The sequence below is a fragment of the Candidatus Saccharimonadales bacterium genome (assembly GCA_035697325.1).
Lineage (GTDB): Bacteria > Patescibacteriota > Saccharimonadia > Saccharimonadales > Saccharimonadaceae > JALRBM01.
On record DASSDB010000002.1, the window covers coordinates 167971 to 225032 of the forward strand.

The 57062-nt window shown below is 45.3% G+C and carries 59 protein-coding genes and 1 tRNA gene (2 of these 60 only partly in view); 37 read left to right on the forward strand and 23 right to left on the reverse strand.

From position 1 onward, the window contains the following. The 5 genes in view from VFH06_01290 to VFH06_01310 are tightly spaced (at most 33 nt apart) and all read left to right on the forward strand, a layout consistent with a single transcriptional unit that may run on beyond the window. On the forward strand, positions 1–374 hold the end of the coding sequence (locus VFH06_01290; protein HET6746721.1) for a glycosyltransferase. 826 nt of this gene lie to the left of the window's left edge; the window shows 374 of its 1200 coding nt (coding positions 827–1200); its start codon lies beyond the left edge, outside the window; the stop codon is at positions 372–374. After that, positions 371–1084: a WbqC family protein gene (locus tag VFH06_01295; GenBank protein ID HET6746722.1), complete on the forward strand. Its 714-nt coding sequence runs from the start codon at positions 371–373 to the stop codon at positions 1082–1084. Before VFH06_01290 ends, VFH06_01295 begins: the two co-directional genes overlap by 4 nt. Continuing rightward, complete coding sequence (locus VFH06_01300) at positions 1071–2030, forward strand: hypothetical protein (GenBank protein ID HET6746723.1); 960 nt, start codon at positions 1071–1073, stop codon at positions 2028–2030. The genes VFH06_01295 and VFH06_01300 overlap by 14 nt, the downstream gene beginning before the upstream one ends. Continuing rightward, positions 2027–2494, forward strand: coding sequence for a GNAT family N-acetyltransferase (locus tag VFH06_01305; protein HET6746724.1), 468 nt, complete (start codon positions 2027–2029; stop codon positions 2492–2494). Before VFH06_01300 ends, VFH06_01305 begins: the two co-directional genes overlap by 4 nt. Before the next feature lie 33 nt (positions 2495–2527). Next, positions 2528–3589 carry a glycosyltransferase gene (locus VFH06_01310; protein HET6746725.1) on the forward strand — a complete coding sequence of 354 codons (1062 nt, stop codon included), beginning with the start codon at positions 2528–2530 and terminating at the stop codon, positions 3587–3589. Position 3590: 1 nt separating this feature from the next. On the opposite strand, the gene VFH06_01315 is transcribed toward VFH06_01310, so the two are convergent. The 9 genes from VFH06_01315 to VFH06_01355 form a co-directional block, all read right to left on the reverse strand. Then, positions 3591–6143 (reverse strand): glycosyltransferase family 2 protein, encoded by a 2553-nt coding sequence (locus tag VFH06_01315; GenBank protein ID HET6746726.1) that lies wholly within the window; start codon positions 6141–6143, stop codon positions 3591–3593. A gap of 13 nt (positions 6144–6156) precedes the next feature. Beyond that, entirely contained in the window at positions 6157–7500 is a 1344-nt protein-coding gene (locus VFH06_01320) for a glycosyltransferase family 4 protein (protein HET6746727.1), read from the reverse strand. A 32-nt stretch (positions 7501–7532) separates the two neighbouring features. Further along, positions 7533–9128: a hypothetical protein gene (locus VFH06_01325; protein HET6746728.1), complete on the reverse strand. Its 1596-nt coding sequence runs from the start codon at positions 9126–9128 to the stop codon at positions 7533–7535. After that, a complete protein-coding gene (locus VFH06_01330) occupies positions 9128–9712 on the reverse strand; it encodes a hypothetical protein (protein ID HET6746729.1) in 585 nt (194 codons plus the stop codon). The genes VFH06_01325 and VFH06_01330 overlap by 1 nt, the downstream gene beginning before the upstream one ends. Positions 9713–9781: 69 nt before the next feature. Beyond that, positions 9782–11650 (reverse strand): hypothetical protein, encoded by a 1869-nt coding sequence (locus tag VFH06_01335; protein ID HET6746730.1) that lies wholly within the window; start codon positions 11648–11650, stop codon positions 9782–9784. 1 nt (position 11651) lies between these two features. Continuing rightward, the gene (locus VFH06_01340; GenBank protein HET6746731.1) at positions 11652–12377 is read right to left on the reverse strand and encodes a glycosyltransferase family 2 protein; all 726 of its coding nucleotides are present in this window, start codon (positions 12375–12377) and stop codon (positions 11652–11654) included. After that, complete coding sequence (locus VFH06_01345) at positions 12355–12831, reverse strand: GtrA family protein (GenBank protein ID HET6746732.1); 477 nt, start codon at positions 12829–12831, stop codon at positions 12355–12357. The genes VFH06_01340 and VFH06_01345 overlap by 23 nt, the downstream gene beginning before the upstream one ends. Before the next feature lie 20 nt (positions 12832–12851). After that, positions 12852–13721 carry a glucose-1-phosphate thymidylyltransferase RfbA gene (gene rfbA, locus VFH06_01350; GenBank protein ID HET6746733.1) on the reverse strand — a complete coding sequence of 290 codons (870 nt, stop codon included), beginning with the start codon at positions 13719–13721 and terminating at the stop codon, positions 12852–12854. Between the two features lie 20 nt (positions 13722–13741). Further along, positions 13742–15157, reverse strand: coding sequence for a bifunctional dTDP-4-dehydrorhamnose 3,5-epimerase family protein/NAD(P)-dependent oxidoreductase (locus tag VFH06_01355; protein HET6746734.1), 1416 nt, complete (start codon positions 15155–15157; stop codon positions 13742–13744). 78 nt (positions 15158–15235) lie between these two features. Here VFH06_01355 and VFH06_01360 point away from each other — a divergent pair, with 78 nt between their 5' ends. Further along, positions 15236–15937, forward strand: coding sequence for a hypothetical protein (locus VFH06_01360; protein ID HET6746735.1), 702 nt, complete (start codon positions 15236–15238; stop codon positions 15935–15937). On the opposite strand, the gene VFH06_01365 is transcribed toward VFH06_01360, so the two are convergent. Then, the gene (locus VFH06_01365) at positions 15934–16425 is read right to left on the reverse strand and encodes an NUDIX hydrolase (protein HET6746736.1); all 492 of its coding nucleotides are present in this window, start codon (positions 16423–16425) and stop codon (positions 15934–15936) included. The two genes, VFH06_01360 and VFH06_01365, sit on opposite strands and share 4 nt — an antisense overlap. Before the next feature lie 52 nt (positions 16426–16477). Beyond that, positions 16478–17482 carry a dTDP-glucose 4,6-dehydratase gene (gene rfbB, locus VFH06_01370; protein HET6746737.1) on the reverse strand — a complete coding sequence of 335 codons (1005 nt, stop codon included), beginning with the start codon at positions 17480–17482 and terminating at the stop codon, positions 16478–16480. A gap of 147 nt (positions 17483–17629) precedes the next feature. Here rfbB and VFH06_01375 point away from each other — a divergent pair, with 147 nt between their 5' ends. From VFH06_01375 to glmS, 3 genes are all read left to right on the forward strand, one after another. Next, positions 17630–18073: an adenylyltransferase/cytidyltransferase family protein gene (locus VFH06_01375; protein ID HET6746738.1), complete on the forward strand. Its 444-nt coding sequence runs from the start codon at positions 17630–17632 to the stop codon at positions 18071–18073. 67 nt (positions 18074–18140) lie between these two features. Beyond that, on the forward strand, positions 18141–19997 hold the full coding sequence (locus tag VFH06_01380; GenBank protein HET6746739.1) for a carboxypeptidase-like regulatory domain-containing protein: 1857 nt from the start codon (positions 18141–18143) through the stop codon (positions 19995–19997). A 3-nt stretch (positions 19998–20000) separates the two neighbouring features. Then, a complete protein-coding gene (glmS, locus tag VFH06_01385; protein HET6746740.1) occupies positions 20001–21821 on the forward strand; it encodes a glutamine--fructose-6-phosphate transaminase (isomerizing) in 1821 nt (606 codons plus the stop codon). On the opposite strand, the gene galE is transcribed toward glmS, so the two are convergent. The 3 genes from galE to VFH06_01400 are packed head-to-tail and all read right to left on the reverse strand — an operon-like array spanning position 21808 to position 25405. Further along, positions 21808–22830, reverse strand: a complete 1023-nt coding sequence (gene galE, locus VFH06_01390) for a UDP-glucose 4-epimerase GalE (protein ID HET6746741.1) — start codon at positions 22828–22830, stop codon at positions 21808–21810. The genes glmS and galE overlap by 14 nt on opposite strands. 13 nt (positions 22831–22843) lie before the next feature. Beyond that, positions 22844–23965 carry a glycosyltransferase gene (locus VFH06_01395; GenBank protein ID HET6746742.1) on the reverse strand — a complete coding sequence of 374 codons (1122 nt, stop codon included), beginning with the start codon at positions 23963–23965 and terminating at the stop codon, positions 22844–22846. 3 nt (positions 23966–23968) lie between these two features. Further along, positions 23969–25405: a sugar transferase gene (locus tag VFH06_01400; GenBank protein HET6746743.1), complete on the reverse strand. Its 1437-nt coding sequence runs from the start codon at positions 25403–25405 to the stop codon at positions 23969–23971. Positions 25406–25448: 43 nt separating this feature from the next. Between VFH06_01400 and VFH06_01405 the strand changes: the two genes are divergently transcribed. The 16 genes from VFH06_01405 (at position 25449) to VFH06_01480 (ending at position 39580) form a co-directional block, all read left to right on the forward strand. Further along, the gene (locus VFH06_01405; GenBank protein HET6746744.1) at positions 25449–26753 is read left to right on the forward strand and encodes a hypothetical protein; all 1305 of its coding nucleotides are present in this window, start codon (positions 25449–25451) and stop codon (positions 26751–26753) included. Then, positions 26731–27096, forward strand: coding sequence for a hypothetical protein (locus VFH06_01410; protein HET6746745.1), 366 nt, complete (start codon positions 26731–26733; stop codon positions 27094–27096). The genes VFH06_01405 and VFH06_01410 overlap by 23 nt, the downstream gene beginning before the upstream one ends. A 34-nt stretch (positions 27097–27130) precedes the next feature. Continuing rightward, positions 27131–28315, forward strand: a complete 1185-nt coding sequence (locus VFH06_01415) for an ATP citrate lyase citrate-binding domain-containing protein (protein HET6746746.1) — start codon at positions 27131–27133, stop codon at positions 28313–28315. Further along, positions 28312–30084 carry a citrate/2-methylcitrate synthase gene (locus VFH06_01420; GenBank protein HET6746747.1) on the forward strand — a complete coding sequence of 591 codons (1773 nt, stop codon included), beginning with the start codon at positions 28312–28314 and terminating at the stop codon, positions 30082–30084. Before VFH06_01415 ends, VFH06_01420 begins: the two co-directional genes overlap by 4 nt. Positions 30085–30132: 48 nt before the next feature. Next, positions 30133–30207, forward strand: a tRNA-Asn gene (locus VFH06_01425). A 279-nt stretch (positions 30208–30486) separates the two neighbouring features. Then, complete coding sequence (locus VFH06_01430) at positions 30487–32082, forward strand: site-specific DNA-methyltransferase (GenBank protein ID HET6746748.1); 1596 nt, start codon at positions 30487–30489, stop codon at positions 32080–32082. After that, on the forward strand, positions 32082–34382 hold the full coding sequence (locus tag VFH06_01435; GenBank protein ID HET6746749.1) for a DEAD/DEAH box helicase family protein: 2301 nt from the start codon (positions 32082–32084) through the stop codon (positions 34380–34382). The genes VFH06_01430 and VFH06_01435 overlap by 1 nt, the downstream gene beginning before the upstream one ends. 57 nt (positions 34383–34439) lie before the next feature. Further along, positions 34440–34649 (forward strand): hypothetical protein, encoded by a 210-nt coding sequence (locus VFH06_01440; GenBank protein ID HET6746750.1) that lies wholly within the window; start codon positions 34440–34442, stop codon positions 34647–34649. A 34-nt stretch (positions 34650–34683) separates the two neighbouring features. Next, the gene (locus VFH06_01445) at positions 34684–35241 is read left to right on the forward strand and encodes a YdeI/OmpD-associated family protein (GenBank protein ID HET6746751.1); all 558 of its coding nucleotides are present in this window, start codon (positions 34684–34686) and stop codon (positions 35239–35241) included. A gap of 46 nt (positions 35242–35287) precedes the next feature. Continuing rightward, a complete protein-coding gene (locus VFH06_01450) occupies positions 35288–35692 on the forward strand; it encodes an NUDIX hydrolase (GenBank protein HET6746752.1) in 405 nt (134 codons plus the stop codon). A 19-nt stretch (positions 35693–35711) separates the two neighbouring features. Further along, complete coding sequence (locus VFH06_01455) at positions 35712–36236, forward strand: AAA family ATPase (GenBank protein HET6746753.1); 525 nt, start codon at positions 35712–35714, stop codon at positions 36234–36236. A gap of 57 nt (positions 36237–36293) precedes the next feature. Beyond that, positions 36294–36755, forward strand: coding sequence for a VOC family protein (locus VFH06_01460; GenBank protein HET6746754.1), 462 nt, complete (start codon positions 36294–36296; stop codon positions 36753–36755). Position 36756: 1 nt separating this feature from the next. Further along, the gene (locus VFH06_01465; protein ID HET6746755.1) at positions 36757–37440 is read left to right on the forward strand and encodes an FAD-dependent oxidoreductase; all 684 of its coding nucleotides are present in this window, start codon (positions 36757–36759) and stop codon (positions 37438–37440) included. An 88-nt stretch (positions 37441–37528) separates the two neighbouring features. Further along, positions 37529–38443: a magnesium transporter CorA family protein gene (locus VFH06_01470; protein ID HET6746756.1), complete on the forward strand. Its 915-nt coding sequence runs from the start codon at positions 37529–37531 to the stop codon at positions 38441–38443. 56 nt (positions 38444–38499) lie between these two features. After that, positions 38500–38703: a hypothetical protein gene (locus tag VFH06_01475; protein HET6746757.1), complete on the forward strand. Its 204-nt coding sequence runs from the start codon at positions 38500–38502 to the stop codon at positions 38701–38703. A 64-nt stretch (positions 38704–38767) separates the two neighbouring features. After that, positions 38768–39580, forward strand: a complete 813-nt coding sequence (locus tag VFH06_01480; GenBank protein HET6746758.1) for a polysaccharide deacetylase family protein — start codon at positions 38768–38770, stop codon at positions 39578–39580. Here VFH06_01480 and VFH06_01485 read toward each other — a convergent pair. Further along, complete coding sequence (locus tag VFH06_01485) at positions 39573–40508, reverse strand: arginine deiminase-related protein (protein ID HET6746759.1); 936 nt, start codon at positions 40506–40508, stop codon at positions 39573–39575. The two genes, VFH06_01480 and VFH06_01485, sit on opposite strands and share 8 nt — an antisense overlap. Positions 40509–40628: 120 nt before the next feature. Between VFH06_01485 and VFH06_01490 the strand changes: the two genes are divergently transcribed. From VFH06_01490 to VFH06_01500, 3 genes are all read left to right on the forward strand, one after another. After that, positions 40629–40880: an AbrB/MazE/SpoVT family DNA-binding domain-containing protein gene (locus tag VFH06_01490; GenBank protein HET6746760.1), complete on the forward strand. Its 252-nt coding sequence runs from the start codon at positions 40629–40631 to the stop codon at positions 40878–40880. 8 nt (positions 40881–40888) lie between these two features. After that, positions 40889–42583 carry an MDR family MFS transporter gene (locus VFH06_01495; protein ID HET6746761.1) on the forward strand — a complete coding sequence of 565 codons (1695 nt, stop codon included), beginning with the start codon at positions 40889–40891 and terminating at the stop codon, positions 42581–42583. A gap of 154 nt (positions 42584–42737) precedes the next feature. Further along, the gene (locus VFH06_01500) at positions 42738–43091 is read left to right on the forward strand and encodes a hypothetical protein (GenBank protein ID HET6746762.1); all 354 of its coding nucleotides are present in this window, start codon (positions 42738–42740) and stop codon (positions 43089–43091) included. 57 nt (positions 43092–43148) lie between these two features. Here the strand turns inward: VFH06_01500 and VFH06_01505 are convergent, their stop codons facing one another. From VFH06_01505 to VFH06_01515, 3 genes are all read right to left on the reverse strand, one after another. After that, positions 43149–44129: a CorA family divalent cation transporter gene (locus VFH06_01505; GenBank protein HET6746763.1), complete on the reverse strand. Its 981-nt coding sequence runs from the start codon at positions 44127–44129 to the stop codon at positions 43149–43151. A 19-nt stretch (positions 44130–44148) separates the two neighbouring features. Then, positions 44149–45423, reverse strand: coding sequence for a magnesium transporter (locus tag VFH06_01510; GenBank protein ID HET6746764.1), 1275 nt, complete (start codon positions 45421–45423; stop codon positions 44149–44151). A 521-nt stretch (positions 45424–45944) separates the two neighbouring features. After that, the gene (locus tag VFH06_01515) at positions 45945–46694 is read right to left on the reverse strand and encodes a thioredoxin domain-containing protein (protein HET6746765.1); all 750 of its coding nucleotides are present in this window, start codon (positions 46692–46694) and stop codon (positions 45945–45947) included. Between the two features lie 78 nt (positions 46695–46772). Here VFH06_01515 and VFH06_01520 point away from each other — a divergent pair, with 78 nt between their 5' ends. The 5 genes from VFH06_01520 (at position 46773) to VFH06_01540 (ending at position 51013) form a co-directional block, all read left to right on the forward strand. Continuing rightward, positions 46773–47789: a CBS domain-containing protein gene (locus VFH06_01520; GenBank protein ID HET6746766.1), complete on the forward strand. Its 1017-nt coding sequence runs from the start codon at positions 46773–46775 to the stop codon at positions 47787–47789. A gap of 159 nt (positions 47790–47948) precedes the next feature. Further along, the gene (gene aspS, locus VFH06_01525) at positions 47949–49712 is read left to right on the forward strand and encodes an aspartate--tRNA ligase (protein HET6746767.1); all 1764 of its coding nucleotides are present in this window, start codon (positions 47949–47951) and stop codon (positions 49710–49712) included. 7 nt (positions 49713–49719) lie between these two features. Next, positions 49720–50304: a hypothetical protein gene (locus VFH06_01530; GenBank protein ID HET6746768.1), complete on the forward strand. Its 585-nt coding sequence runs from the start codon at positions 49720–49722 to the stop codon at positions 50302–50304. A gap of 88 nt (positions 50305–50392) precedes the next feature. Continuing rightward, positions 50393–50608, forward strand: a complete 216-nt coding sequence (locus VFH06_01535) for a hypothetical protein (protein ID HET6746769.1) — start codon at positions 50393–50395, stop codon at positions 50606–50608. A 27-nt stretch (positions 50609–50635) separates the two neighbouring features. Continuing rightward, the gene (locus tag VFH06_01540; protein ID HET6746770.1) at positions 50636–51013 is read left to right on the forward strand and encodes a YtxH domain-containing protein; all 378 of its coding nucleotides are present in this window, start codon (positions 50636–50638) and stop codon (positions 51011–51013) included. Positions 51014–51066: 53 nt separating this feature from the next. Here VFH06_01540 and VFH06_01545 read toward each other — a convergent pair whose 3' ends face one another. Genes VFH06_01545 through msrA form a run of 3 tightly spaced genes read right to left on the reverse strand, consistent with a single transcriptional unit; the run spans position 51067 to position 52843 of the window. Continuing rightward, positions 51067–51690: a DNA-3-methyladenine glycosylase gene (locus VFH06_01545; GenBank protein ID HET6746771.1), complete on the reverse strand. Its 624-nt coding sequence runs from the start codon at positions 51688–51690 to the stop codon at positions 51067–51069. Then, on the reverse strand, positions 51690–52316 hold the full coding sequence (locus VFH06_01550; protein HET6746772.1) for an MBL fold metallo-hydrolase: 627 nt from the start codon (positions 52314–52316) through the stop codon (positions 51690–51692). Before VFH06_01550 ends, VFH06_01545 begins: the two co-directional genes overlap by 1 nt. Continuing rightward, on the reverse strand, positions 52313–52843 hold the full coding sequence (msrA, locus tag VFH06_01555) for a peptide-methionine (S)-S-oxide reductase MsrA (GenBank protein ID HET6746773.1): 531 nt from the start codon (positions 52841–52843) through the stop codon (positions 52313–52315). Before msrA ends, VFH06_01550 begins: the two co-directional genes overlap by 4 nt. A 31-nt stretch (positions 52844–52874) precedes the next feature. Here msrA and VFH06_01560 point away from each other — a divergent pair, with 31 nt between their 5' ends. Genes VFH06_01560 through VFH06_01570 form a run of 3 tightly spaced genes read left to right on the forward strand, consistent with a single transcriptional unit; the run spans position 52875 to position 54600 of the window. Next, on the forward strand, positions 52875–53675 hold the full coding sequence (locus VFH06_01560; GenBank protein HET6746774.1) for a hypothetical protein: 801 nt from the start codon (positions 52875–52877) through the stop codon (positions 53673–53675). 26 nt (positions 53676–53701) lie between these two features. Then, the gene (locus VFH06_01565) at positions 53702–54235 is read left to right on the forward strand and encodes a hypothetical protein (GenBank protein ID HET6746775.1); all 534 of its coding nucleotides are present in this window, start codon (positions 53702–53704) and stop codon (positions 54233–54235) included. Beyond that, positions 54232–54600, forward strand: coding sequence for a hypothetical protein (locus VFH06_01570; protein HET6746776.1), 369 nt, complete (start codon positions 54232–54234; stop codon positions 54598–54600). Before VFH06_01565 ends, VFH06_01570 begins: the two co-directional genes overlap by 4 nt. Positions 54601–54616: 16 nt before the next feature. On the opposite strand, the gene VFH06_01575 is transcribed toward VFH06_01570, so the two are convergent. Beyond that, positions 54617–55468: a mechanosensitive ion channel family protein gene (locus tag VFH06_01575; GenBank protein ID HET6746777.1), complete on the reverse strand. Its 852-nt coding sequence runs from the start codon at positions 55466–55468 to the stop codon at positions 54617–54619. A 45-nt stretch (positions 55469–55513) separates the two neighbouring features. On the opposite strand from VFH06_01575, the gene trmB reads away from it, so the two are divergent. Further along, positions 55514–56161, forward strand: a complete 648-nt coding sequence (gene trmB, locus VFH06_01580) for a tRNA (guanosine(46)-N7)-methyltransferase TrmB (protein HET6746778.1) — start codon at positions 55514–55516, stop codon at positions 56159–56161. Here trmB and VFH06_01585 read toward each other — a convergent pair. Beyond that, positions 56151–57062: the 3' portion of a Mur ligase domain-containing protein gene (locus VFH06_01585; GenBank protein HET6746779.1), read on the reverse strand. Its footprint extends 339 nt past the window's final position; the window shows 912 of its 1251 coding nt (coding positions 340–1251); its start codon lies off the right edge, out of view; its stop codon occupies positions 56151–56153. The genes trmB and VFH06_01585 overlap by 11 nt on opposite strands.

Here is a 57062-nt window from a genome sequence, read left to right on the forward strand (position 1 = left end):
TTCCTGAGTTTTATGCCTCAATGGATGTAATGGTGTCGCCCAATAGGCCATTTAAGCTATACGAAGGAAACTTTGACGGTTTTCCGCTTGGCGTTGATGCCGGATACTGCGGTACAGCTATGTTTGTTTCCGACGAGCTTGGCATGAATAAGCATTTTACGGACGGAAAAGACATAGTCATCATAAAGGTAAGTCCAAAACGCATAGCTAATAAGATAATGAAATACTATAATGATACTGATACGCTTTATGAACTTTCCAAAAGAGGGCAGGCGGCTTCACACAAGTTCTTTTCTATTGAGAAACAGATCAGTGGAAGGCTCAAGTTTTTTAAAGCCGTGTACAAGCGTGAATATGCGAGGGAGTTGGAATGAAAAAAATAGCTATAATGCAGCCATACTTTTTCCCCTACCTGGGATATATAAGTCTGCTGAAACACACTGATGAGTTCATTCTTTTTGATACGGTGCAATTCATTCGTCATGGATGGATCGAACGGAACCGTATCTTGAAACAGGGAGAGGGGTGGCTTTATATCAAGGCACCTATTGTAAAAGAAGCGCGCGACACACTGATCAAAGATGTGCTCATAAATAATAAAGAAGATTGGAAAGCGAAAATACGTGCTCAGTTGCAGCCCTATAAAAAAATAGCACCCTACTATAGAGATGTAATCAGTATGATTGAGGAGCTATTTGAGAATGATTACGATACGATTGTGGAACTAAACAAAGCCTCCCTTGAAGCCATTTGTGATTATTTAGGAATCAATCACGATATAAAAGTATTTTCAAAAATGGATTTGTCCATTGAGCCTGCCAACGCTCCTGACGAATGGGCTCTAAATATTTGCAAGGCGCTTGGCGATATTGATGAATATTGGAATCCGCCTGGTGGACAGGAATTTTTTGATCGCAAAAAATACGATGATGCGGGTATTAAGCTTGTATTCCATAAGTCTCTGCTTAGTGCATACGATCAAAAGCGTGAACCATTTGAGCCTGGACTCTCGATTTTGGACGTTTTGATGTTCAATTCCCCCGAAAAAGTAAATAAAATGCTTGATGTATATGAACTCCTCTAGGGCCATCGGTGGGTACTTTGATCTCGAGACGCGAATGGGTGGTAGCACATATCACGATGGTTTAATCGAGTTAAACAGTGCTAGAAATGCTTTTGAATACATTCTCCGCGTGAAAAAACCACGACGTGTATACATGCCAAAGTTTACTTGTGATGTCATGCTTGAACCTTTTCAAAAAACGAATACAGAGTATGTACACTACGCACTTAATGATCAGCTCGAGATAGCTGACACAATAAAACCTATGGTCGATGAGTTAGTCCTTTATACAAATTATTTTGGTATAAAAGATACGTATACTCAGAAACTAAGTAAGCAGTTCGGTGAACAGTTGATAGTAGATTGTAGCCAAGCATTTTATTATGTGTCCGCTGGTAAAGAAGATGTTTTTTATAGTCCACGAAAGTTCGTTGGAGTGGCCGATGGCGCATATTTAAAGACTGAAGAGATTCTAAATAAAAAGTTAGAATTTGATACATCATACCAACGAATGGAGCATCTTCTGAAGCGTGTAGATATGGGTGCCGAAGCCGGTTACGAAAGCTTTAAAAAGAACGATGAAAGCCTAGTTGGAGAACCTATAAAGCACATGTCGCATCTTACAAAGAAGATCCTGGACTCACTGAACTATGAAAAGATACGAGAGGCACGATTGCGTAACTTTGGCCTACTTCATGCCATGCTTGGTGACAAAAACGAGCTTACTATTGATCATACTCAAAATTTCGTTCCGATGGTATATCCATTTAAGCCCAGCGATAGTACGGGGCTGAGGCAACGACTTATAGAACAAAAGGTATTTGTGCCTACATACTGGCCGAATGTTTTTGAGTGGTGCAATGAAGGGGAGGTGGAGTACCAATTGGCGCGCGACATCATTCCGCTTCCGATTGATCAGCGATATAGCAAGAAAGATATGCAAAGAATAACGGAGATACTTATATGAACGTAACGATCAGGCCTTTAAAAGAAGAAGACGCTCGTACGTCGGTCAAATGGCGCAATATGCCGGAACTCTGGACGTACACGACATTTAAAGCTGACCACGAGATTACTATCGAAGACGAGCTGAAATGGATACGTGCGGTCATAAAAGATCCTACTAGCGCGCGTTTTGCGATTATGGCAGACGATGACTATGTTGGTAATATTTACCTTACAGGGCTTACAAAAGAGACGGGCGAGTATCATATATTTATCGGTAATAAAGCGTATTGGGGCAAAGGTATTGCGCGTAAAGCATCGGAGTTGATAATAGACTATGGCCGCGAAAAGCTAGGCCTGAAAACGATTATTCTAGGCGTTAAACCCGCCAACGTGGCGGCCTTCCACTTATATGAAAGCCTTGGCTTTATAAAAACGGGTGAGGAAGAAGGCTTCACGCGGATGAAGCTTAGCCTCGCTGGATAAATTAGCAGATTTGTGTGATAGAATAAGAGCACGATGAAGCCAACAGTCAGTATTGTATGTATTACCTTTAACCAGCAAAAATACATACGGCAAACACTTGACAGTTTCTTGATGCAAAAGACTGACTTTTCTATAGAGGTGCTCATTCATGATGACGCTTCAACTGACGGCACAACTGAGATACTAAAAGAGTATGCCGCAAAGCATCCGCGTATTATAAAACCAGTATACGAAGCCGAAAATCAATATTCCAGCGGCGATTACGATTTTATTAACGACCTTTTCCGCAGCGCTAAAGGAAAGTATATCGCGTTTTGTGAAGGTGATGATTTTTGGACCGATGAGTTGAAGTTGCAAAAACAAGTGGATTTCTTAGAAAAACATAAAGAGTACACTTTATGTTTTCATCCAGTCAGAGTGTTTTTTGAAAAACATGAGGAGCCGGACAGTGTCTTTCCTGATGTCAACGACTCTAAAGTATTCACGTTGGAAGCTCTACTGCGCAGGAATTTCATCCAATCAAATTCAGTCATGTACCGGCGTAAGAGCTACAAAGGCATTCCTTCTCGAATTATTCCCAGCGATTGGTATATGCATCTTTACCATGCACAGGATGGTAAAATCGGATACATAAACGATGTGATGTCAGCCTATCGTCGTCAGTCTGGCGGCGTCTGGTGGGAGACATTTAAAAACGTCGACCTTATCTGGAAAAAGTACGGAATCCAGCATCTTGATTTGTACGTTGAATTACTCAAACTATTCGGTGATAAGAAAAAGTATGCCGATACTCTGTACGATCACATTGATACGATCTTAGTAGCCTTTAAAAATACAGACGCTAAATATAACACAAGGCTGCTTGCAACCGCGCTTGCAAAATTTCCAGATACCATGAGCGAAGCAATGAAAAGGGTATTGACGCGCTATGATGATACAAAAAGTAGGAAGGACTACCTTATGAGTGAAGTTGAATCACTAGGGCGGTCACTTGAACAAGAGAGACAAACTGTATATCACCGCGACTTGGAGCTTGCCACTATCAAAGATTCTAAATTATGGAAGTTGAGAAACGCTTTGAAGCGTAGGCTGTAAATTATTTTTTAAGTTCCTCTTTATAGCGTTCAAGAATCTCATCTGTATTCCAAGAGGTAATGTCCTGGCTGGCGCGCATGCGGTAAAAGGCCTCTTCAGGGTCGATAAGCGAGCTGTTTACGTACCAGGCAAGGTGTTTGGCGGTATAGGGCCGTCCTGTGCGAATGCTCGGATGGAGTGTGTAATAATCTGTGTATGGTTTATAGAGCGCGAAGGTCGTGTCGATACCGGCTTCGTATACATTTGGTTCAAGTTCGTTTTTCCAAAACTGCTCTTCCCATTCCGTAACATAACTTTTTAGTTTGTAATGGTTGGGAAGGTCATCGATTTGAAGTCCGAATCCAACTTTTTGGTAGTCAATGTATTTTTTGTGGAGCGTGTAGAAATAGGCGATAGCGTCGCTTGGGCATTTTTCGTCCGGAACGACATCAGGGTCGGAAACAATGTAAAATTGGCCCGGAAAAAGCGTCTTTGCAATTCCTTCGTGCCACATAACGGTATGTCCGATGTTTTTCCCCGTACGAATAACCTGATAGGGGGTATTTTCAAGAAATTCCATGAGAGGAGGATAGGCAGAGTCGTTATCTACCAGTATGACGTTGTGCATTTTGTGAGCTTTAAGCCATGCGGTGAGCTGCTTGAGCTCGCTGACGCGATCGCGGCAAATGATAAACACCGGAGTTTGTCGCCAATTGTTTTTTTCAAGTGCGATATCAATTTTCTGAGTGATTTCCTCTTCTCGTTTTTCTTTGTCAAACCCACTGTGGCGGCTTTTTACCACCTCGTTCGACATATGCTTCAGTTCGAGCGCGAGTCGCTTGCGGTTGAGGCTAATAACCGAAGCGAGGCTGTTATAGATACGCGCTGCCTTGTGGCGTGGAGAATAATCGAAGAGGAAAAACCAAATGAGGAAGTTATTAAGCTGATAAAGACGGTAGTAGCGCTCTAAAAGTTTGGCATAGCGGGTCTTCTTCTTACCTTCGTCTTTATAGCCATGGAGCGTTTCTTTTAATGTCGCTAACCGAGCAGCAGTAAGTGAATATGTCTTCGATATGGTGGCAATCGGTTGTCGGTATACTTTTACATCATCGAGATTAGCAGCCAATTGATAGATGGTAGCAAGGCTCTCCTGTATGTCATTATCTTTAACTCCTCCGTGAAGTGCGAGAAGTGAACGAGAAATACAGGCGATGCGCGACATACTCACGGGCTGGTGCTTGCGCGCCATGGATGCTTCTATGTAAAGTGCCAAATGACTATCTGGAACGTGCAGAGCGGCATCGGTAATAACAGACGAAGAAGGCAAGTGCGTTTTATCGATAAACCAAACGTACTGTTTAGAGGCGCTTAACCATCCTATATTAAGCGGGCTGGTTGTAGCCTGTTTTTTGTCGATAGCCAGCTTAACGATGCTCTTGCAGGAAAGCGATTCGCGGAACTTTTCAACACGTACACGATCACTTGCTGGAACGACAAGAATAAACTCCGAATTGAAATGATGATAAGCCGTTGTCTCGATATATTTTTTGAGTTTAGATAGATCTTTCCACGAGCTATCGATCGATACGATAAAAGAAATTGCAGTTTGCTCTATTTTAAGATGGTGGCTGAGATTATGGCCGCTTTCATTTTGCTTTTTTACTTCCCGTCGACTCAGAACCCATTTAGGCCATGTTCGCATCGTATGGGTAAAAGCGCTGGCGAGTGCTTGATTGAAGACGATATCATCGGGTGTTTTGGAGCGCTTGGCTATGTGGTGATAGCTGCCGCGTGCCGCAAGAGTTATGTACGCTTTTAAAAAGTGAGCAAAGTCTTTTCCGCTGAGGTTGCGGGCGGCAAAGACGAAGCGGTTTTTAAATAATGACGTAAGCTGAAAAAGGCTTGAAGAACTGGCGCCATCCTTATGCCATATCTTTAGGTTTGGGCTATAAACAATTGAATAGCCGCAAGCCTGAATACGGGCAAAGAGATCACTCTCTTCATAGTAGGCAAACATAGGATCGTAGAAGTAGCCACTTTTCTTGAGCGCGCTTTTACGGATGACCATCGCTGAGCCGGATACCCAGTTTACTTCGTGCTCGAACCCTAAATCGGAAGTGGCAAAAATGCCCTCCATAGTGAAACGATTGATTGTTTGAAACGCATAAAAAGGATTCTCTTCGCTCATCGGCATATCATCGTTCCAACGGTAGGAGCGACCGCCTACGATGGCGATCTTCTTGTCTTTTTGAAGAACGGTTATGGCGTTCTTGACGTACTCTTTGTCGACGACGGCATCGTTATTGAGTACGAAGATAAACTCACCCTTGGCGTGTTTTAGTCCGTCGATATGACCGCCCGTAAAGCCTCGGTTTTTTGGGTTATCAACGAGCACGATATCCCTGATATCTTTGAGGATTTTTTTTGAATCATCCACAGAGCCATTGTCGACAACGATGATCTCGTAGTTTTTATATGTCTGCTTTCGGACCGACTCAAGGCAGGCGAGCGTGTCGTTGATACGATTCCAGTTGAGAATAATGATGCTGACAAGAGGTGTATTGGTTGCGGCCATGGATAGTAAATGCCTACTTTGTGATTATACGCTTAATAATATTTTTAGCTTTTTTTGGTACGAGGCGCTTCATTGAGCGAACGGCTTTCGAGCTCATAACAGCCTCTGAGCTGCTTGTGGTAACGCGAGTCTCACGTGGGCTAGGTGCGAAGAAGTTACTTTCGATGAAAGCGTTCAGGGGTTTTAATGTGTAATCCCAGGTGAACTCCGGTTGGCTCTTTTTAACGTTTGCCTCAATCTTTTTTTGCAGTTTAGGACTGCTCATCAGTGCGCCAATTGCCTCGCCCATAGCCTTATCATCAAAAGGCTCTACGGAAATACCTAGCTCGTGAGCATCGATGTAGTCTGAGAAATAATCGCCTTTTGTCGCAATAGTAGGAAGACCGGTAAGAATGTGGTCGAGAACGCGTGTGCGGTGTGAGAAGCGTGACTCGATTGATGGTTTATGTGCATAAATAGCCGCATCAGCACGTTCGAAGTAGTGAATACGGTCATCGTAGGGAAGCCAGCCGTTTAAGAAGAAAACGTGCTTATCAATAAGACCAAGCTTCTTAGCTAGTTTTCTGGCAACTTCCGTTTCTTCCATTGCGGGAACATCATCGTTCGGGTGTTTCGTACCCAAGAAGACAAGCTTCACATTCTTTTTACCGGATTTCACAACATGATTGATCGCTTTGATCGGGGTGACCGCGTCAAACCAATCCCATATACCACCCGTCCAAAGAATGAGATAATCGTCTTTTTTCAAACCTTTTATGCGCTCTTCGGCGAGAGGTTTGTAGGGAACATCCAGCTGAGAAAGATCAATTCCCATCGGACAGATGCCAAGATAGCTGTCAATTGGTCGCTTGCTTTGCTGGGTTGGCGTTGTTTTGCCTGCCGAGAATGCATACCCCATCCAAAAGTCGCGCTGCTGTTCATTGGAGGTGAGCAGGTAATCACCATTTCGAATGAAATGCTGGTAGTTGCGAAGCATTTGAGTGTAGTCGTAGTCAGACTCGGGTCCGATGCGCTTACCAAAGACTCGCTGTACAAGATCTTCTACTGGCACAGGTGCGTATAGGTCAAAGATAAGCACAACATTATTTGCCTTGGCAAACTCGATCATTTCGTCGCTGAGCCATAGAGCAATAATAGCGTCGTATTTGGCAAATTCTTCCTGAAATTTTTGGACATGAATATCGATCGCCTTGTAGCTGGTTTTGCCAATGTTTTCTATGTAGCTTGGATTGAAAACAGCCAGCGTGACATCATGTTTTTTAGAAAGGTTAGTTGCTATTTGGTGATAGCGGATACCAGGGCCGGCCATCGAAGGGCCTACTTTATCGTGGGATATAACAAGAATTTTCTTTCGCATGTTCGAAGATTATTATAGCATAATCTTGATCGCTATTGGCAGGTGACATTAGCACCTGTGGCGGCCGGAATCATGTCGAGTGTCATATAGACGATATCGCCGGTAGTGTAGCGAAAAGCCGAGTTATAGCAGGACCATGGGCCAATTGGGCGCTTTATTTCAGAGCCGGAACTAGGCAGTTGTACGACATACAGGTTGGTGCTGTCGCTAATGATAGATCCTTCCTTCAGTAGCATATCCGCTCCTCGTGTCAGTTGCTTATCACCCGGAGTGGCAGGCATGACATTGCTCCAATCCCAGCGCTGTGATTCGAAGACAAACCTATTAACGTAGCGGCGAGTGGAGTGATCAAGGTAATAGACGCTTCCGCTATCATTAATAAGTGTTCCGTCGGGATGTCTGTCGGCGGTGAGCGGCGTTGAGGAAGCATCTTTAAGCATAAAATTAGAATTGATAGCTTTTACTTGATCCCACCTGTAGCCAAGCTTCGTGAAGGCGTCGTAGGTAACAAGTTTCTTCACCCAAAGGCCGTTTTCAAAAGCGGTAACATACACACCGGAAGGATCACCAGTGTAAAGCATGCCTGGCTGAATAAAGTTAAGCTGCCATGATATAGGGAGATTACGATCACCAGTTGTGCCAGGCTTAACGTCCCGCCATTTAAATCCAGCACTTTCAAATACCGGTCCGTTAGTTATGAGATGGCGTGTGCCGCCTTGAAGGAAATAGGCGCTATCATCTATTGCGACTACCGTTCCGTCGGGGTGGGCGCTCATTGTATCATTGGCGCGGACAGTACCGAACCAATCTATGAAATAGAGGTAGAAATTACGGTTACCGTATGCGCCACAAGGTGCGGTACCATACCCAGCATTAAGAGCTGCTTGGTTGGGCTGGTAAGGAGTGTAGTTATAAAGCGATTGTGTGGCGCGATTTTCAATATTGACGACGCTACCCCCGCAACTCGAGTTCGGATTATATTGAATATAGTTATTGCCAAGTACGTATGGTGTATACCAGGTAGGGCTATTGTTAAAGATTGCTCGGAACATTCGTGCTGCCCAGCGTACCTGGTTGGTAAACCCATAGTAACTACTGTTACAAACACCGGGGGTGCTATCAGGGCATCCATAACCAGTAGCAGATCGGTATTGGGTTGAAGTTGGCCAGGTGTCCGTAATAAGAGCTTGTTCTTTCTGAAGAAGGACGATCAAAACCTGAGGATTAATACTGAATTCTTGAGCGGTATTATAGATGATTTGAGCCGCGCTATAGCCACCTTCGTAGTAGTCTTTTATACATGTGTAAGGAGGGGGTAGACCGCGAGCGCTGCCCCACTGAGCGCGTGTTCCGCCGCCAAATTCGGATGGTTGTGTGCCCCAAGTGTCACAAGTCGGTACTTTGCTGTTCAAAAACACCTGTATTTGATCTGGATTCATAGTATTTCTGTTGGTAAAAACAAGATCATCAATAATGTTACCTGCGTTGAAACCAGCGGCCGAAGCCGCTTCGGCTGGTTTTTGGGTAAAGAAGACCAGTGCTGCTACCGTTAAAATATTAAGAATAATAAACGCACCGAGATAGAGGAACGGGTTAATTTTTTTGTATGTATTTACTGCTGTTTGCATTAGTTTACCGTTATCTTCTGCGAGGCATCTGCGGTTACGCTTTCATTTTCAAAGTGAAGGGAGGCTTGCCAAACTCCTGCTCCCAGTTCGCTCACGGGAACATCAAATCCTTTACAGGCCGAGGTACTTGCGGCCGCCTGAACACCAGCAGTTTTTGTAACACTTCTCGACCCTTGAGTAAGAGTGAGAGTACAGGTGCCACTGTTGGTAATGGTAGATATGAACGAGCGAAGCTGAAACACCGAACCGTTTTGGTTGGCTGCCGTTATGGTCATAGAGACGGTTGTCTTGCTTCCTGATTGGCTAGGAGTATCGGGGCTAGTAGGGTGGTCTGTATTCGAGCCACTTGAGGGTTTCGACTCGCTATCGACAGTATCTTTTTTTGTGTCGTTTCCTGCTTTGATCTGCTCTTCGCTTGGTTTGCTGTAGCTGGTGGAATTGTCGCTTGTATTTTGGTGAGGCCAACCAAACAGAGTGCCCTTAAAGGCTAATACATAGGTTGCGAGGCCGGCTACAACGAGAACAATAATGATCCCCGCGGCGATAAAGTATTTTTTTGTATTTTTACGTGAAGCAATTTTCATTTTTGTTGGGGTCCTTATAATAAAAGCATAACAATAATACACCTGCTTTACAATAATGCAATTAACTTTTTAATGTGTGTAAACAAGGGTGATGCCGGGACGGTTTTTCAAATCATTAAGTACAGGAAGTTTGTTTTCGCAGCGTCGATCGATCGAAATCAGTATATCACTATGGTGCATGACATAGTTGCCGAGATAGGTATTTATTTTCTCCCAGTCTCCCTTGAATATAGCAGTATTTACTTTGCTGCGATCGGCAGACTCCGAAAGAAGTCGTGCTCCCGACCAACGATTGCTTAAGTAGTCACTTGCCGGCGTGCAATCGCCAACGAACATAATATCCTTGTAAGAATCGGTTTTATCAGTGAAGAGAATCGGTGTATCGGCCACTTCGACGGCATTTGGAAACCAATTGTTGATATAGACCTTTAGAAAAACAAGGTTTGAGACGAGAGCGATAACAACCACTCCTCCTATAAATACCGTTGGAATGATAAGTCGAATATACTTGGGGAGCGCACGGAATAATTTATCGGCAAGAAGGAGTACACCTATACTCGCAATGATAATGAGAAAGGCTAAGATGGCGTAAATTACTTTGTAAAAATAATACTCAAGGTGACCGACGCGTGCAAGATGGTATGTGCCTATTATGGCTGCTAAAGCAACACTTCCGCCCAAGGCTATATAAAGATAAGCCAACGCTTTATCTTTTAGCCGAATGATAAGCGGTAATACGAGACTGGCTGCTGCAACCCAGATAAGAAAATCAACAGGCAGTGGGTCGACGCCCCCGGCTTCGCTTAGTGGATCATGTTTTTTAGACAGGATGATATTAACCAGGATAGGATATACTACCCCTATAAGAGGAAGGAGAAGGCTTATAAGAAATTTGCCGTTCTTTAAAAGAGCGTAAAAGACTCGATTTCTCAAAAGATAAAAAAGACCTAGTAAGAAAACAATAAAGAGCAAAAACCACCAACTGGCTGAAATCCCTACTGATAGCAATAGAATAATGAAGATCATCTGTTTGACGCGTTGCTTATCTTGATGAAAGACCATGAAAGTAAATGTGATGGCAAGAAGAAAGGCGAATGCAAATACTTGTGGTTGAAATCCTCGATCAAGCATGAGAAGGAAAAAACTAAGCCCTCCCAAAAGCGCAAGCGCTGGCAATGCGCTAATTGCGATAATCCAAGAAATTTTTTCGATAGCGTACGTGCAAAGCTTTATGAGCCAAAAGACAAACAATGCATAAAGTAAAGATATGAATACAGTATAAAATCGAATGAAATTTCCTTCGGAGAGATGGAACGGTTTTATGAGCGAAGCGAATAGGCTCGCATTAACATGAAATCCTTGAGGGTATATCTCAAGACTGTAGACCACTCCAGCTTCTTCGGCGGTTTGATTATAGGTGAAGCTGCCGTTGTGGCTAATATAGCGACTCAATGCATAGTGCGAGGCGTTATCTTCACCATATGAAAGAAATTGCGCAATATAGGACGGCTTTTGCCCGAAGATAGGGACCAGTAGCAGTACAAAAGTTGCTGTAGTAACTGCCAGTGCGATGAAGTCGCTTTTTTTGCGCACAGTCCAAGTCGGCATTGGCAAGGCATCTTTATACTTGAATCGAAGACCGAGGATGCTTAGTGTAAGAAAAACCGATGGCGCGTATTCAAGCGAAAAGTGGGCGTGAAGTAGCGTAACTAGCGAATAAAATACGATAGTTGAGGCAAAAAATAACATCGTCGCCAAGCCGACCGATTCAATGAGGGTAAATTTTTTCGTATACCCAACAAGAAGGGTCACAAGTAAGATTAAGCCAATTACTCCCAGGACTGGCACAAAGATAGAGCCGATGACAACAGCAAGTACGAGCATAAGCTGAAGTCCGGATATTTTTATTTCAGCAGTATTTTTTTCTTTTTTTGGCATCCTATTCTCCGTCATTTACGAGAGTATTTCTCTTAAAGCGATTACCCAAGATCCAAAAAGCATGGCTAATACCGGTTTTAAGATAATTTTGCTTAGTTTCTCCGAGGCGCTGGTCCTGGCTGATGCTGAATTCGGTAAATTTGATATTTTTGTGACGAGCTGCGTTAATTTTGATCTGCGGGCTCAAATTCCAGTCCCCCATTGAGAGGTTAAGGGCATCGCGTACCTCTTTTTTAAAGATCCACATACCAGAAAGCGCGTCCTTTATCGGAATACCATACAGGATGCGGATCTCCCAGTTAAGAAGTCCGACGCCGAATCGCAGTTTAAAAGGAATCTTTACTCCTTCTTGGAGTGGGTAACGATTACAAGACATAAAGTCGTAATTATTTTTTAACAAAAAAGTGGCGATCTTTTTAATATCATGAATTGGATAAGTAGCATCGCCGTCTGCGCCCAAAATAAGATCCCCACTAGCTGCTTGAATTCCGCTCATGTGTGCAAAGCCGTAGCCAATACCGTTTATTGTGCGATTGTCTTCAATGACGACGATACGTTTATCCTTTTTAGCAAGTTTTTTGGCTACTTTTACGGTGTCGTCTGTGGATTTATTGCTGACGATGAGAATTTCGTCCACGTAACTCGGTACACGTTCAATAACTTCATGAAGGTGTGAGCTTTCATTGCGGCAGGGAAGGACAAGGCTAATCTTTTTGTTCTGAATCATTACTTTTCTCGTTAAAAATCATTTTATATCCGACATAATTAAACACCATTGAAACAGCTACTCCACAGAGTTTGGCAAACATATTGAAGGTCCATTCGTGTTCTTGAAAGAATTGAACGAACCCGAAGGTGTGCAGGACAATAAAGATGATTCCAGATTGGATCACCCATACATTAAATAATGTAACGAGGAGAAACTGGAGCGCGGTTTGGCGCCGCTTTCGCTGCGAACGAAAGACAAAGTAATGGTTCATGAAGTAGCTAAAAATCAATGTCAGCCCGGTTGAGATGATACTGGCGAGAATAGGATTGACGCCGATAATATTTGCGATAAGCGCAAAGAGAGTAAAATCGATGAGCGTGTTAAGGCCGCCGGTGAATACAAAACGCATGAGGCTGGCGTGGCGTTTTACAAAAGCAATAAATTGCTTATTGGCAGTTTTTTCATTTTCCATAGGTAATTGCTATTATTTTATCATGAAAGGCAATCAACGAGAGAAAGAAGGTAATCACCATAACCAGATTTTTTGAGTGGCTGAGCTTGTTCAAGCAATTGATCAGCGTTGATGTAACCTTCTTTAAAAGCAACTTCTTCGGGGCTGCCAATAATGAGGCCGGTGCGGCGCTGAATAGCACGAATATAATCAGCAGCATCGGTCATTGAGTCGATAGTACCCGTATCGAGCCATGCATCGCCACGATCAAGCGTGGTGACCGTCAATTTGCCCCGGCGAAGATATTCTTCGTTGACGGCAGTAATTTCAAGTTCGCCACGATCACTTGGTTGTACGTTCTTGGCGATTTCAATGACGTCATTATCGTAAAAGTAGAGGCCGACTACGGCAAAATCGGACTTAGGCGCTTTTGGTTTTTCTTCAATAGAAACCGCTACGTTGTTTTCGTCAAACTCAACGACGCCGTAGCGCTCAGGATCGGAGACGCGGTAAGCGAATACGTTGCCGCCTTCTGGATCCATGCAGTTTTTGAGCGATTTGCCAAGATCGGAGCCATGGAAAATATTGTCGCCAAGCACCAGCGCGACTTTATCGTCACCAATGAACTCCTCGCCAATAATAAAGGCTTGAGCCAGGCCATCGGGTGAAGGTTGAACTTCGTAAGAGAGTTTGATACCCCACTGTGAACCGTCGCCAAGCAGGTTTTGGAAAGACTTCTGATCTTCGGGTGTTGTAATGATAAGAATATCGCGAATACCCGCAAGCATGAGGGTTGTAAGCGGATAATATACCATTGGTTTGTCATAGATCGGCATCAGTTGTTTGCTGATTCCTTTTGTAATAGGCCACAAACGTGTTCCTGAGCCACCCGCTAGAATAATACCCTTCATGTAGTCCTCCTCGCTTAAGACTAGTTGTCTTCTAAATACAATGTGAGAGCTTGGCGCCAATCTCTCGGCGTAAAACCTTGAGCCTTTATTTTAGCAAGATTGAGCATGCTTTGTAAGGGGCGGGGCGCAGCCGTAGGCTTATCTTTGAAGTACTCTTCCGTGCTAACAGGGGTGACATCAGTTTCTTGTTTGCCGGAGTGTTCAAATACGATCTTGGCGATATCCGCCCAGCTTGAGGCATCTCCTTCATTTGAAAGATTATATGTGCCGTAAGGACTCTGTGTAACGAGGAGATGTTTGATACCGCTTGCAAGGTCTTCGGTGAAAGTAAGCCGCCCTATCTGATCGCTCACCACACTCGGCTTGATGTCTCGTTCAGCCAGAGATTTCATAATCTGGATAAAGTTTTTTCCTTCACCAATGACCCAAGTGGTACGAATAATGTAATGCCTGGGAGTTGTGCTTGCGGCAATATCACCTGCTGCCTTGGATTGCCCGTATACACCAAGAGGTGAGAGTGCCTCGTCTTCATCGTGCACGCTGTTGGTCCCGTCAAAAACGTAGTCGGACGATACATGCACAAGTGTGAGGGTATTCTCTGATGCGATGCGGCTAAGATTTGCGACCGCTTCGGCATTGGTTTTCCACGCGGCTTTTCGACCATTGTTTGTTTCGGCTTCATCAACTGCCGTGTACGCGGCGGCATTAATAATAGTGCTGTAGTCGCGCCAGCGCCGAAGCGTATCGAGGCGGCTGCTGGTTATATCGAGCTCTTCGCGACCAACAAACTCGGCCTCGGGGAATTCTTTTCGAAGCGCTTTGCCAAGTTGCCCGTTTGCACCGGTAACAAGAATTTTCTTTGGTTTAACTGGCTGGACATCTTTAAGGAACGGATGATTCTTATCTTTTTCCGACATTTCCCATTCTTCGGGAGCGATTGGCCACTTGATACCAAGCGAGGGGTCGGTCGCATTAACAAAACTATATGAAGCGTCAGGGTGCCAGTGATCGTTTACGAGGTATGAATAGACTGTATTGTCCTCTAGTGTAAGATAAGAATTTGCAACACCAGCAGGAACGAAAATAGCTTTACTGGCATCGATTTCCGTGGTGAAAACCTGGCCAAAAGTAGGGCTGTTTTCGCGGATATCGACCCATGCACCAAAAAAACTGCCGCTTCCAACAGAAATGAACTTATCCCAGGGTTCAGCATGAATGCCACGCATGGTGCCACGCTTGCCATTGAATGAGAAATTATTTTGAATCGGTCCGAAATCGGGGAGTCCTATGGCAAGCATTTTCTCGCGTTGCCAGTTTTCTTTAAACCATCCTCGGTTGTCTCCTAGAATGCTGAGATCAAAGATGACTAGCCCGGGAATAGAAGTTTCGTGTTTTTTAAGTGTTTTGCTGAATTCTAAATGCATCGGATCTGACATATCTCTATCAGTATAACAAAGCTATCAATTCTCGTCATAAATTGCCAATAATGAAAGAGTATGTTTAAATAGGACATTATGACACATTATGACTACGACCGCGTTGCGATGATCGAGGCGGAGCTTGCTGAGCTGGCGCCTGAAGATCGTGAAAGAATAGCAAAACACCTTTTTGATACGGCAGATACCGCCACCCGGCTTTCGCTTACTGTCAAAGGCCTCGAGGAGCGTGAGCCAGGCAGACAGCCATTCGAGCTATTTACCCAGATGGCGCGCATTGCTGTACTGCCAACATACGAAGCCGCCATTATTCGTCCTAACGAACAAGAACGAAGCGTTGATATCCTGATGAAGCAGCGCAAAAGTGAAAACGGCAATCAAGACTGGTGGGAAGGGCAATGGCACGTTCCCGGCACGGTAATGCTCTCGAGTGATGAATATCCTGAGAATTTTGAAGACTTTAGTGTCATGCGAAACAGGTTATTTAAGGCAGAACTTGGCGATGCACTCGAAGTTGTCGGTGAGCCATATATTTTGCCGCCTGTACTACGCGGTGGTGATCGCGGCAAAGAAGTAACGGTTCGCGAACTAATGCTCGCCGAGCAAAAACCAGGCAAGCGGTTACCGGAAAATACACAGTTTTTTGAAATCCGAAATGTACTCGCCAACCCACCGGGCGGGGGCCTTGTGGGTACTCATGCTGAGTTTCTTACAAGTGTTATCGATGTTCTCTCAAGTGTGGATCGCCACCGTCGACCACCTCTCTTGCTTGAGCCTTAAGCTTCTTTTTCAAGATAAGCAATTTCAAGGAGGTAAGCGGCAATACTCTCTGTATTGTTAATTTCACCGTCTAGAATCATCTTCTTTATTGAGGCGAGAGGAAGCTTTTTAACTTCCATAATGCCTTCTTCTTTGTCGAGCAGGTTGGTGTCTGGTTCCAGGTCTCTTGCAAGGCAAATCGTACCGCGAAATGTCGTCATCCCCATAGCGACGCGTGGGCTTGAAAGAATGGTAATAGATCTGGCTTTCAAGCCGGCTTCTTCTAGGAGCTCGCGTTGTGCTGCAATGACAGGATCTTCTCCGTCCGTTCTTCCTGCCGGACACTGCCAGGCCATTTCACGAGTTGTGTAATGTTCTTGTTTGACAAGATACGAGTTACCCTCAGAATCAACAGGTACAATGTACATACTATCACTTGTTGACTCCACGAAGCCATAGATACCATCCTTGCCGCTTGGCATCGTCACCCGATCTTCATACACGCGCATCCAAGGGTTCTCATACACTATCTTAGATGATTTGGTCTGCCAGCTTTTCAGACTATTGCCCCTTCTCGGCGTAGGCTGCTTCTACCTTGGCTTTTTCGTTTTTCCACCATTCTTCGTTTGTCTTGTACCAGTCGATGGTTGCTTGGAGACCTTCGCGGAGATTGGTGTATCTTGGCTCCCAGCCGAGTTCATCGCGAAGCTTGCTGGCATCGATGGCATAACGCAAATCGTGGCCTGGGCGATCGTTTACATGCTCGTAGGCATTTTTGTCTTTGCCCATGAGTTCGAGAATTGTTTCAAGAACGTATTTGTTGTTCTCTTCGCCATTTGCGCCGATAAGATATACTTCGCCGCTTCGACCCTTATCGATGATGGTGTGAACTGCACTGTTGTGATCATCTACATGAATCCAATCGCGAACGTTTTCTCCGGTTCCGTAGAGTTTTGGCGAGATGCCGCTAAGGATGTTGGTGATTTGGCGTGGAATGAACTTTTCGATGTGCTGATAAGGACCGTAGTTGTTCGAACAGTTTGAGATGGTTGCATGAATGCCGAACGAACGTACCCAGGCTTTTACCAAAAGATCTGAGCCGGCCTTGGTTGAAGAATAAGGGCTACTGGCGTTGTAGGGCGTTTCCGGTGTGAATTTTTTAGGATCATCCAGCTCGAGGTCACCATACACTTCATCGGTTGAAATGTGATGAAGTTTTTTACCGTGTTTACGGATAGCCTCAAGAATAGTTGCGGTACCAATAAGGTTGCTATGAATAAATGGCCATGGATCACGAAGCGAGTTGTCGTTATGGCTCTCTGCGGCGAAATGCACCACGATATCCGTCTCAGATACGAGTCGATCCATGAGCTCACGGTCGCAAATATCGCCGGTTACGAAGTCGATTTTATCGAGCACACTGTTCAAGGTATCGGGATTTCCTGCGTAGGTAAGTTTATCTATAACGGTAATTTCGTATTCGGGACGGTTTTTAAGTGTGAAGTGGACAAAGTTTCCGCCAATGAACCCTGCGCCACCTGTAACGAGCATCTTTTTTTTGTTCATGATCTTATTGTATACGATATTTCTACCCCAAGCCGTTGTATTATTCGGAAGAGAAGATAATTGTGATTAATACAACTAGCTTAGAAGAGGGAGAAGTAAAGTCACCACATGATATAATGAAGATTCTACGACAATACAGGAGGACCTATGAAGATAGCGATTGTGAGCGGCTTTTTTAACCCACTTCACGGCGGACACTTGGACATGATTGAAGCGGCGAGGAAACTAGGGGACAAACTAATTGTCATCGTCAACAACGATGTGCAGCAAGTGATTAAAAAAGACAAGATTATTTTGCCGGAGCAAAATCGCATGCGACTTATGGCGGCTCTGCGCGATGTTGATGAAGTAGTGCTAGCTATCGATCAGGATCCACCTGTTACCAAAACACTTGAAAAAATAGCAAAGCAATACCCCAATGATGAAATTATCTTTGCCAATGGCGGCGACAGAGTTGATCCAAACGCGCTGCCCGGTCTTGAAGCGGCAATGTGTGAACAGTTGGGTATAGCAATGGTGTTTGGTGTTGGTGGGGATCAAAAAGCGGATTCATCGACCCGCATCAATCAAGCTCTAGGACACAAAAAATAGAGAATTCTCCTCTTGTCATAATCTTATAAACAGCTTATGATTCAGAGTAGTAATTAGGGGCATAAAAATGAATGACGACAAAAACCAAGAACCGGTGAACGACAACGACCTTAACGATATTAACCTTGGTGACATCGATAAGGAAGATACCGCTGTCGATACGAACACGGCTTCTTTTGAGACGTCTAAGCCTGCCGAAGAAAAGCTCTCGCAATCTGAGCTGCCTGCTCCTGAAGGTCAACCTGCTCCAGCTGTTATTTTTCCTAAAAAGGAAAACTGGTTCAAGCGATTTCTTCGTACTAAAAAAGGAAAAGTAATCGTCGTCATCCTCGGAATTCTTATTATTGCGGGAGTGTTATTTGCCATACCCGCGACCCGCTACGGTATCTTAGGCAAATTTATCAAGCGCGATGCTAATCTTGTGGTTATAGATAGCATAACAAAAAAACCGGTCAGCCAGGCAACGGTTGAGATGGGGACTTTTAGTGCAAAAACCGACACTAGCGGAAAGGTAGCTCTTGATGATGTGCCTGTTGGTGAATACGCTGTTAAGATAACCAAAAAGTACTACAAAGATGCGGGCGCGTCTTATACGGTTCCTATATTTGGAAATTCCAGCGAAGTAACCGTAAACCTAGAAGCAACTGGACGCCAAGTAACGGTGATAGTGACCAATCTTGTTACCAAACAGCCCCTAGCCGGTGCGACGATAGCGGTTGATGATGTATCGTCGGTGGCTAACGATAAAGGCGAGGCGACGATCGTTCTACCGGCCGACAAGCAAACGGTAAAAGCAACTATAAAACAGGAAGCGTATAACGATGCAACGGTTGATCTTAAGGTAACCGATCAAGTGGATGCTAACCAGGTGCCACTGACACCAAGAGGCACGGTGTATTACCTGAGTAAGGCTACCGGTAAAATTAATGTTATGAAGGCGAACCTGGATGGTACGTCCGCATCCGTGGTTGTAACGGCGACAGGGAATGAAAGTGACAGAGAAACGGCACTCCTTGCCGCTCGGGACTGGAAATACATGGTACTTTCCGCTAAGCGGAAGCCGGGTGTCGTCAATCAGCTTTATGTTATCGATGCCAAGACAGACAGCCTTAAAGCAATCGATGAGGGCAACGTCGTACTTACTCTTGGTGGCTGGTCGGGTCATAATTTTCTTTACATCGTTGACCAACTCGATAAGCAACCCTGGCAAGATAAAAAACAAGTGCTTAAAAGTTACAATGCCGACACGGGAAAACTGACGATTGTCGATGAAACGACAGGTACGGGTACGAGCTACATGAATATGGAGGCAGAATTTCTAGCACGACCATATATCATCGAGAATAAGGTAGTTTACGTGAAAGCAGTCAACCGAGGAAGTGCCTTTGGAACTCCTCACGCCAAAAAACCCGCAATTATGACGGCTAATCCTGATGGGGGCCAACTGCAACGAGTAAAAGAGTTTGATTTTACGGCTACAAATAGCCTTGATGCCAAACTTTATGAACCCCAAGCTGTTTATTTCCGTTATGGTCATGATGGTAAACCTACCGAATTTTACGAATACGAAAACGGTTCAGTAAAAAGTATTACCAATGATGATACGAAGTTTGAAAATACATTTTACCCAACCTTCCTTATTTCGCCCGATGGCCAGAAGACCTTCTGGGATGAGCCACGAAATGGCAAGAATGCGATTTTTATCGGTGACAAAAACGGATCAAATGGCAAAGAGCTCGCTCAACAATCCGAGTACAAGGCTTATGGGTGGTATGGCGATGGTTACATCCTTCTCTCTAAAGGGGGAAGTGAACTCTACATCGCCTCAGCCGACCAGCCGATAGATGCTCCTGTGAAAATTACTAATTATCATAAGCCGATCATCAATTTTGAAGGATATGGCTACGGCTACGGAGGCTTTTAGACCGTGTGTGGAATCGTTGGCTACATAGGTAAACGAGACGCGCAAGATATACTACTCGGCGGCCTCAGGCGTCTTGAATACAGAGGGTATGACTCGGCAGGTATCATAACGGTTGACGCCAAGCACAAAGCGACGCTTCTACGTGCCAAAGGCAAGGTGAGTGAGCTTGAGACCTTAGTTTCTGCGCACGAGACGCGCGACATGGTGGGCATCGGACATACACGCTGGGCAACACACGGTGAACCTTCAGAAAAAAACGCCCATCCTCATAAAGCCGGAGATATTTACCTTGTTCATAATGGTATCATTGAGAACTATAAGGATCTTCGCGCCCAGTTGAAGAACCATGTATTCGTGAGCGATACGGATACGGAGGTTCTGGCGGCTCTTATTAATTCGTTGTATGACGTCAAGACACCTCTTAAAGAAGCGGTTTCAAGGGCGCTTCGCCGAGTAGTGGGCACCTATGGTATTGCCGTTGTATCTGCAAGAAATCCTGAAGAAATAGTCGTTGCACGAAAAGGAAGCCCGCTTATCATAGGAGTTGGTAATGACGAAACGCTCATCGCAAGCGATGCTTCGGCACTTGTGGGTCATACTACCCAGGCCATTTACTTGAATGATGGTGAGATGGCTGTGTGTCGCGCCTCTGAAGTGGCCCTTGAAAGTCTTGATGCGACTCCGCTTGACGTTCGCATCGAAACGATAGAAGTTGATATGAGATCCATCCAAAAACAGGGGTACGATCATTTTCTTCTGAAGGAAATTTGCGAACAACCCGATACGCTACAGGCAACCATCAACGGACGAGTAGTAAAAGATGAGCACCGCGTACAGCTTGGTGGACTCAATATGACGCCCGACGAACTCCGTGCGGTCGAACACATTACAATTATAGGCTGCGGCACGGCGTACTATGCCGGGCTTCTTGCATCGTACTACCTTGAACAATTGGTAGATGGTATCACGGTAACGGTGGCTATTGCTTCGGAACTTCGCTACAGATCGTTTCATATGCCCAAGAACAGTGTTGCGCTCGTGGTGTCGCAATCGGGTGAAACAGCCGATACGCTGGCCTGTCTTCGTGAGATAAAACGTCGTGGAGTCAAAACGCTCGGTATTATCAACGCCGTTGGCTCAACGATTGCCCGCGAAGTCGATGGTGGTATTTATGTGCATGCCGGCCCAGAAATTTCTGTTGCGAGTACCAAAGCATTTACCTCACAAGTTGCGGCCATGAGCATGTTCGGCGTTCAGTTGGCACAGGCAAAAGGTGTCAGTATTCAGCAGACAGCCGCATTTGTGGATGAAATTGCACAACTTCCTGAAGAGATTAAATCTATAATCACTTCAAATAAAGATGAAATCCAAAAAATTGCCAAAAAATATGTGCATTATGAGCACAGTTTATTCCTCGGACGAGATACACTTTTTCCGGTCGCACTAGAAGGCGCCCTGAAGCTTAAGGAGATCTCTTACATCCAGGCAGAAGGGTATGCGGCAGGTGAGCTGAAGCATGGGCCTATTGCGCTTATTGATGATCGGTTCTTCGAGGTGATGCTCCTTATAGAAGGCTGGCTGTTTGATAAATCTGCGAGCAATCTCAGCGAGATAAATGCCCGAGGCGGTCATGTGTTAGCAATTACCAATAGCGCAAAGCCGATCGATGCAGAGACAGTCATTCGTATTTCAACCAAACTGATAACTCTTGCGCCAATCGTATTGAATGTTGTGCAACAACTCTTTGCGTACTATGTTGCGGTAAATAAGGGGAATGATGTGGACCAGCCTCGTAACCTGGCAAAGAGCGTTACGGTTGAGTAGTCTCTCGATATCCATTTGGATTTTGCGACTGCCATCGCCATGAGTCGGCGCATGCTTCTTCTATTGTTTTTTCAGTTTTCCAGTGTAATTCGTTCAGTGCCTTCGACGCGTCAGCGTAATATTCCGGCAAATCTCCTGCCCGTCGTGGCGCGAACTCGTAAGGTATGGGTATGCCTGTTGCTTGCTCAAACGCATGAATGAGCTCAAGTACGGAAGTGCCCTTTCCTGATCCTAAATTATAGGCAGACCAACCTTGCTGGCTATTTTCTAATGCGGCAAGATGCCCTTTTGCCAGATCGACTACATGAATATAATCACGGACGCCCGTACCGTCAATGGTATTATAGTCGTTACCAAATATAGATAATCGTTTGCGCTTGCCACTCGCCACTTGGGTTATATAGGGCATAAGATTATTAGGCACTCCAGATGGATCTTCGCCAATTCGCCCACTTGCATGCGCGCCGATCGGATTAAAGTAGCGAAGCACGGTAAAGCAGTTTGTGCCGTCGGCCTTGGCGGTATCTTTTAGTATTTGCTCTATGATATATTTTGTTTGCCCATAAGGATTAGTAATACCTTGGCCAGTGGAAAGGAATTCATTATAAGGGATCGTAGAGGAGCCATACACGGTAGCAGATGAACTAAATACCAATTGCTTCACGTTAAATTCTTGCATTGTTTCGAGCAATGTTAACGTTGAGTCGAGGTTAGTTCGGTAATAGGTGAGCGGTTTTTGCGTCGATTCGCCCACTGCTTTTAAGCCGGCAAAGTGAATGACTCCATCGAATACGCTCGCTTTGAATATCCCGCGCGTTTTTACCTTATCCTTAAGGTCAAAAACATGAAGGGGAACTTTTTTGCCGCTTAGTTCCTCAATGCGACGCATAACCTCCGCGTTGCTATTTGAAAGGTTATCTACGACCTCTACTGTATGTCCGGCTTGCAGTAGCTCGATGATAGTATGGCTGCCGATATATCCGGCTCCGCCTGTGACAAGAATGTGCATGTTTAATGTTCCTTTAGCGAATCTGGTCGCCGACTATTTTGCGGATTTTAGTGATAAAGAGGCCTTTGTCGAACCGCTTTGCCTTACGCCGTAGCGTACCGGGGAGGAAGGTGGTTTGCTCGGCCTCTATGATTGCCTGTGTAATCGCCTCGACAGTTTGCTCCTGAAAAAGTATGCCGCTAACTCCATCTTCTACGATATCAAGTGCGCCTGCTTTGCCGTATGTGATTACGGGGGCTCCTGCGGCAAGCGCTTCAACTTGCACAATTCCAAAATCTTCCTCGGCGGCATATATCCAGCCCCTGGCGTGATTCAATGCTTTCTCAAGCTCGGCATCCGACGCATCACCGAATCTATCGGTATAAAAACTTACAGTTGGCCCGGCAATAGCAACAAGTTCGTCATGAGCAGGACCTTTGCCAAAAACTTTAAGCGGTACGCCAAGTTTTGTGCAGGCAGTAACCACCAGATCATATCTTTTATAAGGCAGTTGGCGCCCCATCGTCATGTAGTAATTGGCACGCTCACGAGCCGGCTCAAATCGATCAATATCGACAGGCGGGTGTATGACCGTAGAGGACTTGCCGTAGTATTCTTTTATTCGTTTTTGCGTTTCGGTTGAATTAGCAATGAATATATCCACCTTTTGCGCTGCTTCATAATCAAGCTTTCGCTGGTGGGGTACAAGCAGGGGAATGAGGAGGCGAATAATCGGGTCTAGCCTTCCAAATCCCGGATTTTTTCTGTACTCATCGTAGTGGCTCCAGTAGTAGCGTGCAGGCGTATGGCAATACGAGATAAGAACCTGATTATCACGGGTTTTTCTTACTTGGTTAGCATTAAGGTAGGAGCTGGTAATGATAATATCGAATTCATTTAAATCCAAATCGCGAAATGCTTTCACTTGAAGTGTCGGAAAAAGCTTGTACATTTTGCGAAGGGGTTTGGGTATTTTTTGTAGCCACGTAGTACGAATATCAAGTTTTTTAAACTCCGGCAGCACCCGCTCTTCGTCGTATATTGCCGTATAAATTGGCGCATCTGGAAATGTCTTATGTAGCTCATACACGACACGCTCGGCACCGCCCATAACTGTTAGAAATTCACATACGATTGCGATTTTTGGCTGCTTCATCAACTACTTAGCCCCCCGTTTGCGCAGCACTACGGCGATCGTTTTGAAGAGGATTTTAATGTCCAGCCAAAAGCTCCAGTTTTGAGCATAAAACAGCTCCAACTCAATCCTTTCATCAAATGATAAATTACTTCGGCCAGAAACTTGCCAAAGCCCCGTAACCCCGGATTTTACGCTATGAAGCAATGCGGTACGGCTTGGGGAAAACTTGGCTTCCTGTGGCAAGATCGGGCGTGGTCCTACAAGACTAAGATCACCCCGAACCACGTTGAATATCTGAGGTAGTTCATCGAGCGACGTTCGCCTGAGGAAGTTTCCAAACCACGTTACCCGAGGGTCATTCTCAACTTTGCGATTCTTTTCGTACTCGCGTGCAAGGTCGTCGCGTCCCATTTCACGAAATTCCACAGCGGCGTCACGCTTGCCGTATTTTGCGCTCATACTACGGAACTTAATTAGGTTCACGGGTTCCGAAAACTTACTGAGTCGTTTACTGATATAAAAAACCGGGCCCGGGCTCAAAATAAGCTGTAAAAGTATAAGTATAAGGAAGACAGGTGAAAGTATAATAACAAGGAGCAGTGATGCAATAGTGTCAAAAATTTGCTTGGCTATTGCGCCCCAACCAATGAGCGGTGTTTGGCTCACGGATATCATCGGATAGCCAAGAAAAACATCAACCGTATTTTTACCGGCATAAAACTCGGCCTCGCCCGGGATAAAACTATAACTGATGTGATGGACTTGCGCTGCTCCCAAAATCCGCTGATTGCGATCAGCCGAATCATAAAGGTCCGTCTGAATAATGGTTGTAATAGAGAGTTCTTCAATCTTTTTCAGGGCAGCGTCAATAGAGGTGAAGTGTTTCACCTCAAGCCCTGGCGGAATGGCTTTTTTAGGACCTGCGATAGCAACAACTTTATAGCCGCTTTTGTAGGTATTTGAAAGTTCGTCGGCAATATCGCGCGTCGCGTCAGAATTTCCCACGATAAGTACCCGGCTAATGCCACGGCCGAAGTAAAAAAGAAGGCTGCGGGTAATTCTGAGGACCTCACGCTCAAGTACAAGGAGCAAGAACGAGGCAAGTAACGCATAAGCGGCAACAAGGCGGGCAGGAAAAAGATGCTGGCCGGTTATGTATTCCCAGCCAATAACCAGCAAAATACCAATAAAGGCGCCTATGGCGATCTTACTCCATTCGACCAACCGACGATTATAAACGGTCGCCTGGTACAAACCAAGCGATGCGAAGATGATAATCCAAAAGGGAGCAAGCAGAGCGAATGTGGTAAAGAATTGCTGAGCATATACCTGACTAACAAGGGGTCTCTGGTCGAAGTGAACACGAAGAATATAAGCAGCACTAAACGCTAACAATAGCACAATAAAATCAGCAATGATTAAGACAAGACTATAGAATTTAGTATTTTTCGACGGCATTCTTGGCTGTTATTATAGCATTTTTTCGCTACACTAATAGGTAATGAAGGTATCACGGCTCGAGCAAGTATCCATCATCACCTTACTTGTTATATTTTTGGGTATTGTGTTTCATGCACCGTTAAGTGTGGGTATCAGTCAGTTGCTTCCTGGGTATGATCTGCTGATCAAATCATGGAAAGAGATTTTGATGGTGCTGCTTATTCCAGCCGCATGTATCGTTGTGACTAAAAGGCATATGTGGAACGAGCTTGCAAGGGATTGGATTTTCCGACTCATCGTTGTCTACGGAGTGTTACATATTATTTTGGTTGGCTTACTTTGGCGGGGGACTGCCTCGACGCTTGCCGGACTTGCCATAGACCTTCGGTATGTACTTTTCTTCGGACTCGTATATGTATTTGTGCGCGCTGTCCCTTCCTCAAGGAGGTCGCTTATTATGGCTGCTAGTATTGGTGCGGCAGTGGTGGTTGGGTTTGCGACGCTTCAGCTGTTTCTGCCACCGGATATCCTCACGCATATTGGCTACAGCAAAGACACGATCGCGCCGTACCTTACCGTAGATAAAAACCCTAACTATATACGGGTAAATAGTACGCTTCGTGGGCCGAACCCTCTTGGTGCTTATGCGGGTATGGTGCTTGGATTTCTAACAGCCCTCCTTGCCAAGGGACGGCTTCAGCTAAAGAGACGCAGCACACTTATTACGTCAGTCGTTTTTGGAATATGTTCCGTTGTCGCCTTATGGATCAGCTACTCCAGAAGTGCGCTTGTGGCAAGTATCGTCACTGTTCTATCTGTTGTGCTAATAGCAACATTTACACGAATTTCTAAAAGAGCCTGGGTTGCGGCAGGAGCTATCATTATTGTGCTTGCAGGCGGATTAATTGCCGCACGTAACACAAACTTCGTTTCAAACGTTATTTTGCATGAAAATCCTGATGGAGGCAGTAGCATCAGCTCTAACGATGGGCATATTGAATCATTACAATATGGTACAGGTCAGCTTGTGAAGCAGCCGCTAGGCGGTGGCATTGGCAGTACTGGTTCCGCCTCGCTTTTAAGTGAAAAACCACTTATCGTTGAAAATCAGTACTTGTTCATTGGTCATGAAGTAGGATGGATCGGCCTTGGCCTTTTTGTTGCTCTCTTTGTAGTGATTATGAAAAGATTATGGCGATATCGGGCGGACTGGTTGGCACTTGGTGCATTTGCAAGTGGTATCGGCCTCTCGATCATAGGAATACTTTTGCCGGTGTGGGCCGATGATACAGTTTCTATTATTTGGTGGGGAATCGCAGCGATAGCAATCGTGGGAGGTAGCCATGTCAAGCGTACGAGCAACTAAAAAACAACGTGAGCTTCTTGCGTTCATTACTAATTTTATTCGCGAACAAGGTTATGGGCCAAGCTACCGCGAGATTATGCGAGCGCTTGATTACAAGTCGGTGTCAACGGTCGCTATTCATGTCGATGGCCTGATTTCTCACGGGCTGCTTCGTAAGACTGACCACTCGGCTCGATCGCTTGAGATTGTCAATCAAACACCAAACCAACCGGATAACGATCATTTAAAGTGGCTCAAGCGTGAACTGAAAAAACGCGAGACCGATCAATCGACATACGGTCAAAAAGAGGCGGCTGTATTAAAACAAGCTGTCGAAATTCTAGAGCGGGCCTCTGCGAGCTAGTGGTATACTAAGAGAAGAAAAAAGGAAATTACTAGTGCCCCGTCGTAAACTTTCTGAATACCGCGCCAAACAAATCATTACCAAAGCTTTAGGAATACCTTATGAGGGGTGGCCAATTCACTTACCTTCCAGGGATAGGGATAGTGCAAAAATACCTCAGGATGATCGTCGATATGTAATAAAAGTCGATCAAGCTATCAAAGGCCGCTTTAAAAAGGGGCTTGTAATTCTGGATGTCAAACGAAATGCTATTGCAACAAGTATCAAAAAGTTGGCTGGAAGCGGCTATGAGTATTTTATTGTTGAACCGTTTGTGACGCATGAGAGCGGCGCTGAACGATACATTTCGATGGCCCAGACCCGAGAGGGCGCAACACTTTCGTACAGTGATAAAGGCGGTGTGGATATCGAATCTAACCCTGGCAGCGTAACGACTGTGAAATTAGACAACGTGCTTAATTACCAAGCGCTTTCGAGAGAAACGGCGATTGAGGAGACGGCACTTCGCGCACTTATCGGCGTTTTTACCGCACCCGATAATCATCTTACCTTTATGGAGATTAATCCCTATTTTGTAGCGGACGGCACTATTACAGTTCTCGATAGTGCGATCGAAGTGGATGATGCTGGTCAGTATTTTACAACAACGTGGAAGGGCGAGGACATCCGTGACTCGGCTATTCTGACCAAACAGGAGCAGGTTATACACGAGCTCGACAAGAAGTCCGCTTCTTCTTTTAGCCTTAGTGTGCTTAATCCCAATGGCGCTATCTTTTTGCTTCTTTCTGGGGGCGGCGCAAGCGTTGCGATTGCCGACGAAGTCTATAATAAAGGTCTAGGGAAAATGCTTGCCAATTACGGCGAATATAGCGGTAACCCGCCACTTCACGAGGCGTATAAATATGCGTCACAGGTACTTGATCTTATCATTGCGTCGCGTGCTCCTAAAAAAATTCTTTTTATCGGCGGAGCAGTAGCTAACTTTACAGATGTTGCGGCAACCTTTGCCGGGGTGATTAATGCGCTGAACGAAAAAGCAAAACAGCTCCAAAAACAGAACCTAACGGTTTACGTGCGTCGCGGCGGGCCAAACCAAGAAGAAGGTTTGAAAAACATGACCGCATGCCTGAAATCTTTAGGGATTTATGGTGGCGTCTACGACCCTTCCACGAGCATTCCTGATGCGCTAGATAAGGCATTAAAGGAGTTCACGTCATGATCACGATTGCCAAACTTCGCTCAATGAAAAACATCCAAGTAATTAGCTTGGGTTCTCATGCTGGTATCATTCAGTCGATCCTCGACCACGATTATTTAGTAGGAAAGAAAAGGCCAAGTATTACGACCATCGTGGCAAATGGCCGCAAACAGGAGCGTTATTTTTGGGGTGAGAGCGAAATCATCATTCCGGTTGTTCCAAATCTTGAAAAATTATCACAAGAAGAGCGCGACGCATGTCAGGCCATCGTGAATTTTCAGTCGGCTCGCCGCGTGCTTTCGTCGATCGAGCAGGCGCTTGAGGTGCTGCCTAATGTAAAAGTTGCGACTATTTTTGCCGAGCAAACACCCGAGCGTCACTCGCTTGAGCTACTTAATTTAGCAAAATCTCGTGATGTGCTTTTAGTCGGTCCATCATCAGTAGGCTTGTTAGTACCGGGTGTCATGAAACTAGGTGCTATCGGCGGCACACAACACGCACGCATTACCGATGCAGGCATTATTACCGCAGGGGATACGGCTGTAGTATCAACATCCGGTGGAATTGTAAATGAACTCATTCATACTGTTACCTCGTCCGGGCTCGGCGTTTCATTTGCCCTGGCCCTTGGGGGTGATCGCTATCCGCTTACTAGCCCAGCTGAGGCGATGCTGCTGGCAGAAGCCGATCCGGCTACCAAGCGCATCGTGTATTTTGGCGAATTAGGCGGCGATGATGAATATAAAATTGCTGAATTGCAGCGTGCTGGCAAGCTAAAGAAAGATATTGTGGCATATATCGCCGGAAGCGTCGCGGAGCTGTTTGAGACACCGCCGCAATTCGGTCACGCTAAAGCACTTGCGGGCAACCAAGACGAATCTGCCAGTGCGAAGAAGGCAATTTTGAAAAAAAGCGGAACCATCGTTTGTAATTCATTTGGCGATGTAGCAAAGAATCTTCGAAAATATGGTGGCAGATTCGAGCCCTCGGAGCAAACAATCGGCCCGCGACGTCGGAGCCTTATCGTCAGCCATATTTCTGGAGATAGAAGTGGCGAAACGCAGCTACTAGGCGACGCGCTTCTTGCAACGATCGAATCGCAAAGTATTGCCTCATTGGTCCTTTCGCTGCTGCTTGGTCAACACGTCCAATCAAAACGCGCCATCGAATTTACCGATTATGTTCTGCGCCTACTCGTCGACCACGGTCCGTATGTTTCTGGGGCAGTCAATACGATCGTAGCCGCCCGAGCAGGCAAGGACTTGGTCTCGAGCCTGTCGGCAGGTCTGCTTACTATCGGTCCTCGCTTCGGTGGCGCCATCAATGCGGCTGCGGGTAACTGGCTCGATGGTGTGAAAAACGAAAAAACCGCTGCCGAATTTACAGAGAGCTTTGCTCGCATCGGCCAGGCTATTCCGGGTATCGGTCACAAAAAATACCGAATTGATTCGCCCGATCCTCGTGTGAGTGCGCTTCGGAAATTTGCCAAAAATAAGAATAGTGACCGTTACCTTGTATTTGCCCTCTCGGTTGCGGATGTGACGACGGCAAAAAAAGACAATCTTATCCTTAACGTCGATGGGGTTATTGCGGCCATCATGCTCGATATCCTAGAGTCAGAACTTGGCTACACCGAGCAGCAACTTAGTACACTTGTCGATATCGAGTTCTTCAACGCACTCTTTGTATTGAGTCGCTCAGTCGGATTCACCTCGCATTATCTTGATCAACGTCGTCACGACGAAGGCCTGCTCAGGCTCTCATCCGACGATGTCCGCTACATAGGATAGTTCTCTCTTGACCAAATAGCAGTTTTACCCGTATAATACCCTAAGTATTCCGGCGTAGCTCAGTGGTAGAGCGGTTGGCTGTTAACCAATAGGTCACTGGTTCGAGCCCAGTCGCCGGAGCCATGAAATTATTTGAAAGAACCATCCCGTAGAGGATGGCTTCTTTTGTTTTGTGCTTCAGTTAATGCTCATGTGTATCTCTAAACTTCCACGTTCTGATGAGTTATTATACAATAATGCTATATGGCGGGTGATGAACTCCCTGAATATCTCACGCTAAAGCGAAGAGCTGAAAAAGTACGATCGAATACTCTCTGTATCCGGGGGCGGGATCTCGTGAGGCTATAAGAGCGATATTGGTGTAAGGTTATAAAAATTCTGAATCTGGCAAATGGGGATATTATGAGTAAAAAATTAGATGAATACACAAAAGAGGAGCTGATCTCCTACATTCGTCAACTTCAAAAGGATACAAAGTTTGGACTCGTCTGGAACCCCAAAGAAGAACAAGTTGCTATAGACTGCAGAACAAGGGTGCCGGTGCTCCGGGAAGTATCACAGAAAACAATCGCAAAGGCTGATGAAGGTGACCCGACACACCTACTATTAGAAGGGGATAATTATCATTCACTTTCCGTTCTCAATTACACTCATGCTGGTAGAATAAACGTAATTTATATTGATCCACCCTACAATACGGGCAATAAAGACTTTATCTATAACGATCACTATGTAGATAAAGAAGACCCCTACAGGCATAGTGAGTGGCTGAGCTTTATGGATAATCGTCTGCGCTTGGCGAAGAACCTTCTAGCCAGTACGGGAACGATTTTTATAAGTATTGATGACAATGAATATGCCCATTTAAAAATCTTGTGCGATAAGATATTTGGCGAAGAGAATTTTATCACAAGTATTATTTGGCAGCGTAAACGCGGTAGGGATAATTCGGCTAAATATTTTAGCAAAAGTCACGAGTATCTTCTTGTGTATAGTCGTATTAAAAATGCGCCAACTCTTAATAAGATCAATATGGATGAAGGAACGAAAAAAGCTTATAGGAATCCAGACAATGATCCTCGAGGAGCGTACAGGCTATTAGGCGCCTGGGCTAGGGGCACTCAGGGTGGTAGTCGTTACGAGTTCATATCAAAAAATGGTAAGATTTTTAGCGAAAGATTATGGCTTTTTGCGAAGTCACGAATGCTTGAGCTTGATAGAGATGATAGACTCGTTTTTGTGGGTGACAAAGTATATCGAAAACTCTTTCTATCCGAGCATACCGGCTCTGTACCGGAAACGGTCTGGGCTGATACTTCAAACGCCGCTAACGCCGCCGATGAGATTAAAACAATATTTGGCAAACAAGTTTTTGATACAGTTAAACCACTGCCTTTTATAAAACGCATACTCCAGATTGCCACAGATAAAAACGGCATAATCTTAGATTTCTTTGCGGGTAGTGGCACAACAGGTCATGCCGTCCTCCAACTAAATGCCCAAGATGGTGGCAAACGTCAATTCATACTAGGCACAAATAATGAAAATGGTATTGCCGAAAATATTACATATGAGCGTATCGATAGGGTCATTAATGGGTATTCAGGCACACAGGGCATTCCTGCCAAACTGCGTTATTACAAGACGGATTTTGTAAATACCAATAACCTTGACAGTCTTACCGATAAAGACAGACTAGAGATTGCAAAAGAGATGGCTGTAATGGTTGCCCTTCATGAAAATTCATTTGATCAAGTAGAGCAAACAGACTACTGGCAAACATACGAAAATAACATACAGGTTACTGCTATTTACTACCGCGAAGATAAGACTCGCATTCAGGAGTATATAGACAAACTAAATACTCAAGACAAACATGTAAAGCTATACATATTTGGATGGGGCAAGAACGTTGGCAGAGAGTATGCTAGTAAAAAAATAAGTGTAGAGGATATTCCTGAGCCGTTGATTGAGCTGTATAGGGAGATTACTAAATAATGATAGTTTTAAAACCATTCCAGGAAGCTGCCGTGTCTAAGATGAAGGATAATTTCCTTATGCTGTGGAAGAGTGAAACGCGCGGTGCAAACCTAATCCTCAAAGCCCCAACAGGTAGTGGTAAGACGACAATGATGGCGCAGTTTTTGCGTGATTTAACAGGCGAGCCCCGCTTTACAAATGCAGACGTAGCATTTCTATGGATTACTAAAGGATCCTTAGCTCAGCAAAGTAAAGATAAATTGCTTGAGTACTATGACGGTGTAAGTGAAAACAAACTACTCGATATAAATGATTTGCGTGATGGCGTATTGCCGCGCAATGCAGTATTCTTCGTAAATTGGGAAAAGCTAGTAAGTCGCTCTGCTGAAAACCGTCGTCTACGAGTAGATGGAGATACTACAATAAGCTTCGATACGTATATAAGGAATACACACAATAAAGGTCGCGAAGTAATTCTTATTATTGATGAAGAGCATCTAGCTGCAAATACCGTATTGGCAAGCGACCTAATTCAGAATGTTATTAGGCCGCGTATTATTATTGGTGTATCTGCTACGCCGCAGAATTCGGGCGCAATGACTGTGGAAGTACCGCATGAAGACGTGGTAGAGAGTGGACTTATTAAAGAAAAGATTATCTTTCAGACCGAAGAAGACCTACGTAAGTTTACAGGTGCGGAAACCAATCAAGACGAGATACTACTTGAACTAGCATGGCAAAAACGTCTAGAGCTTCTACAGTTTTACAAAGATATTGGCGAAAATATTAATCCCCTGGTGCTAATACAGTTACCGAATGATGATCAAGCAAGCGTGGAGACTGGTACGAGTAAACGTGATATCGTGGTGGCATTCTTAAAGAATAAAGGTGTTACGGATGAAGAGATTGCGGTTTGGTTAGACAAGGATAAGACACTAAACCTTTCTACGGTGCGTGAGAACAACTCTTCTGTGGCATTTCTATTATTTAAGCAGGCGGCGGCCACAGGATGGGACTGTCCGCGCGCTAGCGTACTTGTAATGTTTCGTGAGATCAAAAACGCTACATTTGCTATACAAACAGTAGGGCGCATTCTGCGCATGCCTTTGGCACGGCACTTTACCGAACCGGCTCTCAATTTAGGCTATCTCTATACTAACTACAAGCGTAATGAGATAGTAGCTACCTATGACAAAAACGGTATTGGTGAGAACCGGCCAACGATTTATGAATCTAAACGCAAAGCACATATCAAACCCTTAGTATTGGAAAGTACTAACTCGGTACGTAGTGATTACAACGACTTAGGTGATTCATTTCAGCAAGTTTTTAAGCACATAGCCAATGATTTTTTTGATATTCAGGATTCATTTGACACTCGTGAACGCATTGCCCAGATTGAGGCGAAAGGCCTGAATCTCACACCGGAAATTACAAGTGACATCATCACGGGTGTGGAAATAGATGACTATGACAACTTTGTGACCGAGCTAAAAGCAGAGGGTAGCACCCAAGCGCAAAAAATATCTCTCCATGATGTAGAACGCCTCTACAATCTCTATTGCTTTAAGATTATTAATGAACAGACAGATACACGAATGAAGTATGCGCCTACTCGTTCATGGGGGCCGCTAAAGTCAGCATTAAATGTTTGGTTCAGTAATAATACGCAATTAGATCGTGCCAACTACTACAAGGTGATTATAAATGACTTTCTAGCCGCCGAAAAAGGTGGTCATAGCATCCTTCTAGAAATTATACGTAAGGCGCTATGGAACTATCGACCAATTCGTGTCAATGAAATTGTCCAGAAGGCAGAGCAAAATCGAGAGCGTGGCATAGTAAGTATTGAGGTACCTGCTGCTAGCGACCGCTTCACGGACTTATGTGAAGAACTGGATGTAAAACGTAACGTATACGACCGTTTTTATATTGGCAAAGATTACAAAGGAAGAAAAAATGAAGAAGCTTTCCTGCGCTTCATTGATAATAATGAAGAGGTAGAGTGGTGGCATAAAAATGGTGATCACGGAAGCCTCTACTTCGCTGTGCCATATATGGACGGCGAGATAGAACAATTATTTTATCCCGATTGGTTTATTAAAACGAGGGGTAAGACATGGGTTGTAGATACTAAAAGCGGGGAAACAGCCAATAGCGCCGGTAGTCGTGCTGAAGGACTTAGGGCGTGGCTTGAAGAGCGCGAAGGTTTTGACGGGGGCATAGTGATTCCCGGCGAATTAGGAACCTGGAAGATATTCGTGGGCAGTGAATATCGTACAGACGATTCAGAACAGTGGAAACCATTTACCCCATAGCGAAGACATTTTGTGTTCGCAATTTTTTGGATGTCAATAAAATGCTATACTAAAACCATGCAAAAAATAGCTACAAAAGTATTCATTTACGCCTCAATCACGTTCGGTATCCTTGGTATTTTGGTTGTTATAACGGGGTCGGGGCCAGACAAGCAAGATTCTGCTTTGGGCGAAGTCCTCATAAGGCTCTTGGCTATGAATGTCTTTATTATCTTGTCCTCATTTGCCCTCAGTGTTGCTGGCAAGTACCTAAACGGTAAGTCATAGTTTTACATCGGCACTCTTTTGCTATAGTAAATATATGACAAAAATCGCCTCCGATGTTCCGGTAATTAGGTTTAAAGCCACGTTGCAAACGATCGGCAGGTGGACCATTCTGCGATTGCCCGAGAAGGCGAGCGAGCAGCTTCCGTCGCGCGGGCAAGTTATGGTACGGGGGGCAATCAAAGGACACGAATTAGCGCAAGTTCTGGAACCGGATGGACGATGGGGCCACTGGTTTAAAGTGAGTAAAAATTTGCAAAAAACTCTCGGTGTTGAATCTGGTGATACGGTAAAGCTCGAAATTTCTCCAAGTAAAGATTGGCCAGAGCCAAAGATACCAACTGATTTCTCGAAAGCTTTAGCTAGCGCTCCTACCAAGGTCCAAAAACTTTGGCATGACATTACGCCAATGGCTCGATGGGAATGGATTCGATGGGTAAACGCCACAAGCGTTATGGAAACACGGGCACGACGAGTCGAGGTGTCTATGTCAAAGATGCAATCTGGTGAACGTCGGCCATGCTGCTTTAACTTGGCGGCATGTACCGACCCTGACTTGGCAAAAAGCGGCAGACTCAAAGATCCCCTAATATAACGAGCCAATATCTACCATCCGGACTTTCGGGTATAATAATTAGGCTATGAAACAAGTCGCCAAACTGATCATCATCGACCAAAATGACAACTATCTTCTTATGAAGCGAAGTGACCACCCTACGTTTCCTAATGACCCGGATCTTCCCGGTGGAACGCTTGAGGAAGGAGAAGAACCGCTGGAGACAATGCTCCGCGAAGTGACTGAAGAGGCAGGGGTTACGGTGAATCCGCAAGAAGTGAAACACGTATACACCGGTGCAAATTATTCTCATCATGGTACGGTATATCATCTTTACACCACCCGCGTAAACGAGCGGCCGGAAATTATTATCAGCTGGGAGCATGATTCTTACGATTGGATGTCAAAAGAAGAGTTTTTGGCTCGTGTAGGCGGGGCCGCCGACACCTACATGCAAATGGTCCACGACATCATAGGCCAGAAGTCGTAAAGAACATACAATAAGAAGTATGCAGCGCTTAGTTATTATCAGAGGGAATTCAGGCAGCGGAAAGTCTACCGTTGCCAAGCGGCTTCAGAAGGAAATGGGGTATCAAACCATGCTCATCCCTCAAGATATTGTGAGGCGTGAAATGCTCAGGGTACGCGACAAACCGGGCAATCCCAGTATCCGGCTAGTATATGATCTTGCTATGTATGGCAATAAAATAGGGTTTGATGTTATTGTTGAGGGTATTTTTGTAAGTCAACGATACGGCGAGACGCTCAAAAAACTCATTGGTGATTTTGATGGCATGTCGCACGTCTATTATTTTGATATTTCCATCGACGAGACATCAAAGAGGCATAATTCGAAGCCGAACGCGCACGAATTCGGCGAAAAAGAACTGCGTGAATGGTGGGTGGAGAAAGATTATCTTGGGGTTCCTGGCGAGAAAAGTATAGCGGCCAGTATGACAGAAGACGACATTATGACTATGTTCATAGACGACATGACTATAAAACCCCGGCTTCACAAGAATTGGGTAAGCTAACTGCCTTGCATTACTGATGTATAATGAGAAGAACAGCAAAAGCGGAGGGGGATAGTAATGCAGCAAAAAATTACAGCAAACTTATGGTTTGATGGAAACGCTAAAGAGGCCGTGGATTTTTATCTTTCGGTATTTCCTGACAGCAAAATTATTTCAACAGAAAATTACCCAAATAGCGAAGAAGAGGGGTTGGCTGATTTCCAAAAAGATTTAGCCGGTCAGCCACTCGCGATTGATTTTGAATTAAATGGCATACGATTCACGGCTATCAATGCGGGTCCAGAGTTTAAATTTAATGAATCCGTCTCGTTTGCAATCACCTGTAAAGACCAAGAGGAAATCGACTACTATTGGGAAAAACTTTCCAGTGTTCCAGAAGCGGAACAATGCGGCTGGTGTAAGGATAAGTTTGGTCTCAGCTGGCAAGTCGTACCAGAAAATATAGGTGAGCTCATGAAGCGGCCAAATGCGTTTGCTAACATGATGCAAATGAAAAAGCTCGTTATCGAAGATTTTTAGTATGTTGCTGACGCTTGTTGAAAAGTTCCCCCTCGTTGACAATATCTGGATTTTTCGTTTCAAACCCGAAGAGCCATTTGTGTGGATAGCGGGGCAATATATACGCGTAGAACTTCCGCACGAGAATCCTGATGAAGAAGGAACAAAGCGATGGTTTACAAATTCCGCTGCGCCATACGAGGGTGTTATGCAAATTTCTACTCGCATCACGGGAAGTACGTTCAAGCAAGCATTGTCCCAGTTGGAATTAGGACACACACTTCAATTAATTGAGAGCCCCGAGGGTGATTTCGTTTGGCAAGATTCAGACCTTACTAAAATTTTCGTTGCTGCCGGTATCGGTGTTACGCCGTATCACAGTATTTTAAAACAGCGTGCTCACGATGGACTACCGCTAAATGCTACCCTTATCTACGGCCTACGTACTGAAGATGTGCCTTTTAAAGAAGAGTTTGATCAATGGATGGCGCAAGATCCGAATTTGAAAATAAAGTATGTGATAGGCGAGCCACTTACCGTTAGCAAACTCACAGAGCTAGAGCCGAACTTGAACGAGTCACTCGTGTATGTCTCCGGGCCCGAGCAAATGGTGGAAAAATTAGGTGAAGAACTAAAAGCGAACGGTCTACCGGAGGCTCATTTTAAGCATGATGGCTTCCCGCACTATGATGAGCAGAGCTACTAAGAGACTTCTCTCATAATCGCGCGGCCGTTCTGCGGGATCTCTGGAGACTTACGCAAAAGAGAAAAACAGAGAGTGGTATCATAGAAATATGATAAGCTACCTTCGTTCGACTAATTACCGGCCCGTCCTCAAAGAAAAAGAAACACTCCAGCCAGGTAGCTGGGTGCGGTGTGAAAAGCCGAACGAAGATGAATTGAAGCAGCTTAAAACCTGGGGTCTAGACACAGAAATTCTTGTTGACACTCTAGACCCGCATGAGATCCCACGTGTAGAGCTCGATTCTGGCTGGACATACTTTATAACGCGACTGCCGGGTGCGGATGATAATTTCAACGACTTCACAGCGCCGATTCTTTTTGCTCTTGGTGGCGAGTATTTAGTAACGGTCAGCCGCGACTCGCTTGGCCGTTTTTGGCAGCCTTTCATTGATAAAAACAACGCACCTACCACTCAGCAAACCAAGTTATTTTTGATCATGATCGACGCCATCGCTAAGCAGTACCAAACACGCGTGGCATCAATCAACCGGCAAATGCGCGCGGCTACAAGTGATGTCACAAATCTTCACTCAAAGGATATTGGCGCGATCGTTCAGTACGAACGAAAGTTAAACGATTATCTGGATGCCCTTATTCCTACAAATACGGCGCTTGAGAATCTTCTTGGTGGGGGGTTGCTTCGTTTGTATGAGGACGACAAAGATTTGGTAGAAGGACTTTCGATCGATGTTGAGCAATTAATTGCGCGATGCAAAAGCCTACTCCGTACCATTACAAATGTGCGTGACTCATACCGTGCTGTCATGGACACTCGCCTTAACGAAACAATTCGCCTTCTTACGGTTATTACGCTATCGCTCACTATTCCAACGATGCTCGCGGGACTCTTTGGCATGAACGTCGCCATTCCGGGAGGTGATTACCCTTACACCTTTTGGATTATTGTTACTATTAGTCTTGTATTTGGAGTAGGTTTTGGATACTACTTCCTTAAAAAGCGTTAGCTATTTGTGAAAAACCTGTGGAAAAGAGTATAGTTACTAGCATAAGGAGATACAATATGATTTCAGGCGATAAAAAAACAGTACGAGTAGTTAATCAGGCACCTATAGGGTTTATTTTCTTCCTGGCTTTTATCGGTTCGGCAATTTATTTTGTCCAGCATACTACTGGAGGTTTCTGGGAAGTAATCTTGGCATTGCTTAAAGCTATCGTTTGGCCTGTTTTCGTGATATATCACGTTTTGCAACTCCTTGGAGCCTGAGCTCGTTATCGGTGGATTATTAACTAGATTGTCGCCGCATTAAGAGCGGAGTATGGTAGGTAGTATGGATAAGATCCGCCCCGCTAAACACCATTACATCATTCTTAGTGTTATTGCAGTACTTTTAATAATGGGCGGAGTTATTTGGGAATTCTCGCGTCCTGCTGGTGATGGCACAAAATTACCAGAAAGACCCGCGCATAAACTCACGATAATCCCCAAACCTCTCTCTCATACACCCGTATCGCCGAGCGGGTATACACCAGATTTTACATTGCCGCCGATTGTTGATGGCATGGCGCCGGTTATTACGAACGTTCCTACTAAGCAGAAAGTCGTGTTTCTTGGAATTGACGACGGTGCGTTTAAGGATCCATCGGTAGTTGCTATTCTCGCCAAAAATAACATAAAAGCCAGTCTGTTTTTATCGAAAGCATTTATTGCCAATGACCCGGACTTCTTCAAACAAATTACCGCTCAAGGGTCTATTGTTGAAAACCATACACTCGGTCATGATACGAGGATGACTATTATCCAAGGCTACCAACAGCAAAAGAATGAAATCTGCGGCATGGCAGATTATATCCAGCAACATTACGGTAGGCGTCCCACGTTCTTTCGCCCTCCAGGCGGTACATATTCAAACACTATGCGAAAAGCCGCTGCTGACTGTGGTATGCGCGCGGTGGTTACCTGGATCGCCAAAGCGAACGGTGGAGCGATGCAATACCAGGTAGGCAATAAGCTGCGACCAGGTGATATCGTACTTATGCACTTTCGGCCAGAATTCGCACAAGACATGAAGGCGTTTGTTGATGCTATGAGCGCAGCTGGCCTTCACACCGAACTTCTTGAAACTGCGCAAACCGCTAAATAGTCTGCTTTTCTGGCAAAAAAATTTCAGCCATCATACAGCGTGCGCTTCCGCCGCCCACAATTTCGATAGTAGGTATGGAGATAGGAAGGAGTGCTCCGCTTTTTGAGAGTTGTTCGCGCTGCTCACGCGTAAAGGTATCGTATGCTTTTTGTGACATCACAACAAATCGTTCACCGGATTTATTTTGCACTTCAAGTATGTTTCCACAAAATGAGTTCATCTGATCATAAGAAATGGTAATGACAGTACGTCCCGAATTAACAAGCAACTCCTCAAGCGTGGATCGCTCACCGGAATCTCTAATACTTTCCATACATACGACCGCAGTTTTCGTTTGTACGCCCATCAAAACGTTTGTATGGTAGATAGGTGTACCGAGTTCATTGACTGCCCGAAATAAAAATGGTTTGTATCCCAGAGCTATTGCATGCGCGCGAAACAGCGCTTCATCACACCGCACAGAAAGACATCCGTACACTATCTTATGAATATGATCAAAGATCATTACGCCCGTACTTTCAAGGAATGATCCCTCCTTTTCATGCACAGAAAGGTCCTCGACATGTGTAATCTGCCATTGGTTCGTAAGAAGATTGAGAGCGGCCCGAGAACGCTCGACACGCCGCGATTCGGTTGCCATGGGATAAAGATAAACAGTGCCATCAGGCCACATACTCAACCAGTTATTTGGAAATACCGCATCTGGTTTTTCAGGGAGTGGACCGTCTTCGAAAACAGTAATGGAAATCCCATGATTGCGAAGCGACTGAACGGCTGCGTCAAATTCTTTACAGGCTTGCTCGCGCATTCTGCCTTTGCCGATCGGTAATCTGTGTTGAAACGTATTTGATCGTGCGGTTTCTTGGTCGAAGCCAAAACTGATGGGGCGCACCATCAATATGCCCCGGGCGCTCTGTGTGTCTGCCATAGTAGTCTCCTTAGCCTTGTAGAAATAATATACTCCTTATTACATTTAAGAAAGAGTAAAAAATTTCATACTTGACATACTTTTCATACTTGGTATACAATAGTCAAAAAGGAATATTTTATGAGCAAAAACCCCATCTACCATAAAAAACTCTACGGCACAGCAACGGTTGGCTCAAAAGGCCAGATCGTGATTCCTTCAGATGCCCGCAAAGAAATGGGTATTGAAGAAGGGGATCGGTTATATGTTATTGGTGCGCCAGATGGTGGTTTTCTCGGTCTTCTGAAAGAAGAGGCCTTGCAGGAAATGGTGCAAAGCATGTCCGCGCAAATCGAAACGTTCCAATCAATAAAAAATAGCAATAAGGAGTAGACGAACCTATGCATCATCACCTAGGCTTAAGAGCCAAGCTTATTATCATGATTTCGGTTATGGCCAGCTTTTTCTTAGTGGCCCTTGACCAGACAATCATTTCAACCGCCCTTGGTAAGATCGTTGAAGAATTCAACTCATTCTCGTCGCTTGCGTGGGTTGTTACCGCGTATCTTATCACCACAACAATCACGACACCAATTGCTGGTAAGTTTTCCGACATGTTTGGTCGTCGCACCATGCTCATGATCGGTGTACTTATCTTTACAGTCGGCTCGTTTCTTAGCGGAACGAGTGGCAGTATAGAGCAGCTTATTGCCTACCGCGCCCTTCAGGGTATCGGAGGTGGTATTCTCACGGCAAATGCCTTTACGGTCATAGGTGACCTCTTTGAGGCTCGCGAGCGTGGCAAGTGGCAAGGAATGATCGGTGCTGTCTTTGGCGTTGCCTCAATCATAGGACCGTTACTTGGTGGATTCTTAACGGAACCTCACACCATTTTTGGTCTTACAACAGATTGGCGCTGGACATTCTTCATCAACATTCCTGTCGGCATCGCCGCGCTTGCGATCCTTGCTATCCTTTGTCCTCCGCTCAAGCACGAAACAAAACCACGTATCGACTATCTAGGTGCTGGACTTATGGCACTTGCTCTTGCAACCCTTGTACTCGCGGTTGATAATACGGATAAGATCTTTGCCAACTTCCTTGATGCAACCGGTATGAGTCTCCTTGGACTTCGAGCGATCATGCTTGCCATCGTTGCTGCGGCTGTCACGGGGTTCATCCTGGTAGAACGTCGTGTCAAAGAACCAATTCTTCGCCTTGAATTCTTTAAGAATCATAACTTCTTACTTATCATGACCATTGCGACACTTGTGGGTGCTGCTATGCTCGGGTCCATTCTGTACCTCACGCAGTTCAATCAACAGGTCTTCGGTGCAACACCAACACAATCCGGGTTGATGCTGCTACCGATGATCGCCGGACTTATGGTGGTGAGTATTGCCTCGGGTCAAGTTGTCTCTAAAACAGGGAAGTACAAACGCTTCATGATCGCCGGATTCGCGGTTGGTACGCTCGCCATCGGTGCCTTACTGACGCTAAATCCATCAAGCACCTATTTGCAGGAAGCCATCATAATGGTATTTATCGGAGCTGGACTTGGTGCCGCAATGCCACTACTCAACGTTGCAATCCAGAATGAATTCGAGCAAAAGTATCTCGGTGTAGTAACCAGTGCCAATCAGTTATTCCGGGGTCTCGGTTCAACTATCGGCGTAGCAATTTTTGGAAGCATGCTCACGATTGGTATTACCAACGTGCTTGGCGACATGTCAAACGACCCATACATTCAAACGTTGAAGCAATCGCCGGCAGCGAGTCAGATGCTTACCAATGTCAATGATCCTGATACGCTTCTTAACCTCAATACTCCTGATGCTAAAGCAAAGGTATCCGATGGTCTTACAAAGAGCCTCGAAGATAAACCGCTGCCAAGTGTCGCTAAGGAAAAAATCACGAAGGATTTTGAAGATAAGCAGCGAGCATATAACGATAAAATCATACAGGCTTTCTCAACGAGTCTTCACCAAATATTTACGATCACTTCAGGCATTATGCTTGGTGCAGGGATACTTACTCTGTTCTTAAAAGAACGAACGCTCAAGTCGGCGTCACCTATGCAAACACCAGGAGAATAATTTAATAACCCTTCCGTATGCGAAGGGTTATTAAATTAAGCAAAAGCACCATTGACCATAGTATGTGTAGGTTTGTAGTATAGTGAAGCGACAGTCTAAACGACAGACAGGATAAGGTAAAGTGAGTACTGTTCCCAAACCGGATCAGAGGATCTTGAAACAGCATCTCGATCAGATGCTTACCGTAGGTAGATTAGGCGCTGAGCACCTCTTCTACCTAACGCTCGTTTGTCCGCTGAGTGGTGAATATGACCTCGTGATTCACAGTGGGCGAGCGAACGACCCTATGCATCGCGTCAAGCTGGCTAACGGCGATGCGGACGACGTGTTTGCCTGTGTCGAACGAGTTTATGCCTACGAAACCCCTGAGGTGCGGGCTATGACTCGTCGTTTGGCGGGCACCATGAAGCAGCGTCCAGCGAGTGTTCTCCTTGTCATCCGCCAGTTGAGGACGGGAGAGTTTTACGTCACGGACGTGCACGAGCATGTCAGATCGCTCTGGCCATAACTGTCAGCAAGAAGGTTTTTGGGCGCTTTATTATGTGTGCCCAAAAACCTTCTCTTACTAAAGCCATTTTCGTTTCTTGAAAAACCAAAACATCACAAGCGCAGGCAGAGTGGACGCAACGCCAACAACAATCAACGTAGTGTACTGTCCCAGGAACGTCCAGGCGCCAGTCTCGTTTCCGCCAGGAAGCGGAATGTTCATACCATAAAATGTGCCGATAACCGTGGCAGGTATTCCAAAGGTGAAGATAATCGTCAGGATGGCGAGAATCTCATTAGTCCTTTCGGTGCTGGTGGTAAAATCAGCGTCCTTATAGATCTCAATCGTTTCCTGCGCTTCTTCAAGCACTACCCATAGCTTTTTGGCTGCCCTGGCATTACTCGCGTAATAGGGCATGACGTTCTCTTCAGCAAAGGAGCCGACACTTGCGGCCAGGTCGCCGAGAACTTCTTTAAGTGTCGCTACAACGCGTCGTATGCGTAAAATCTTTCGCCGCAACAATTCGATCTGATATGCATCAGACGTCTCGTTATCAAACACATTGCCTTCTATAGCGTCGAGTTCTTGATTGATGACGCTCGCTATCTCGTGCACCTCGCCTAGCAGTTCATTAATGATCGAATAAAGTAAGTGTGCCGAAGAATTTTTAAAATAATGCGCACGTTCCCCGGGTTCTTGCTCGCAACTATCAAAAAGTTCACGCATCTTACGATCCGGACCCTCATGTATGGTAATAAGGTGGCTCTTACCCAAAAAAATACCTGCCTTATTTATCTCAACCCTGGTACGTTCGGGTTGATAGGTAGGAAAATGAAGCAGTGAAAAAATATACTCCTTCTCAATCTCCACTTGTGACATTTGTTGTTTTGAAAAAAATTCTTGAATCTGTAGGTCATGCAAGTGGTATTTGGTCGCAATCTCCCTAAGGTCTTGCCAGCTGGGATTTTCAACGTCAATCCAAGTAACTCCTTCGTGTGTTAAGGTTTTTACACTCATCTCGCCGGGTGTTTTGGTTGTATTTTCGAGAATATCACTCATGTTATTTAGTATAGCTTACTTACACGCCGAGTATCATCGTGGCGAGACCAAGGAAAGAAAGGAATCCGAGCACATCGGTAGCCGTCGTGATGAAAATCGTAGCTGAGGATGCCGGGTCTTTACCTAACTTCGACATAATAAGGGGCACGAGCGTTCCAAAAAATGCCGCAACTAATAAGTTAACCACCATTGCCAAGGCAAGGATAATAGCGATCTTAATATCGTGATTAATAATTAGCACTACCGCAGCAACTAAAACGCCATTAATAAGACCATTAATAAGACCCGATCCAAGCTCATTGCGGAGTGTCTTCCAAGCTGTTCGGAGCTCAATCTGCTTTAATGCGATACCACGCACTAATACGGCAAGTGTTTGGGTGGCGGCGTTTCCGCCCATTCCGGCAACGATTGGCATGTAAATAGCGAGAAGTACATATTTGCTCAGCACATCCTCAAATTGGCCAACGGTAAAAGCTGCTAAAAATGCCGTACCGAGGTTGATGATTAGCCATCGATATCGGTTTTGTACCTTATGTTTAGCAGTGTCGGTAACGCTTTCTTCTTGAGTGATACCAGCAAAGTCGTATAGCGAAGCCGACTCTTGCTCTTGAAGTAATTTCAGCACATCGTCAGAATAAATAATTCCAATAATATTACCGGTATCATTAAGTACAGCTACCTTATTATGGGGGTGAGCCCTAAAGAGTTGAAGCACTTGGTCATGAGTAGCGGCATACGAAATTGATGGTAGATGTTTAACGAGGTTATGAATCGCATCACTTGCTTTTGCAAACCCAAGCTCATGACCTGGTAAAAATCCTACTAGTTTATTCTTCTCCATGGCAAGGATAACAGGGGGGCGACCTGTTTTGCGTTCGTGCGCTTTGAATTTCTTGGCAACGTCTTCGATATTGTCACCGATATCAACCTGGATATAGTCGAGTGTCATGAGGCCGGCCGCCGTTTCAGGGTCGAATTCTAGCAGGGTTGATAGCGAATTTTTAAGTTCTTCACTTAGTTTTTGCAGTACCTCTTCTCGTTTGTGAGGAGTAAGGAGTTGAAGGATGTCCGTTGCTTCGTCGGGATCAACTACTTCAAGAATAGTAACCAGATCATCGACAGGGATGTGTCGAACGACATCCTTACGGACTTTTGGCGTTACAGCCCTGAGGAGAGTGACGCGTTTTTCGAGGGGCTGATCAAGAAACAGCTCTATTCGCTTCGTGTGCTTTCGAAATAGAATATCCGTGAGCGCCACAGGGCTAATGAAGGGGAGTGAGGATGGTAGTTTCATGATTGTTTTAGAATGGTCCCTATTCTTTTCCTTAAATAGTACTCTATCGTGCCCAACCAACGCAAGAAAGACTCTCTAAAGGCTAATTTAATAGTTGTCGATTTATCTACAAAATAGCCCTTGCTCTTCTCTGGCTATATCGCTTATACTAAAGTATAGTCCCACCCGTTTAGGGTGCTATACTTGACGTGTGTATATGCCTTTGATACTATTTTCTATGTGTCCTGTGTCAAAACACGTATTAAACAAAACTATTTGTAAAGGTCGAAGTACGCAGGGCTGCATATAGTACAAGGAGTACAATTTCACATGCCAATAGCTATCGAATTTGTGCCATCAAGGCGCAAAAAGATTGCAGTGGATGTGGTGCCTGCCGAATGGCAACTGTATATCGCTCACTAGAGCACAAAAAAGTAACTCTTTTAGGATTACCTACGTCTAAGAGTTTACCCCCGAAAAAAGACTATCAAAAAACACCCCAAGGCACCGGGGTGTTTTATTTTAGTGCGATTATTCGATTATTATGTCGCGGTCGGAAGTGAAATATTATGCTCCTTGAGAAGAGGAACGACTAACAGTTGATCGAATGCTGTTGTATCTGTCCAGATGAGCTGAGCTCCGTTAGTATTAGCCTCCACGATTTTGCCGTTTAATACCGATTGATTGGCCTGTTTGCCATTAAGAAGAATAGTTGGAGTCGCGGTCACATTTGCTTTTCGGCCCAAAGCCTGGTCAAAAGCAATCTTTTGGCTCACCTTAGTGCTTGTAAGATCTTGTGTAAAGGTGGCAACATTCAAGCCTAGCTGCTTTGCATAATCAGTAAAGAAATCGACTCGCTTGGTGCTATCGAGATTTTCCCAAGATGACTGATTGTCGTAAAGAAGATTGTGCATTTCCCAATACTTGCCTTGTAGTCCGGCTGCTTCAGCTGCTGCCGCTGCCGCTTTTGCGTTCGGATGCTTATCAGTAAGTGGGAAATTACGGAATACAAAGGCAATTTGGTCTTTATACTTTTCGCTGATGGCTTTTAGGGTAGGGTAGGCAGACTCACACCCAGGACACTGGAAGTCCCCGTACTCCATTATTACCACTTTACTATCTTTTTTCCCATAAATATGGTCGCCGATGTTTCCATTTTTATCACTTCCATTTTGAAGCGCGCCTGCGTCGACATTACTGACATCCACGCGGTCCTTGCTCGAAAGATAAACGAGTCCCCCTAGTACCGCAACACATATAACGGCAAAAATAATCCATGCTTTTTTACTCACTGTCGTTTCTCCGTTTCTCCGTTAATTATAGGTGAAAACTGATGTGAAAAGCAAGGAAAACTAAGGTACAATAAGCATATGTTTATTGTCATGACGATTGCCTGCGTATTACTCGTAGTGCTTCTTGTGTTAATTGCCGGTGTTATGCCCAGACGTCCCAGCATGAGCCACTTCGAACTCGAGCGCCGGCGGAAAGCAGGTGATCGTGAAGCGGCACGTATTTTCAGGCGGGAGACCCTCTTGGCAGGGGTTGTTTCTTTACAGCGGGTCGTGTGTGCCATGCTCCTTGTGCTCATCGTGCTTTTTAGCGTAGGTGCCTTCGGCTGGGTGATCGGTGTCGTTATATCGGTGGTAATTGCGCTTGAGTACAACGCATTTGCCCGTATCGGGGCGATTAATCGTCAGAGCCAAAAACTTTACTCTCGGATAGAAGAGCCTATTTTGAGTCTTGTTGAAAAATACCCTAAACTTTTTAATCTCATCCGCACTGCTCTTCCTGCTGAAACAGAAGCTCGCCTTGAATCAAGGGAAGAGCTGCTTCATCTTGTTGAGAAAGCTGGGGCAGTACTTTCTCAAGAAGAGCGCAAGCATATTGTCAATGGTCTCACTTTTGGTGATCGCAGGGTAAAAGAAATAATGACGCCACGGGGCATGATAGACAGCATCAGTAAAAAAGAACTCCTCGGTCCACTGGTGCTTGATGATCTTCACAAAACCGGCCATAGTCGATTTCCTGTCACGGATGGTGACATTGATCATGTGGTAGGCATGCTCTACATTCAAGATTTATTAGTCGTTGATAGCGGCAAGCGATCTGGTTCGGTTGAAAAAACTATGGAGCCTCGCGTGTTCTATATTCATGAAGATCAATCGCTTACGCATGCCCTGGCCGCGTTTATTCGCACTCACCACCATCTTTTTGTAGTTATCAACGAATTCCGCGAAACAGTTGGAGTTATCAGCCTTGAAGATGTGATGGAGGCATTGCTCGGGCATAAAATTATCGATGAATTCGATACGCATGAGGATCTGCGCGTCGTCGCAGCTCGTAATCCTCGTAAAAACAATCATCCCAATAAGCGCGAAGACGTCTAACACTAGTAGAAAGCTGCTAGAGGTGGTAGAATATAGGTAACTATGCCACGGCAGCAGCACAATAACAGAAATCAGCGGGTCGACGAGTAAGAACTCGGCGTTTCTTCTTGTCATCGACCCTCTAGCACAGCCGTACAACCACTTAACAAGGAAAAGTATATGACACGAATAGTAGTGCGCGATCTTATAAAACGACAAGGCGAAAACGTTACGGTGAGTGGATGGGTCCACAATCGCCGCGACCATGGTGGACTGATCTTTATTGATATGCGCGATCACACAGGTATCATCCAGCTCGTTGTTAACCCCGACCAAGCAGAAGCCTTTGAGCTAGCCGAACACGTGAGGAGCGAATTTGTTATTACGGCAACCGGCCTCCTAAAAGAACGCGAAGAGCAGTTAAAAAATCCTAATTTGCCAACGGGAACAATCGAATTAGTAGTTCAGACTATGAAAGTTCTTAACCGTTCCGAGCCTCTGCCTATTCAAGTTCAAGATGATGCACCACTTGCGAATGAGGAGCTTCGGTTAAAGTATCGATATATCGATCTTCGCCGCGCCAAAATGCAGCACCTATTAAAAAAGCGTTCTGAATACAACAAGATTATCCGTACCTTTATGGATGAACAAGAGTTTATTGAGGTAACCACGCCAATTCTTGCCAATTCAAGTCCGGAAGGTGCGCGCGATTTCCTCATTCCGTCACGTGTTCATCCTGGAAAGTTTTATGCACTACCCCAGGCACCGCAGCAGTTCAAACAGCTGCTTATGGTGGGAGGTGTGCCCCGTTATTATCAGATAGCCGCATGCTTCAGGGATGAAGATCCTCGAGCGGATCGTCTCTATGGAGAGTTTTATCAACTTGATATGGAGATGTCTTTTGTCGAAGACGGCGATACCGTTCGCTCGTTGATGGAGCCGCTTATCAAGATTCTCGTTACCGACTTTGCGGGCAAGAAGCTTCTGACCGAAGATGTCCCGCGTATCCCTTATGAAGTAGCAATGGACCGTTTTGGCTCAGATAAGCCGGATCTCCGCTATGGTATGGAACTCATCGACCTTACCGACATTCTAACGGAAACTGGGTTTGGCGTTTTTGCAAATACCATTAAGGATGGTGGTGTTATTAAAGCAATCTGTGTGAAAAATGGCGCCGGGCTAAGCCGTTCACAAATCGACTCTTTTACAGAAATAGCAAAATCGCATGGTGCGGGCGGGCTCGCATATCTTACGTTCCAAGATGGAGGAATAACATCACCTATTGCTAAGTTCTTATCTGCCGATGAGCTTACTTCAATCAAAGAGAGAACTGCGGCCGAAGATGGCGATATCGTCTTCTTTGGTTCAGACAAGCGGGCAATTGTTAATAAAGTACTTGGTAGCTTGCGAATCGCATTTGCTGACCATTTCAACTTGAAAGACCCGAACGTTGTGGCGCTTGCCTGGATTATAGATTTTCCGTTTTACGAATGGGATGAAAAGGCGGGAAGACTTGACTTCGGACACAATCCTTTTTCAATGCCCAAAGGCGGGGTTGAAGTACTTCGAGGGGATGATAAGCTCTCGATTGTGGCCGATCAGTACGATATGGTTATGAACGGCTACGAAATTTGCTCTGGAGCAGTTCGAAACCACAACCCAGAGGTAATGTACGAAGCGTTCGGCGCTCTTGGATATGATAAAGAGTATGTTGAGGCCAAGTTCGGTGCAATGCTCGGTGCATTTAAGTTCGGTGCCCCACCTCATGCTGGTTGTGCATTTGGCCTCGACCGTATGCTGATGGAACTTATGGGCGAGGAAAACATCCGTGAAGTCGTTGCTTTTCCAAAGAATGGTTCGGGCATCGACGTTATGATGAACTCGCCAAGTACCGTTGAGCCAGCCCAGCTAAAAGAGCTTTCAATTGCCTCAACCGAATCTTAGGAATCCGATGCCACACGCGCGACACCTTGTTCTCTATATTCCGGGTCTTGGTGACCATTATGATAATGGACGTTCACTACTTCTCAAAGGGTGGCGACTGTGGGGAGTTGAAGCTCGCCTTGTTCCAATTAAATGGTATGAAAAAGGAAACTATCAGAACAAACGAGCCTTGGTATATGCGGCTGTCCAAGAGGCCAAGCGACAAGGGTATTTGATAACGCTCATTGGTGAAAGTGCTGGTGCAAGTTTGGCATTGAATACGGCGAGTGAATTCCCTCAAGCTATTAAGAAAGTAATTGTCATTGCAGGTGTAAATAGCTCGCAACTACCAATTTCGCCCCACTATACTATGCTTGCTCCGGCATTTGCCGAGTCTGCCGGGCGGGTATCGCAATCAGTAAGAATAATGGATCCCGCTAAAATCCACACTGTTAGGGGTCTATTGGACCATGTAGTGTCACCTCGGTTTAACGATATTGAAGGTGCTAAAAAGCACGTAATCTTCAGCGTCGGTCACTTCTGGACAATCGTCCTCTGTCTCACTCTCCTGAGCGGTTTTATAGCGCATTTGGTGAAACAGTCTCACGACTAAAGATTATAATGCTATTGCTTTTTTATCAATATAATGATACAGTAAAAAGTGTTGATACAGCAAATATAAAAATAAGGAGAAAGAAAACATGGATACAAACGTCGTGATCACACTCCTCACTATCGCGGTAGTATTGCTTTCGATCGTTATCATTGCAATGCTTACAGCACTTGTCATTGTGCTTGTGAAAGTGCAGCGTGTTATTAAAAGTATCGACGCGATTACGCAAAATGTCGCAGCAGCGAGTGAATGGTTAGTGCCTGCCCGAGTTATCGGTCACATTTCTAAACTTTTCCGTCGCTAGTAAACAAAAACGAAAGGACTATTAATTATGTCACGTGCAACAAAAATTATCGCCGCAGCAGCAATCGGATTTGTCGCAGGAATCCTGCTAGCCCCAAAAAGTGGTAAAGAAACCCGCGAAGATCTAAAAAACAAAGCCCTCGGCGCAAAAGATTACGCCGATGATAAAGCTCAGCAAGTAAAGGCGGCCGCTATGGAAGCCGGAGATACATTACGCGAGAGTGCTCAAGGTTTTAAAGATGAAGCATTAGGTATGCTTCAGAGCACTCGCCGTAGCGCCGACGTTGTTTCTGACGAGGCCGAAAAACTTGGCGAGGAAGCAAAGGGCCGAGCGACTCGTGTTGCCGGTCAGGCAAAGCGAACAGCAAGCCGTGTCCAAAAAGACGCAGAAAAGCGCCTTCGCTAAAATCTTCATATCAGCTTAAAAATAACACCCTTCACTTCGAGGGGTGTTATTTTTTAGACTTTCGGTGCATTATCAAGCGAATGCCAGACGTACCAACTGGCGACAGATTCGTAAGGGTGCCAATGTCTTTGTGAAGCGATTTCGATAACCATTTCAGGACTAGGGGTGTTGGGTAATTTGTAAAGACGCTGAATGCCGTTACGGATGCCAAGGTCGCCTACGGGAAGTACATCGAGCCTCCTCATGCAGAACATCAAAAACATATGCGCTGTCCATTCGCCAATCCCTTTCACTTGCGTAAGCTCCTGTATAATAGCTTCATTATCAAGAGAGTCAAACATGTCAAATCGTACCGTTCCATCTAAAATATGCTGGGCGAGATCTTTGATATAGCGAACCTTTGGCCGTGATATGCCTACGCTGCGCAGCAGCTCGTCATCCTTTTCGATGATCTGTTCTGGAGAAGGGAAGTCATTTTCAAATAAATTTTTGAAGCGAGCTTCAATGGCGGCAGCCGCCTTAACGCTGAGTTGTTGACTGATAATACTGTCAACCAGTGCTTGGTAATAGTTAGTATGGCCAGTAAAAGGAGGCGACGCATTGGTCGATGTGATGACGCGAGCCAAAATAGGATCAGCCGCCGCAAGGTGCTGCCTGGCATTTGAAAGAACATCCATTATACTTCGATCGACTCTATGCGCTGATAGCGTATGCCATGCTGCTCAGCTGTTCCTGTTAATATTCTATCCACCAGTTCCTTGCCTTCATTCGAAAGGATTTTATCGTGCGTCGGAAATGCCAGGCGTGGCTTAATAAGCGAAAGAAAATCCATGACTTCTCCAATTTTCAACCACGGCGCAGATACGGGAAGAGCGAGAGTGTCGACGGGCTTATGGGTAAGAGTGAACGAATCGCCTGGGTAATACACAAGATCATTAATGAAAACGCCAAGGTTTTGAATAACTGGGATGCTTTCATGAATCGTAGCGTGGTGGCCTCCGTGAAATTCCAGGCTGAACGGGCCCACCGCAATGACATCACCGGTAGTAACCGTATGTGAGGCGAGTGATTCAAGTTTGCTCGTTACTGACTCGGGACCAAATATCACTGCCTCCGGGTTTTTATCAATAATGCTTGCCAGCTGCTCTGTATCCATATGATCAGAATGTTCATGGGTGACAACAATGGCTGCTACATTTTCCGGGGCAATAAAATCCGTAGCAAATTCGCCTGGGTCAATGACAAGCAGAGCATTGTCTTTTTCTACCGTAAAGCAAGCATGTTCGTATTTCACTATATTCATGAGTCCTCCTTAAACCAGCGAGCGTAAGCTTTGCGGGCTTTAATAAGTTTGGGTTCGATAACGACCGCACAGTAGCCGGCATCGGGATTTTTGTTGAAGTAATCCTGATGTTCTTCTTCTGCCGGATAGAATACTTCAAGCGATTCGATGTTGGTTACTATGGGGTCATCCCATAGCTTCTTCGCTCGTTCGACGGCCTCCTGAAAAGCTTTGTGTTGTGTCTCGTCGGCATAAAGCATAAGTGAACGGTACTGAGTGCCAATATCCGCTCCTTGCTGGTTGAGCGTAGTGGGATTGTGACTGGAAAAATAGATATCAAGAATCGTCTCGGGTGGTACGATCGTTTCGTCGAACGTTATTTGAACCACTTCGGCATGCCCAGTCGTTCCGCTGGCAACTTGATAGTATCTTGGATCTTGAGTAGCTCCACCGGCGTATCCACTGACCACTTTAGCGACGCCTTGTATTCGCCTGTAAATAGCATCTAAACACCAAAAGCAGCCGCCGCCGAGAACATATGTTGTCATATACCTATTATACCTCGGTATAATAGAGAGTGTGAATACGAATCAGTTTCAAGAACTTATTTGGGAGAAGGGCGGCGAATTATATCGTTCGATGCCATGGCGCGATGATACTCGGGGCTACTATGTACTCGTGAGCGAGCTCATGCTTCAGCAGACGCAAGTTGATCGAGTAATACCCAAGTTCGCCGCTTTTATTGAAAAATTTCCTAACGAACGCGCACTTGCGAAAGCCTCGCTTGGTGAGGTGCTGACTCTCTGGAATGGGCTGGGGTATAACCGTAGGGCTAAGTTTCTTCACGAAGCCGCAAAAATGATTCACCACGAATATAGCGGTGCTTTTCCAAATACGAAAGAGCAATTAATGAAACTCCCCGGCGTCGGAAAAAATACTGCCGGAGCAATCCTGACGTATACGTTTAATGAGCCGATAGTATTTATCGAAACAAATATTCGGACGGTTTATTTTGAACATTTCTTCAAGGAGGGCGTTCAAGTGAGTGATGACGAATTGAGCAAGGTGGTTGAAGAAACGATCGACAGGGAGCATCCAAGAGAATTTTACTGGGCTCTTATGGACTATGGAACATGGTTAAAAAAACAGGGTGCAGGTCGGCTTGATAAAAGCAAACACTACAAAAAACAATCGCCACTTAAAGGAAGCGTACGGGAAGTGCGGGGGCAAATTATCCGGTTGCTAATGGAAAAAGACTGGGGCGTTTTTGAGCTGGAGAATGCTGTTAATGGAGATGACAGATTCGATAAGGCGCTGGATGGATTGCTCGCGGATGGGCTGGTTGAAAAAACCGGAAGCAAGTTGCATTTGACCAAATAGTGGTAGCCGTACCATAATAGAGCGAGATGAAACGAATTTCAGGATTTTTACTTGTCGTCATGGCTGTTCTTGCATTTTTTTCCGTGTCTGTTCCGGTGCGTGCTGAAACAGCGCCAATGACAGAGGCGCATATAGCGCAGATCCGGGCAAATTGCGTCGACGCTCAATCGGTACTGGCTCAGTTGCATGCGAGTGACGCGTTGCTTCGGGTGAACCGCGGTCAGTTGTACGAATCTATTTCTACGAAGCTTATGGCGCCGTTTAATAGCCGTGTGGCGCTTAATAAGTACGATGGCTCAAAGTTGACCGAACAATCGGTGATATATGATCGCCAGCTGGATGAATTTCGAAGTAGCTATAAGGCGTATGATGAGGCCATATCCAAAGCTCTGAAAATCAACTGTGTTAACGAACCAGTGGCATTCTACGATAGCGTGGCCGATGCACGGGCAAAACGCCAGATGGTTCATCAGAGTACAGTAGCCTTGCAGACGACGATCCAAAACTATAAGAACCAATTTGAAGTATTTGCTGGTACGTTGCAGGAGAAAAAGCAGTGAGCGAAGAGCAACTAATAGCGGAGAAGAACCACCTGGGTAAATGGGAGCAGCATAAGTTTCTTTTGATGATAGGCTGTGCAGTGGTGATAGCACTGTTTTTTGTTGGTGTGGCACTTGCGCTCTACGCTAGTAGTGGGGCAGCGCAGCTCGATCTTAGCCGTCCGGGCTATCAATCGGTGCGCGAACAGGCAGTTCGGAGCGACAATCTCGATAGTTTTCCTGCGAGCGGACAGCTCGACCAACAGGCGATAGATCAATTTCGAAAGCTCTACGACGAAAGGGCAAAGCAGGCAACAAGCATAGATAGCTTTGGCGGGAATGTGATGAGCGATGACGCGCTTTCTATCGGTAGTCCAACTCAGTAAACGATAGGGAAGGGGTCTACTTTTTCTTTTTTGATGGTGGGGCAGGGGAGGCACCGCTAAGAGCAATCCCCTTCTCTTCAAATTTGGAAAGTAGTTTGCGGCGCATTTCACTCGTGACTGACCATTGATCAGAAGGAAGCGTTTTACCGGATATTGTGATCGTAACGCCGCTCGATGAAAACTCACCAACAGATGAAAATACCGGCGGCTCCAGGATCTTACTTTTCCATTTCGGCTCTTTAGCAAGGGTTTTACCTGTTGTATTTATTATATCAATCACCTCGTCTAAATCATGAGACGGATGGACGGTAACGGTAAAATGCGCCATGCTGTAACCCATTGTTTTATTGATAACATGCTGGACGATCCCATTCGGAAAGTAGTGAACATTTCCGTCGGCGTCGCGAATAACAGTAGATCTGGCGCCAATGCGCTCCACGGTGCCCGTAGCTCCATCAATTTCAATGATGTCACCCACTCGGTACTGGTTTTCAGAGATGATAAAGATACCCGAAATGAAGTCTTTGACAAGTGATTGAGCACCAAAACCAAGCGCAACACCGATAATTCCGGCACTTGCAAACAGGGGTGCCAAACTGACACCAGGAAACAGTTTACTAAATAAGATAAGTGCACCAATTGTGATAATAAGCACACGCCATGTATTGTTGAAAAGTTCGGCCAATGTCTTTTGGCGCTTTTCGATATCTTTATAGTGCCAATCGTGGCGCTTCATACTTGCCTGAACTGCCGACTTAATTACGCGACCTAGTAATGCTGTGCCTAAGTAATAAACGGCGATGACGATAATAAGCGTCACGACAAGATCGAGACTATTCTGAAGTGTCCAATTTATGACCGTGTCCATATCTGGTAGTATAGCACGGCCTCCTGTAGAATAAGCTGGAGTAGTATGATCCTCGATCCGCAAGATTTTATCATTACCAGAAAGCGCAAAAAGTATAAGTTTGCTCTATTTCACAATTCTTCACTTTGTTTTGAATTTGATGAGCGTACGCAGTTGGATCCATTCAAAGTTTTAGAAGTAGGGGCAGGAACAGGCCTCTTTAGTGTTGCGCTAGCGGCGACGTCCGACAAGCGATTCTTGGCTGTTGATGTAAAAGCAGACCGCCTACAGAAAGGCGCTGGAAAAGCGGCGGCGGAAGGTCTTAATAATATCCAGTTTCTCAGGGCACGAGTGGACCAATTGGACGAATTCGTTCTTCCCCATTCACTAGAAACGATTTGGGTAACCTTCCCTGATCCGTTTCCCCGCGGGAGAAGCGCTAAGCGTCGGCTCACGCATGCCAATTTTCTTGCGCTCTACGAAAAGTGGTTAGCGCCTGGTGGCACAGTGTGCTTTAAAACGGATGCTCGTTCGCTTTTTGAATGGAGTTTGGAGGAATTTGTACGAAACGGCTGGCGTATTGAAGAATTGTCCTTTGATTTACACGGCTCCTCCCTGTCTCGTGAGTACATACATAAAACTACTTATGAGGATAGGTATATCCGAGAAGGAAAACCAATTGGTTTTGTAAAAGCCTTGCCGCCTACACGCTAAGCTGGTTTCGCACCCAGGTATCAATACTGCCGGCACCCATTATTAGGACAAGTTTGTCGTTTTGACGTGCTGTTTCGATAGCATCCCAAAGGGTATCGTTAAGACCAGCAAAATGAAGAGAGGCTTTGTTGGTAATGTTTTGCGATAGCTGCTGCGGAGTGAGAATGGGGAGATTAGGGTCTTCGCGCGAGAGGTAGGTGGGGAGCCAATAGATTTCCTCGGCAAGCTTGAAGCAATCGGTGTAGGCGTTTTTAATCTCGTGCTGGCGAACGTTTTGGTGCGGTTGGTACACTAAAACGATATGGTCGGAAAGCTCGCGGGCTAGTTGCAAGGTTGCTGCTATTTCTTTTGGGTGGTGGCCGTAATCGCTATAAAGATTTTGTGCTAGTCGTTCGAAGCGACGGCCTGTGCCGGGGAATTGATTGATAATTTTATGTACGTCTCCCCCACTAATCCCCAGATACTCAAGGCCTTTTGAAACAAGTGTCGCGTTACGACGATTATGCTCACCGGGCAGGGAGAACAGTTGCACTTCGTTGGACCGAAGCACCCACGAGTTCGAAGCGGCCTCCGAGATGTTTTTATCGTCTGCTTGCCACATAATGACCTGTTCAGACTGCCGAGCGAATTGGGCGAAAGCCCGAAGATAATCTGTTTCGGTTGGGTAGGTGTCGGGGTGATCGTAATCAAGAGAGGTAATGAGAGTGAGATAGGGGCGAAAATGGAGGAAGTTCTTATCAAATTCATCACATTCATACACAAAATATTCACTTTCTGGCTGGTACTTCCCGCTTGGTCCAAAACTAAGCGTGGCGCCCACAGAGTAACTTACAGGAATTCCTAGTTGTTGCATTGCCCATACCATTATGCCGGTGGTAGTTGTTTTCCCATGTGTACCGGC

What these genes read in the sequence shown, in the direction of transcription:
- VFH06_01295 (HET6746722.1), top strand. Translation starts at nt 371, where the DNA reads ATGAAAAAAATAGCTATAATGCAGCCATACTTTTTCCCCTACCTGGGA.
- VFH06_01300 (HET6746723.1), top strand. Translation starts at nt 1,071, where the DNA reads ATGAACTCCTCTAGGGCCATCGGTGGGTACTTTGATCTCGAGACGCGA.
- VFH06_01305 (HET6746724.1), top strand. Translation starts at nt 2,027, where the DNA reads ATGAACGTAACGATCAGGCCTTTAAAAGAAGAAGACGCTCGTACGTCG.
- VFH06_01310 (HET6746725.1), top strand. Translation starts at nt 2,528, where the DNA reads ATGAAGCCAACAGTCAGTATTGTATGTATTACCTTTAACCAGCAAAAA.
- VFH06_01315 (HET6746726.1), bottom strand. Translation starts at nt 6,143, where the DNA reads ATGGCCGCAACCAATACACCTCTTGTCAGCATCATTATTCTCAACTGG.
- VFH06_01320 (HET6746727.1), bottom strand. Translation starts at nt 7,500, where the DNA reads ATGCGAAAGAAAATTCTTGTTATATCCCACGATAAAGTAGGCCCTTCG.
- VFH06_01325 (HET6746728.1), bottom strand. Translation starts at nt 9,128, where the DNA reads ATGCAAACAGCAGTAAATACATACAAAAAAATTAACCCGTTCCTCTAT.
- VFH06_01330 (HET6746729.1), bottom strand. Translation starts at nt 9,712, where the DNA reads ATGAAAATTGCTTCACGTAAAAATACAAAAAAATACTTTATCGCCGCG.
- VFH06_01335 (HET6746730.1), bottom strand. Translation starts at nt 11,650, where the DNA reads ATGCCAAAAAAAGAAAAAAATACTGCTGAAATAAAAATATCCGGACTT.
- VFH06_01340 (HET6746731.1), bottom strand. Translation starts at nt 12,377, where the DNA reads ATGATTCAGAACAAAAAGATTAGCCTTGTCCTTCCCTGCCGCAATGAA.
- VFH06_01345 (HET6746732.1), bottom strand. Translation starts at nt 12,831, where the DNA reads ATGGAAAATGAAAAAACTGCCAATAAGCAATTTATTGCTTTTGTAAAA.
- rfbA (HET6746733.1), bottom strand. Translation starts at nt 13,721, where the DNA reads ATGAAGGGTATTATTCTAGCGGGTGGCTCAGGAACACGTTTGTGGCCT.
- VFH06_01355 (HET6746734.1), bottom strand. Translation starts at nt 15,157, where the DNA reads ATGTCAGATCCGATGCATTTAGAATTCAGCAAAACACTTAAAAAACAC.
- VFH06_01360 (HET6746735.1), top strand. Translation starts at nt 15,236, where the DNA reads ATGACACATTATGACTACGACCGCGTTGCGATGATCGAGGCGGAGCTT.
- VFH06_01365 (HET6746736.1), bottom strand. Translation starts at nt 16,425, where the DNA reads ATGCGCGTGTATGAAGATCGGGTGACGATGCCAAGCGGCAAGGATGGT.
- rfbB (HET6746737.1), bottom strand. Translation starts at nt 17,482, where the DNA reads ATGAACAAAAAAAAGATGCTCGTTACAGGTGGCGCAGGGTTCATTGGC.
- VFH06_01375 (HET6746738.1), top strand. Translation starts at nt 17,630, where the DNA reads ATGAAGATAGCGATTGTGAGCGGCTTTTTTAACCCACTTCACGGCGGA.
- VFH06_01380 (HET6746739.1), top strand. Translation starts at nt 18,141, where the DNA reads ATGAATGACGACAAAAACCAAGAACCGGTGAACGACAACGACCTTAAC.
- galE (HET6746741.1), bottom strand. Translation starts at nt 22,830, where the DNA reads ATGCACATTCTTGTCACAGGCGGAGCCGGATATATCGGCAGCCATACT.
- VFH06_01395 (HET6746742.1), bottom strand. Translation starts at nt 23,965, where the DNA reads ATGAAGCAGCCAAAAATCGCAATCGTATGTGAATTTCTAACAGTTATG.
- VFH06_01400 (HET6746743.1), bottom strand. Translation starts at nt 25,405, where the DNA reads ATGCCGTCGAAAAATACTAAATTCTATAGTCTTGTCTTAATCATTGCT.
- VFH06_01405 (HET6746744.1), top strand. Translation starts at nt 25,449, where the DNA reads ATGAAGGTATCACGGCTCGAGCAAGTATCCATCATCACCTTACTTGTT.
- VFH06_01410 (HET6746745.1), top strand. Translation starts at nt 26,731, where the DNA reads ATGTCAAGCGTACGAGCAACTAAAAAACAACGTGAGCTTCTTGCGTTC.
- VFH06_01420 (HET6746747.1), top strand. Translation starts at nt 28,312, where the DNA reads ATGATCACGATTGCCAAACTTCGCTCAATGAAAAACATCCAAGTAATT.
- VFH06_01430 (HET6746748.1), top strand. Translation starts at nt 30,487, where the DNA reads ATGAGTAAAAAATTAGATGAATACACAAAAGAGGAGCTGATCTCCTAC.
- VFH06_01435 (HET6746749.1), top strand. Translation starts at nt 32,082, where the DNA reads ATGATAGTTTTAAAACCATTCCAGGAAGCTGCCGTGTCTAAGATGAAG.
- VFH06_01440 (HET6746750.1), top strand. Translation starts at nt 34,440, where the DNA reads ATGCAAAAAATAGCTACAAAAGTATTCATTTACGCCTCAATCACGTTC.
- VFH06_01445 (HET6746751.1), top strand. Translation starts at nt 34,684, where the DNA reads ATGACAAAAATCGCCTCCGATGTTCCGGTAATTAGGTTTAAAGCCACG.
- VFH06_01450 (HET6746752.1), top strand. Translation starts at nt 35,288, where the DNA reads ATGAAACAAGTCGCCAAACTGATCATCATCGACCAAAATGACAACTAT.
- VFH06_01455 (HET6746753.1), top strand. Translation starts at nt 35,712, where the DNA reads ATGCAGCGCTTAGTTATTATCAGAGGGAATTCAGGCAGCGGAAAGTCT.
- VFH06_01460 (HET6746754.1), top strand. Translation starts at nt 36,294, where the DNA reads ATGCAGCAAAAAATTACAGCAAACTTATGGTTTGATGGAAACGCTAAA.
- VFH06_01465 (HET6746755.1), top strand. Translation starts at nt 36,757, where the DNA reads ATGTTGCTGACGCTTGTTGAAAAGTTCCCCCTCGTTGACAATATCTGG.
- VFH06_01470 (HET6746756.1), top strand. Translation starts at nt 37,529, where the DNA reads ATGATAAGCTACCTTCGTTCGACTAATTACCGGCCCGTCCTCAAAGAA.
- VFH06_01475 (HET6746757.1), top strand. Translation starts at nt 38,500, where the DNA reads ATGATTTCAGGCGATAAAAAAACAGTACGAGTAGTTAATCAGGCACCT.
- VFH06_01480 (HET6746758.1), top strand. Translation starts at nt 38,768, where the DNA reads ATGGATAAGATCCGCCCCGCTAAACACCATTACATCATTCTTAGTGTT.
- VFH06_01485 (HET6746759.1), bottom strand. Translation starts at nt 40,508, where the DNA reads ATGGCAGACACACAGAGCGCCCGGGGCATATTGATGGTGCGCCCCATC.
- VFH06_01490 (HET6746760.1), top strand. Translation starts at nt 40,629, where the DNA reads ATGAGCAAAAACCCCATCTACCATAAAAAACTCTACGGCACAGCAACG.
- VFH06_01495 (HET6746761.1), top strand. Translation starts at nt 40,889, where the DNA reads ATGCATCATCACCTAGGCTTAAGAGCCAAGCTTATTATCATGATTTCG.
- VFH06_01505 (HET6746763.1), bottom strand. Translation starts at nt 44,129, where the DNA reads ATGAGTGATATTCTCGAAAATACAACCAAAACACCCGGCGAGATGAGT.
- VFH06_01510 (HET6746764.1), bottom strand. Translation starts at nt 45,423, where the DNA reads ATGAAACTACCATCCTCACTCCCCTTCATTAGCCCTGTGGCGCTCACG.
- VFH06_01520 (HET6746766.1), top strand. Translation starts at nt 46,773, where the DNA reads ATGTTTATTGTCATGACGATTGCCTGCGTATTACTCGTAGTGCTTCTT.
- aspS (HET6746767.1), top strand. Translation starts at nt 47,949, where the DNA reads ATGACACGAATAGTAGTGCGCGATCTTATAAAACGACAAGGCGAAAAC.
- VFH06_01530 (HET6746768.1), top strand. Translation starts at nt 49,720, where the DNA reads ATGCCACACGCGCGACACCTTGTTCTCTATATTCCGGGTCTTGGTGAC.
- VFH06_01535 (HET6746769.1), top strand. Translation starts at nt 50,393, where the DNA reads ATGGATACAAACGTCGTGATCACACTCCTCACTATCGCGGTAGTATTG.
- VFH06_01540 (HET6746770.1), top strand. Translation starts at nt 50,636, where the DNA reads ATGTCACGTGCAACAAAAATTATCGCCGCAGCAGCAATCGGATTTGTC.
- VFH06_01545 (HET6746771.1), bottom strand. Translation starts at nt 51,690, where the DNA reads ATGGATGTTCTTTCAAATGCCAGGCAGCACCTTGCGGCGGCTGATCCT.
- VFH06_01550 (HET6746772.1), bottom strand. Translation starts at nt 52,316, where the DNA reads ATGAATATAGTGAAATACGAACATGCTTGCTTTACGGTAGAAAAAGAC.
- msrA (HET6746773.1), bottom strand. Translation starts at nt 52,843, where the DNA reads ATGACAACATATGTTCTCGGCGGCGGCTGCTTTTGGTGTTTAGATGCT.
- VFH06_01565 (HET6746775.1), top strand. Translation starts at nt 53,702, where the DNA reads ATGAAACGAATTTCAGGATTTTTACTTGTCGTCATGGCTGTTCTTGCA.
- VFH06_01575 (HET6746777.1), bottom strand. Translation starts at nt 55,468, where the DNA reads ATGGACACGGTCATAAATTGGACACTTCAGAATAGTCTCGATCTTGTC.
- trmB (HET6746778.1), top strand. Translation starts at nt 55,514, where the DNA reads ATGATCCTCGATCCGCAAGATTTTATCATTACCAGAAAGCGCAAAAAG.